Raw genomic sequence first — 57,671 nt, 5'->3', positions numbered from 1 at the left:
TAAGCGGTTAAGCATTGAGAACCATCAGCTCCGCAAGCTCATTCGTCAAGAAGAGACGGTAACAGCGGCGGAGCCGGTGAAGCATACGGTGGAGCCTGTTCCGCTTCCAGGGGCCGGGTACGATAATTTGAACCGTCTATATAATGAAGGTTTTCATATTTGCAATGTGTATTACGGCCATCTACGGACCGAGGGAGATTGTTTGTTCTGCTTATCCTTCTTAAATAAATAAGTGTGAATGCGCCGTAGGGGTTGCCCTTACGGTTTTTTTCCATAAGGAGACTTTCCGAAATGAAGTGGGCGGTAATTTCGGAAAGCTCCCTAACTAGCGCAATGTACGAAAGGACGTATTGAATTACGCATGAAGCATGTGGAGCTCCGTTCAACAGAACGAATTGATGATTTATTAACGTATGATATGAAAATTATTCAAAGCGACGAGGTGTTCAGCTTCTCGATGGATGCCGTGCTCCTTGGGCGCTTCGCTTCGGTGCCGCCGAAAGGGCGCGTGCTCGATCTATGCACGGGTAACGGCGTCGTGCCGCTGCTGCTCTCGACACGGACGCGGGCGGACATCTGGGGCGTGGAAATTCAGGAGCGGCTCGCGGATATGGCGAAGCGCAACGCGGCGCTGAACGGCCTGGAAGGCAGGCTGCACATGGTGCAGGGGGATTTGAAAACGATCCAAAGCGAGCTAGGCCATGGGCAATTCGATGCGGTTACGGTCAATCCGCCGTATCTGCCGGTGCCGAACGGCGAGCAGAACACGAATGCGCATTTCGCTGCGGCGCGGCATGAGATTCACTGCACGCTTGAGGATGTGATCGCAGCATGCGCCAAGCAAGTGAAAGCCGGCGGCAAGGTGGCGATGGTGCACCGGCCGACGCGGCTCGTCGATATTTGCACGCTCATGCGGCAGTACCGGATTGAGCCGAAGCGGATTCGCTTTGTGCACGCCCGCGCCGGCGAGGAAGCGATGATGGTGCTCATCGAGGGCATCAAGGACGGCAAGCCGGAGATTCGCACGCTGCCGCCGCTGATCGTGTATGCAACGGAGAAAGACTATTGCCAGGAGCTGCAGGAGATCTACTACGGCGGCCGAAGTGCGCTGGCGTTTGCGGAAGAAGACGCAGCTGAATTATCGGAAATGAGGGAGTAACCGTGACGGTAACGATACAAAAAAGCTACGGCGACGCGGGCGGCGTCGGCACGCTCTATCTGGTTGCGACGCCGATCGGCAACCTGGAGGACATGACCTTCCGCGCGGTGCGCACGCTGAAGGAAGTGGATTTGATTGCCGCGGAGGACACGCGGCAATCGCGCAAGCTGCTGACCCATTTTGACGTCGCCACGCGACTGGTCAGCTATCACGAACACAACAAGCAGGCAAGCGGCCCCGAACTCGTTCGCTTGCTGCTTGAAGGGCAGAGCATCGCGCTGGTGAGCGATGCGGGCCTGCCGGCCATTTCGGACCCAGGGTATGACCTGGTCCGAATGGCCGTGGAGGCCGGCGCGCCGGTCGTGCCGATCCCCGGCGCTAATGCGGCTTTGTCGGCGCTGATCGCCTCCGGCCTGCCGACCGAGCGCTTTACCTTCGTCGGATTTCTCCCGCGGGAGAAAAAGGATCAGACGAAGGTGCTGGAAGGGCTGCAGCAGGAGCAAGCGACCATGCTGTTCTATGAGTCGCCGCACCGCGTCGACAAAACCCTTGCGCGCATGGCGGAAGTGTGGGGCGCGGAGCGCAAGGTTGTCCTCGCCCGCGAGTTGACGAAGCGGTACGAGGAATTTGTGCGCGGCACGATCGCCGAGTGCCTGGCGCACTTGGAGGCGTACCCGCCGCAGGGCGAGTACTGCCTCATCGCCGAAGGCGTGTCGGCGGCCGCCGCGCAGGAAGCGGCGGACCGCTGGTGGGAAGCGAAGTCGCTCGAAGAGCACGTCGCGCATTACGAACAGCGAGGGAGCAGCCGGAAGGATGCGATGAAGCAGGTGGCGGTGGATCGCGGCTTGGCGAAGCGCGATGTGTATAATGCTTTGCTGGAGCGCTGAAGACGCCGCTTCGGGTTTAGAGGCTTGGCGGGCCTTTCTTAGAGGCCGACCGCCCTCTTTTTGCAGGGGGAGATGCTGTGAAAGAACGTAACAGTTGCCAGCGAGCCTATTTCATCGAAAAACGGACAATACATCATATAACGGTTGCCACAGCGGCTATTTACATGAAATCGACGAGATTTCGCTGGCATATCGGCCAACAAGCGTTGTGGCAACCGCTAAAGTTGGAAAAGCAGCATATTGAGTCAAATAGGCGCAGGGGCAACCGTTAGACGATTTTTCCGGACAAAAAAAGATCTCTAATTCACAGGCCCCGAAAGACCGACGAATTAGAGATTAGAGGAGATATGAAAAAGGTTAGAATTACCAATAGGATGAGTACTGCTTACTTCTATTATATACTACTTTTCTTATTTTGTCACAGGTGTTGGCATTTCTGCTAAACAAATATGGCAAACAATTTTTCCCTTGAAATAAGTAACACTTTCCGCGTTGCCGCAGAAGATACAAGCCGGCTCATATTTCTTCAACATAATGCGCTCGCCGTCCACATAAATTTCCAGAGCGTCCTTCTCGCCAATGCCCAGTGTGCGGCGCAGCTCGATCGGAATAACAACACGGCCCAGTTCATCCACTTTTCTCACGATACCTGTAGATTTCATCATCTATATGAATCTCCTTTGCGATTTTATAAAATTTTTATCAAGATCGTCACGATTCGACATATTTGATAACCTAATGATACCAACCATTCCCAAAATAGTCAACTGGTTTTTAGCCGTCTGGAAGGAGAAATTTGAAAGTGTTCATCCTTTTGTGACAGTTTCAAAAAACCGAAATCCCTCTTCATTACAGGGTTTTGTAAAGGGTATCTTACATAGGAGCCTTGAGAGGAAGCAGGGTGTCCGCACTGTTGAGAGAGAAGAAGAAAAACGTAAATTGGAAGTTTGATTTCGACACTATTCGACATAAATCTACGGGACTCTCGCAGCTTTGTCGAATTGTATAAAGATAAGCAGCTTCGCCATCCTTTCGAGGACGGCAGCGTTTACCGATAGATCATGTATACAAAGGAGGCCCCCGACATGAAAGAAGAAAAAGTGTTTAAAGACCCTGTACACAAATATATTTACGTGCAGGACGCCACGATTTGGGATTTGATCAATACCCGAGAGTTTCAGCGACTGCGCCGGATCCGCCAATTGGGGACATCCTTTCTGACGTTCCATGGCGCCGAGCACAGCCGATTCTCGCACTCCCTGGGCGTGTATGAGATTACGCGCAAAATCATTTCCCAATTCGAACGCAATCATTATGAGGATTGGCCGCAGGAAGAGCGGCTGCTCTGCCTTTGCGCGGCGCTGCTGCACGATTTGGGGCACGGCCCTTTTTCCCACTCGATTGAAAAAGCGTTCGGCACCCGACACGAGGACTGGTCCTGCCGCATTGTGCTCGGCGACACGGAGGTGAACCGGGTGCTGAGCGCGGTGTCACCGGATTTTCCGAAGAAAGTGGCCGGCGTCATCTGCAAATCGTACGACAAGGAAATTGTCGTGAGCCTCGTCTCCTCGCAGCTCGATGCCGATCGGATGGATTACTTGCTGCGCGATGCTTATTTTACCGGTGTGAATTATGGCACTTTCGATTTGGAACGCATTTTGCGGGTGATTCGGCCGTATAAAGGGCATATTGTGGTCAAGGAAAGCGGCATGCATGCCGTGGAAGACTACTTGATGTCCCGGTATCAGATGTATTGGCAGGTGTACTTCCATCCGGTGACGCGGAGTGCGGAGATCGGGCTGCACAAAGTGTTCGCCCGGGCGAAGCATCTGTACGAGGAAGGGTACACGTTCGGGTTCATGGTCGAGCCGATTCTGCACCTCATCCAGCAAAATATTTCGCTGAGCGACTACCTGCTGCTCGATGAATCCGTCATGCAGACGATGCTGATCTTCTGGAGTCAGGAAAAGGACGGGATTCTGCGCGATCTTTGCCGCCGGTTCCTGGACCGCAAGCTGTATAAATACAGCACGTTTGAACCGGGCGATCAAGCGCTGATCCAGCGGATGGAGCAGGTCATGGCGGAGGCGGGTTTTGACCCGATGTACTATATGGAAATCGATTTCCCTTCCAAGCAGTCTTACGACGTGTACAGGCCTGGAGAGCCTGACGAGAACTTCCCGATTCTGCTGCTGGATCATAAGGAGAGGCTAACGGAAATTTCCCAGCTATCGGAGATTGTGCAGTCGATCAGCGGCATTCAGATGGGCAAGCATCGCGTCTACTACCCGGAGGAGCTGTTAGAGCGCCTTAGCGTCGAGAAGTATCCGGAGCTGTGGGCACTGCTGGGAGAGCGGGATTAAATTATACATACAAGGAGCGTTATCATGCTGACAGATTCACATACACACTTAAATGCCGAACAATTTAACGAAGATCAAGCGGAGGTGATTCAGCGCGCGCTGGAGGCAGGTGTTACCCGAATGGTAAACGTAGGGTTCAACCGGGAGACGATTCCGAGCTCGATTGAGCTGGCGGAGAAGTACGATTTCATCTATACCACAGTCGGCTGGCATCCTGTCGATGCGATAGATATGATGCCCGGGGATCTCGATTGGATCGAGGAACTGTGCAAGCACGAGAAGGTCGTCGCCATCGGGGAAATCGGTCTGGACTACTACTGGGACAAGTCGCCGAAGGACGTGCAGCAGCGGGTGTTCCGCGAGCAGATCCGGCTGGCGCGCAAGCTGGGCATGCCGATTGTGATTCATAACCGGGATGCGCATCAGGACATTTTGCAGATTTTAAAAGAAGAAAAAGCCGCCGAAGTCGGCGGCATCATGCACTGCTTCTCCGGGAGCTGGGAGACGGCCAAGCAGTGTCTGGATATGAATTTTCACATCTCCTTCGGCGGGCCGGTCACCTTTAAGAATGCGAAGCAGCCGAAGGAAGTGCTGGCGCAGGTGCCGCTCGACCGCCTGCTGATCGAGACGGATGCGCCATACCTCACGCCGCATCCGTTTCGGGGCAAGCGCAACGAATCGGCGTACGTGCGCTTGGTCGCGGAGACGGCCGCGGAGATTCGCGGCCTGACGCTCGAAGAGATTGCGACGATTACGACCCGCAATGCGATGGCGCTGCTAGGCCTCAAGTAGCGCGTTCTTTTTGAACTTGCGGCGGAGGAAAACGCCGCACGCCAGCGAGATGAACGCGAGCGCGGCCAGCGGAACGAGCAGCGCTTTTAGCGGCGCGTGCACGAGCAGCGGGATCGCGAGCAGGCACAGCTGGGCGAGCTGCACCAGCCAGATGAGGAAGGCGAGCGAGCCGGGCTTATGCGCCGGATCGAGCGGGTACATCTCGAGCCAGAACGTGTAGCGGTGCGCACGCTCAAGCGTGGACAGCTGCATGAGGGAGACGGCGAGTGTGATGAAGAAAATGACGCCGCCGGTCGTCAGGCTGTCGGAGACGGCAACCGCCAGCACGCCGATGGCGGTGATGCGCAGGAGGATGCTGAACATCTCGGTGCGCAGCAGCGTTTTCATATATAAATAGAAGAAAGACGACTGTTGTCGAAACGGAATCCATGTTGTCAGCCCGGCCAGCCATGCGCGCCGGGTTATTCGCGTTGGCAGCTGCGGCACGTCGACGAACCAGTTGAAGAAAGCGTACAGCCTCGCTTGCTGCTGTTTTTCACGGGCGATCAGGTAATCCCAGCCGATCCAGTATTTATGGACGGGGCGTGTCAACCCCAGCCACAGCACGACTAGCGCGAGTGCACTAAGTCCGGCCCAGACCGGACCGTACGCGAACTGGATCGCAACGAGCCCCAGCGTGGCCGCCCAGCGGAGACCCGCGGAGAGGCGCCGCGCCTGCTCGCGGACCCAGCGGCTCTCCTGCCAGGAGGCGAGGCCGTTCGCGAGCTTGAACAGGAGCAGCAGCGCCAGCATCAGCAGGAAGTCGCCGCTGCCGGCGCCCGTGCAGTGATGGTAGAGCGGCCACACGGCGACCAGCGCGATCGTCTGCCACGCGGCTTGCAGCGACAAGCTGTAGCGCATGGCGCTGCGAAAGTACGCGCCCATCTCGTGCTCGACGCGGAGCAGGAACATGCGATCGGCGCTGCGCGTCAGGGTGCGGATCGGGCTGGATGCGGTGAACGGCACGAGCAGCAGAAGGACGACCCACAGATAGGGATAATCTGTCGGAAGACGCTGTAATATTTTTGCATAATAGTAGGAAGAAACGATGACAAGAAACAACAGGAAGCCGAGAAAATTGCTGCGCGCCGCGTACTGCCAATAGCCGATCGCTTCTTTCATATAATAGTGAAAGCGCCGCTGCCATAAGGCTTGGGCTCGGAAGGACGGTAGGCTCATGGCGCATCTCCTTGCACAAGTTGATAGAAGATGTCGTCCAGCGACGCACCCGGCATCCTGGTCTGCTCGCGCAATTCGACCAAATCTCCCTGCGCGACCATATGGCCGCGATGGAGGACGACGTAGTTGTCGCAATATTTTTCAATTGTAGACAAAATGTGTGAGGAGATGAGGAATGAGGCGCCTTTGTTTTTCATTCGCACCATCAGTTCCAGCAAGGAACGAATTGCGAGCGGGTCCAGGCCGAGGAACGGTTCATCAATGATATAGAGTGACGGCTCGATCAAAAAAGCGTTCATGATCATCACCTTCTGACGCATGCCCTTGGATAGATGACTGGCGAAGCTTCGCAGCTTGTCTTTCATCTGGAACTGCTCCAGCAGGACCGCGGAACGGGTTTCATATTCCTGCTGCGTTAAGCCATAAGCCATGGCGGTCAGCTCTAAATGCTCCTGAATGGTGAGTTCTTCATACAGCTCCGGACTCTCCGGCACATAAGCGAAAGTTGAACGATACGGAATCGGCGCTTCAGAAAGCGTGATGCCGTTTATGCGGATCGTCCCACGGCTGGGCTGCAGGAGTCCGAGAATATGTTTGATCGTGGTGCTTTTCCCCGCACCGTTGAGTCCGATCAGGCCCATCATCTCTCCCCGGCGAACGGAAAACGTGAGGTCATGAAGGACGGGTTTGTTCGGTAAGTAGCCCCCAAATAAAGCGTTTACTTGCAACATCGGGCCCATCTCAATTGCCTCCCTAATCAGCAAAATATTGGTATTTTATACGGTTTTCATGCCAAATTTATTATAAACAAAATTCGTTTTTTCGCCTAGTTTTGATGGCGGAAGTGTAAAAAAGTTAGTATGGGTACGTTATAATGAGTTTCGAGCAGAAATAGTCGTGTTATATTTAAAAAATCATCGAAATCCGGGCCATTTAGACCTTTTTAACGGGTATTAATCCCTTTACAGCTTGAGATTTACAGCGTAATATACTTTTCATAATAACTTAATATCCAATTTGCCATTTTTCCATTCGCTGAGTTCCAGTACTGGGAACGGGGGAACCACTGCGGGCATCGGGAGCGGGTAGACGCTTCTGGGCAGCAGAGTGTGTAACAGGGGTGAATCGCGGATACCGACCGTCAAGGCGGGATCTGCGTAGGGCGACTCTCACGTCCGAATCCGTCAGCTAACCTCGTAAGCGTAAGAGAGGTAACGATTGTCGTGTGTGCTTTTTGTATCTTTACAACAAGGCCGGCGAGAAGAGTCCTCTTCTTGCTGGCCTTTTATTTATCAGCAGACGCAGTCCGTGTCGCACAAGAGGAAGCACCCGACCAGCTAGACATAAATACCTCTGGAACAGTGGAGCTTTCCCGAATTACCGCCCCTTCTTCAGACAAAGCGATTTGTCTGAAATTTAGCGGTACTTTATTTCGGAAAGTCTCAGTAGGATGTGGAATAGGCAAAAGGGGGACGACCGATCGTTCGCAGTCTAGCAGCGGCTGCAGGAACATCGACATTAAGTTAAACTTAAAAACCTAGTCGCGTCAAAATTCTCTCATGCTTTAACCTGGCGGCGAGGCTTTGAAGGAGGACCGAAGAAGTGGGCAGTATCTCTATTAGCGAGACCCATGTAAAACGATCATCCAGCATGTCCTTCGCATTGCGATGGAAGCGTGAAAACTTGCGTTTGATTTTAAGTTTGGCCCTAATTTCAATCGCAATGACTTTCATGTTTTTAGTGTTGTTGTACGGAACGGCTACCAAGAGCGTATCCGTGGTTGTGAACGGACAAGAGACTGTTGTGCATACGAAGCAATGGGTCCTGCAACGCCTACTGGATGAACAAGCCATAACGGTTGGTGAACACGACGAAGTTTCAGTTGCGCTGACTTCGCGGATCAATGCCGGCGACCGAATCGTCATCGAGCAAGCTTCACCGATCCAATTGACTGCTGATGGAAAGACCACCACTGTTTACACAACTGCAAGAACGGTAGAAAGTGCATTGCAGCGTTTCAATCTTGCACTGGGAGATAACGACCGTGTGACTCCCGAGCTTACAGCCCCTCTAGCTTCCGGCGATTCGATCAAAATCGTTCGCGTGAAGAAAGAGACGGAAGAAGTTACCGAACCGATCGCGTTCCAAACTGAAAAGAAGAATGATGCATCTTTACTGAAAGGCAAGGAGCAGGTTGTTCAGGAAGGTAAGGAAGGCGTACTAATAAAGAAAAAAGAAAAAACGTATGAAGACGGCGTTTTGGTTGCAGAAGCAGTTGTGGGTGAAGAAGTACAAGCGCAAAGTGTAAGCAAGGTGATCTCGGTCGGAACGAAGAATCCGGTCGTGGTGCTCTCTTCCTCCTCTCCGAATGTGGATGAGGTAGCCAAGAATGGCGTAACCTTCGGTTACAAGCAAATTTTGAAAAATGTGAAGCTGACCGCTTACTCGTCGGATGTTGCGTCCACGGGCAAGTCGGAAGGTTCGGCCGGTTACGGCAAGACGTACACGGGCACAACGGTAACGGAAGGCCGGACGATTGCTGTAGATCCGAAAGTGATCCCACTCGGCTGGTGGGTCTATATTGAGGGCCTTGGCTTCCGCCGTGCGGAAGACATCGGCAGCGCTGTGAAGGGCCAAATGATCGATGTATATTTTGACGATCACAATTATGCGAACCGTTTCGGCACAAAACAGGGCTACACGGTCTACGTGGTCGGACCGACGAAGCCATCCCAGAACTAAGGAACTGCTGCGAGGAAATGAGCGGTACTTTATTTCGCCGCAGTCTCCAAACGTGTAAACGCTGGGTGGAACGGGAACAATAGCGACATGTGCAGCTTGGCATTAGCCTGATTGCGAAAGAAGAGGAGACCCCTCTTCTTTTTCTGCGTTACTTGGAACTCGTTGAGTGGGGCTCGACCTCGGGTCAGCCTTGTTAAGGGAAAGAGGACTTATTGATGATAAAAGAAGTGATCGTCGTGGAAGGCAAGGACGATACGGCGGCAATCCGCCGAGCGGTGGAGGCGGATACGATCGAGACCGGCGGCTCGGCCATCGGCCAAGCTGTGCTGAAACGCATCGCGCTCGCCCAGCAGCGGCGGGGCGTTATTATTTTCACGGATCCCGACCACGCCGGGGAGCGGATCCGAAAAATCGTCGCCGCCAAGGTGCCTGGCTGCAAGCATGCGTTCATTACGCAGGAGCAGGCTGCGTACAAGGGCGACATCGGCGTGGAGAACGCCGCGCCGGAAGTGATCCGGCAGGCGCTCCAGAGCCTGCGCACGGAATATGAGGGCGCTGTGTCGCAGCTGACCATGGCGGATTTGATGGCGGCCGGGCTCCTCGTGCACGAGGACGCGGCGGCCCGCAGGCTGGCGGTGGGCAACGCGCTCGGCATCGGGTATTGCAACGGCAAGCAATTTTATAAGCGCTGCGCGATGTTTCAAATTTCCCGCGAGGAATTTGAAGCGGCGCTTGAGCATTTGGATACGTAAAACTTACAGATAATGAGGTCTATGCTATGTCTATACCCCGTAACGAAGTGATCGTAACAGCAGAGGATGTCGCAACGCCGAGCAAGACGAAGCAAATTTTGAAGCAGCATGATCTTGTGCTGAAGAAGAGCCTCGGTCAGAACTTCCTGATCGACCAAAATATTTTGAGCAAAATCGTCAGCGCCGCCGAGCTGGATAAGAGCAGAGGGGCCCTTGAGATCGGCCCTGGCATCGGCGCGCTCACGCAGCAGCTTGCCAAGCTGGCCGGCCGCGTCGTGGCCGTCGAGATCGACCAGCGCCTGCTGCCCATTCTGGGCGAGACGCTGTCGCCGTACCCCCATGCCTCCGTTGTGCACGGAGACATCTTGAAGACCGACCTGCCGGCGTTGTTCCGGCAGCACTTCGAGGGCGTGGACGGCGTCTCCGTCGTCGCCAACCTGCCCTACTACATCACGACGCCGATCATTATGAAGCTTCTCGAGGAGAAGCTGCCGCTGGAGAATATCGTCGTGATGATTCAAAAAGAAGTGGCCGACCGCATGGCCGCTCGTCCTGGCACCAAAGACTACGGCAGCTTGAGCATCGCCGTGCAATTCTACTGCGAGGCGGAACTCGTTACCATCGTGCCCCGCACCGTGTTTGTGCCGCAGCCGAACGTCGATTCCGCCGTCATCCGGCTGCGCGTGCGCAAGACGCCGCCCGTTGACGTGGAGGACGCCGACTTCTTTTTCGCTGTCGTCCAATCGGCCTTCGTCCAGCGGCGCAAAACGCTCTATAACAACCTCGCGGCGCGGTTCTTCTCCAAAGAGAATAAAGCCGAGCTGGAGGCGCTGCTGCACGGGATTGACATCGACCCTTCCCGCCGCGGCGAAACGCTCAGCATGGGCGAATTTGCGCGTCTTTCGACAGCGCTGCGCGCGCACGGCTGCAAATAACCCGCACCAAATGCCCAGTCTCGCCATAGGATACCCCTAGGAGGGGATTTGAGCGATGAGGCAAGGCGATTATGTAACTCGGAAGTCCTATGGCGGCGACATCGTATTCAGAATCGAGCGGATCGAGCATTTGAGCGCGATTCTGCGCGGCGTCGACTATCGGCTGCTTGCGGACGCGCCGCTATCGGATCTGACGAAGACGGCGCCGCCGGCGGAAACGATCGACCATCCGCGTTCAGGCACACCGGAATTTCGTGAGGCGTTCCGGCGGCTCGCGCTGGCGCAAGTTCAATTGCAAGAGAAGAACCAGCAGACGGTTCAACATAAACAAAAGGTGCAGGTGCTGCACAACAGCTATTTTGAAGTGCCGGGCAAAGTGCTGCATCTGGACGGCGATCCGGCCTATTTGCGCAAATGCATGCAGCTCTACGGCGAGCTGCGAGTCCCGGCGGAAGGCTTCTTCATCCCGGAGTCGCAGATGGCGGAGGCGCTGCACCGACTGCTTCCGCAGATCAAGCCGGACATCGTGGTCATCACGGGGCACGACGGTATTTTGAAGCATCGGCTGAGCGGCGGGCTCACGAACCTGTCGAGCTATAAAAACTCGCAGAACTTCGTCAACGCCGTCCACGTGGCGAGGCAATACGAGCGCAATCGCGATGCCCTGATTGTCGTGGCTGGGGCGTGCCAGTCGCACTTCGAGGCGCTGCTGCGCGCCGGGGCGAATTTCGCCAGCTCGCCGGGCCGCATTCTCATTCATGCGCTGGACCCGCTGAGCATCGCGGCGAAGCTCTCCTACACGTCCGTGAAGGAAACGATTTCGATGCTCGACATCGTAGAATTGACCGTAACCGGTTTAGACGGCTTAGGCGGCGTGGAGACGCGTGGAAGCTACCGTATGGGGGTGCCAGGCATCCAACACGCCGAAGAGTCTGTATAACGGTTCTGCGCGCCTCTCGCGCCGTGGCATGCATAAGAACACAGCAAGTCTCCCGCGGGAAGCGGGTAGGGCGTGGCTGTGTTCTTTTTTTGTGGGGATAGATCCCGATAACTTCAACTGGAAATGTGTGAATATTTTGCGAACGATGGAGAGAATCTATTGAGGTGAGAATTTCGGGGATACATAAAAATGCCGTTGACAATAGGATTAGGGTACTGATATAATATTTGCCCTCATTTGACATGATTGTCTCCATCGGTTATAATTAACAGGGAAAGAGGTGGTAGTTGACAATGGCTAAAAATGCGCTGTTGGAGATCAAACGCAGTTTGGAGCCCCATGTCGGGCAGAAGATCATGTTAAGAGCGAACGGTGGTCGTCGAAAGACTGTCGAGCGTTCCGGAGTTTTAGAAGAAACCTACCCTTCTGTGTTCATTGTTAAGCTGGACCAAGAATCACATGCTTTTAAGCGAGTTTCCTATAGCTACGCCGATATTCTGACGGAGTCCGTTGAAGTTACGGTCTGTAACGACGACGGCCAGGTACGCATCACATATATTCAACATTAGTTCCATATGGTACGGATCGGACAGGCCTGCGGGTCTGTTTTTGCTTTTTAGTGGCGGGAATAGAAGGACAAACGGCCGGGGCATACTATCTTCATCTACGACAGCTAGTATATGCCCAGTCTACTTTGCTTCAGAGGAGGTCTATGTATGAGTCGAAGAAGAGGCGTTATGTCCGAAAGTTTAAAATATGAGCTGGCCAAAGATCTAGGCTTCTATGATGTGGTGCAGCGCGAAGGTTGGTCGGGCATCCGTACGAAGGATGCGGGCAATATGGTCAAGCGCGCGATTCAAATTGCGCAAGAGCATCTGGCGCAGCAGCATGCGGCGTCGGCGCCGCCCGCGCATGGGTCCGCTGCCGGCGCCGGATATCGCAGCCAGCAAGGGATGAGCGGCCAGGCGCAGGTACCTTATGCGGCAGCCGGGCAGCCGCGCGGGTATGCGCAGACGAGTTCGTATGTGCAGCAGCAAGCGGGGCCGACGGCCTATTATGCGGCGGGTGCGCGTCCATCTCATGGGCAGCAGCCGACACAGCATTCCACCTACAGCTAAAGCGATCAGCTTTAGCTTTTTTAATGCGCATTTGTTATAATATTGCAATGGCAAATGAGCAAAAGAAGGTGAACGGATTGAAGATTTACGAGAAGGCACCGGCGAAAATCAATTTATCGCTCGATGTTTTACATAAACGTGCGGATGGCTATCACGAGGTCGAGATGGTCATGACCATGGTCGACCTGGCGGATCGGATTGAGATGCAAGAGTTGGAGCGGGACACGATCATCATTTCCAGTCAGGCGGGCTATATTCCGCTGGATGAGAAGAACTTGGCTTTTCAGGCGGCGCGGCTGATTAAGGATCGGTATGACGTGAAGAACGGCGTCTATATTCACCTGGATAAACGCATTCCGGTTGCGGCTGGGCTTGCGGGTGGCAGTTCGGATGCGGCGGCGACGCTGCGAGGGCTCAATCGGCTCTGGAACCTCGGCATCTCCATGGAGGAGTTGCAGGTACTGGGCGCAGAGCTCGGGTCGGACGTGCCTTTCTGCGTAACGGGCGGCACCGCCTTGGCGACGGGGCGCGGCGAGAAGCTGCAGCCTATTGTGTCTCCGCCGCAATGCTGGGTCGTGCTCGCCAAGCCGCCGATCAACGTATCGACATCGGAAATCTACGGCAAGCTGAATGCGAACGGCATCAAGCAGCATCCGTCTACGGCGGACGTGCTTGCGGCGATTCGGGACAAGCAGTTTGATCGGCTGTGCGGCAGCCTCGGCAACGTGCTGGAGGAAGTGACGCTGGACCTGTATCCGGAGGTGCGGCATTTGAAGGAATGCATGCAGAGGCTGGGCGCAGACGGCGTGCTGATGTCGGGCAGCGGGCCGACGGTGTTCGGGCTGGTTTCGAAGGAAGCGAAGGTGGCACGGATCTACAACGGCTTGCGAGGGTTTTGCAAGGATGTCTATGCCGTGCGCATGCTGACCTAAGCAATAGGATGAGTGAGAAGAGCCCCACCGGGGCTCTTTTTTTCCGAGAAGGTTGGGGACTGTGGGAATCGATGCGTCCGTGTTTCGTTGTGTCACTTTTGTGTCAGGTCTATGTTAATATAATTTTCATGCTTAGCTTGAATAAATACGTATAAAAGTGGTATATTTTCATTATAATATTCGGATTTTTGGGGGTAGTGCGATGAAAAAGTTGAAAAGGAGCGCCAGGCTGGTGGAAATGACACAGTACTTGTTGTTTCGCCCCCATTCGTTAATTCCTTTAACGACTTTTGCCGAGCGTTACAACTCTGCCAAATCTTCTATTAGTGAAGATCTTGCAATTATCAAAGAAGTTTTTGAAGAAGAGGGCTTGGGGGAACTCAATACCCTGGCCGGAGCAGCCGGCGGCGTGAAGTTCTCGCCGAAAGTGCCGAAGGAAATTTCTCTGAAGTTCATCCAGAGTCTTTGTTTGCAATTACAGCAGCCGGAGCGCATTTTGCCGGGCGGATATTTGTATATGTCGGATATTATGGGGCAACCTCAATATTTGAATGAGATTGGCAAGACGTTTGCTTCGGCGTTCGCCGGGCGCGAGGTCGATGTGATTATGACGGTGGAGACGAAAGGCATTCCGCTGGCGTACGCGACAGCAACGTACATGAACCTGCCGGTCGTGATCGTTCGCCGGGATAGTCGTGTGACAGAGGGTTCGGCGGTGAGCATCAACTACGTGTCGGGCTCCAACAAGCGGATCCAGACGATGTCGCTCGCCAGACGCGCGCTCAAGGAAGAGTCGAAGGTTCTCATTATCGACGACTTTATGCATGTGGGCGGGACGATTCACGGCATGATGGACCTGTTGGCGGAGTTCAAAGCGACGGTGCAGGGCGTCGGCGTCTTTATGGAATCGTGCGAGGCGGAAGAGCAACTCGTGGATGACTATGTGTCCTTGGCGCGTCTGTACGGCGTCGATTCCAAGACGAAGCAGATTACGGTAGAGCCGGGCAACTATTTTGACTAAAATGATATGAAAAGGAGATTTCCCTGATATGGAATTCATTTCAACTTCCGCAGCTCCGGCTGCGATCGGTCCCTATTCGCAAGCGGTTAAACTGGGCAACTTGCTGTTCACATCCGGTCAAATCCCGCTCGGACTTGACGGTCAAATCGTGCAAGGCGGTATTAAAGAGCAAACGCATCAAGTTTTTGCGAATTTGAAAGGGGTTCTGGAAGCCGCAGGCTCTTCGCTGCAGCAAGTGGTGAAGGCGACGGTGTTCCTGAAGGACATGGGGCAGTTCGCCGAGCTGAATGAGATCTATGCTTCCTATTTTGGCGACCACAAGCCGGCTAGATCGACCGTGGAAGTGGCGAGATTGCCGAGAGATGTGTTTGTCGAAATCGAGCTAATTGCTGAAATTTCTGTCGAAAATTAACAGAAACATAAAGAATACATTAAATTATCGAATATTTCAAAAAACGAGAAGGAATTTGCACTGAAATGTGGAATATATCACCCAAGTCTCAGAGATGGAAAAAGGTGGTGAACATAAGTGCAAATTACAGACGTAAGACTCCGCCGGGTTAACTCCGAGGGGAGGATGAAGGCGATCGCTTCCATTACGATCGATAACGAATTTGTGGTCCATGACATTCGTGTGATTGACGGCAACAACGGAATGTTCGTAGCGATGCCGAGCAAGCGTACACCGGATGGTGAGTTCCGCGATATTGCGCATCCGATCTCGTCGACAACTCGTGAGAAAATTCAAGCAGCTGTCCTCGCTGAATACGACCGCGCAGCTGTTGAAGAAGAGGTAATCGAAGAAGGCGCATAATTCTGACAATTGAGAGGGCCCTAAGAGTCAGTCCGATGAACGTTTCGTCGTACTGACTCCTACGGGCTCTCTTTTCATTTATATAGGAATGATGCTATATTGAAATGAAGCACTTATCGAGGAAGAGAACATATTTTATATTTTATTTTATAACGTATATCGTAAAGGGGTTGGATCACCGTTGAAGCTGATGGCGATAGTACTGGCCGCAGGCCAAGGGAAACGAATGAAATCGAAGCTGTACAAGGTGCTGCATCCGGTTGCAGGCAAGCCGATGGTAGGGCACGTTGTGGACACGCTCCAACATATAGAAGTGGCAAAAACAGTCGTGGTTGTCGGCTACGGTGCGGAGGCCGTGCAAGCCTATCTGGGCGAGCAGGTGGACTACGCACTGCAGGAGCAGCAGCTCGGCACCGGACATGCGGCACTGCAGGCGAGAGAAGCGTTGGGCGCGGAAGACGGCTTGACCGTCGTCATTTGCGGGGATACGCCGCTGATCTCGGCCGAGACGCTGCAGCATACGATCGCACTGCACCGGAATACGGGCGCGGCGGCGACGATTCTGACCGCGAAGCTGGATGAGCCGACCGGGTACGGCCGCATTATTCGCGGAGCAGACGGGCGCGTAGCGCGCATCGTCGAACAGAAAGATTGCACGCCGGTGGAAGCGGCGACGCAAGAGATCAATACGGGCACGTACATTTTCGATAACCGGAAGCTGTTCCAGGCGCTTGGTTCGGTGACGAACAACAACGCGCAAAATGAATACTATCTGACGGATGTTATCGGCATTTTGACTGAGAGCGGCGACATCGTGCAGGGTTACTGCATGGCGAACCCGGCGGAATCCATCGGCGTCAACGACCGCGTGGCGCTGTCCGAAGCCGAGCAGCTTATGAAAGCACGCATTAACCGCGAGCATATGCTGAATGGCGTGACGATCATCGATCCGGTGAATACCTACATCGAGAAGGATGTGCGGATCGGCGCGGATACGGTGCTGCTGCCGGGTACGATTTTGCGGGGAAGCACGGTCATCGGCGAGCAGTGCACGATCGGGCCGAACACAGAGATCATCGACTCCGTCATCCAGGACGACGTGACGATCAAGCAATCCGTGCTGCAGAACGCGACGGTGGACAGTGAGACATCTGTCGGGCCATTCGCTTACTTGCGTCCGGGCGCGAAGCTTGGCAAGCAGGTCAAGGTCGGGGACTTCGTCGAGATCAAAAACGCTTCGCTCGGCGACGGCTCGAAGGTGTCGCACCTGAGCTACGTCGGAGACGCGGTAGTCGGCACGAACGTCAATATCGGCTGCGGCGCGATTACGGTGAACTATGACGGCTACAACAAGAACTTGACGGAAATCGGCAACGACGCGTTCGTCGGCAGCAACGTCAATCTGATCGCGCCGGTCAAAATCGGCGACGGCGCCTACGTGGTGGCCGGCTCTACGATTACGCATAATGTCGAGCCCGGCGATTTGGCGATTGCGCGCGAGCGTCAATCGAACAAAGCTGGCTACGCCGACAAGCTGAAAGCGCGGATGAAAGCCCGGAAGGCGAACAAAGAGGGATAAAGGTTGGCATAGGGGAAAGCCGTCGGGTTTTCAGCACCGAGAAGGTTGTGAGAAGCTGAAGAAGGAGGAGCGGAGTGTAGGCAAAACCTACATGAGCACCGCACTTCGAAGCTGAACGCAAGATTCGATGCCGAATCCGCTTCCTGAGCATCTTCGTGATGGAAATCCGAAACCTCTAAAATTTGGATGGAACCTCTTAAGGTTGGGCACGCTATGAACTAGCGATGACTCACCGGCCCCGCAGACGGCAGTCTGACGGGTCAAGCCGGCTAACTTTAGGAGGTTCTTTTTCATATGGCTGTATCTTTACAAGCGGAAGCCCGCAAAGAAGCGACAAAATCCGAAATCAAGCAATTGCGCGAGAAAGGGAAAATTCCCGCCGTCGTGTATGGCGCGAAAGTAGCGTCTACCGTCATCACGGTGGATTGGAAAGACGTTCAGACGGTGCTGCGCACGAACCCGCACGCGATTATCGATCTGTCGATCGCGAGCGCCGGTACGCAGCCGGTCATGATCAACGAGATTCAGCGCAATCCGATGAGCCGCGAAGTGCTGCATATTGATTTTCACCAAATCAATATGAACGAGCCGATCAAGACGATCGTGGCGCTGGAGTTCACCGGCGATTCTGTCGGCGCGCGCGAAGGCGGCATTGTGCAGGTACAAATGCATGAGGTTGAAATTCGCTGCATGCCGAACCAAATTCCGGCTTCTATCGCCGTCGACATCTCCAGTCTCGGCCTCGGCGATAACCTGCACGTTAGCCAAATCAGTGTGCCGGCTGGCGTCGAGATGAAATCCGACTCGAACGACATCGTCGTGACGATTCTTGTACCGCAGAAGGAGACGGCAACACCGGAGCCTGCGAACAACGAGGAGCGGGTGGGCGAAGCGGAGACGTCGAACGAAGCCGCGACGGCGGGCCAACCGACATAAGCGCAGTATGCCCAGTTTGCGCGTATTCCGGTACTTGGAGTTGCCCGCGTATGACGGTACTCCAACCCCGGCGCGCAGCAGCATGCGGAAGAAGCCCTCGCGGAGTGCGAAGGCTTCTTTTCTCTTTTTGCAATGAAAGCGCTTCATCAATTGGATCTAATAGCCTGGCCTGGAAAGAAAAACATGGGAGTTTCTGTTATAGTAGGTATGATTGATTTTTATAAAAAAGCGGTTGTACAATTCGATGAAACCTATATCCTTGTGCACATTTTGATAGTATACTTGGACGGGAATATCGGAGTCGGCATGATCTTGGAAATGATCGTCGCTGGTGAGCTGTTCGCCATTCAGATACATGAATTGGATCACTCTCGGCTTTCCATAGGGTTTGTACCACTATATTTGGGAGATGAACGGAGTATGAAATGTTTTATCGGTCTGGGCAATCCGGGCAAACAATATGAACAGAATCGTCATAATGTGGGGTTTATGGCGCTGGATCGTTTTGCGGAGAAGTGGGGTATCACGACGTTTCAGAACAAAAATAAAGCGCTGCAGGCCGAAGGCGTCGTAAACGGCACGAAGGTGTACCTGCTCAAGCCGATGACGTATATGAACTTGTCGGGTGAGTCGATGCGGGCGTTTCTTGATTTCTATAAAGCGAAGCTGGAGGATGTGGTCATCGTGTATGACGACATGGATACGGCGTTCGGGCAAATTCGGCTGCGCTATCAGGGAAGTCCCGGCGGCCACAACGGCATCAAGTCCATCATTCAGCACGGCGGGACGCAGACGTTCGACCGCATTCGGATCGGCATCAACCGACCTGCACCGGGTTTTAATATTGCAGACTACGTGCTGTCGAACTTCACGAAAGAAGAGATGAAATCGATCGGCGAGGTGCTGGATTTGACGTGCGAGGCCATGGAGTTCTCGCTCACGAACTCGTTCGAGAAGACGATGGCCAAATTCAATAAATAGGCGGGCGAACGCTTTTTAAAACAGAAAGCCTCTGGCAGATTCGGCTAATTCCCCTGAAGAATGGGCATACTGGGATGTAATCGAATTGTCACAGGAGGCATACATATGATCAAGTACATTTGCAGGCATTGCCATACGTTCGTTGGGGAAATCAACCAGTCCGCGATTACGGAGCAGCAGTTGGGCTTCCATTCCTTGACCCCCGAAGAGCGGAGAGATATAATATCGTATAATACGAATGGAGATGTAACGGTCAGAGTGGTTTGCGACTACTGCCGCGAGGCGCTGGAAGCGAATCCGGAGCTGTCCCTGCTCGCCAGTCCGTTACAATGATGAAGATGAAGAGTTCATAGCCTAGGCACGTTGCCGAGGCTTCTTTTTGTGAGGGGAGTGTACTTGTTTGCAAGCTTTAATTCAGGCTTTTTCTGCGGATAACGACTTTCAAACGATTGTGACAGGCCTTAAGTCCGAGATGAAAGAGCAGCTCATCGCCGGTTTAACCGGCTCCTCCCGTCAGGTGATGATTGCCTCTCTCGTCCGCGAGCTTAACCGTCCGTTATTCGTTGTTACCCATAATATGTTTGCGGCGCAAAAAATTGCGGAAGACATGCTCGAGTGTCTGTCTCCAGAGGAAGTGCTTCTCTATCCGGCTCAGGAACTGCTGACGACGGAAGAAGCCGCATCCTCGCCGGAAATGCTCGCGCAGCGCATCGATGTGCTGACGAAGCTCGCAGGCGGTTATCGCGGCGTGGTGATCGCACCGTTCGCAGGCGTCCGCAGACTGCTGCCGGTCAAGCAAGTGTTTGAAGAATCGCGCGTGACCATTAACGTTGGCGATACGGTTGGGCTGGACGACTTGCTGTCTACGCTGTCGGGTCTCGGGTACGAGCGGGTCGAGCGCGTAGAAACGAAAGGTGAAATGAGCGTACGCGGCGGGATTTTGGATCTATATCCGCTAACGTCGGAGAATGCGATACGGATTGAGCTATTCGACGTCGATGTCGACTCTATTCGGACATTCGATGTGAGTGACCAACGGTCAATAGATAAATTATCGTCTATAACCATTCCTCCGTGCCGTGAAATTCAAGCGGATAGGAAGCGCTTACACTCAGCGGCACAGCATGCCTATGAGCTGCTGCAGGCGCAGCTGGCCAAAATGACCGATCGCACAGCCAAAGACAAGCTGCTCGAAGGCATCGGCCATGACATCGAGCTGCTGCGTGAAGGACAGACGTTCCCTGGCATTTATAAATATATTTCTCTCCTCTATACGGAAAGACAGACCCTGATGGATTACATGCCCAAGGACACGGTGCTTGTCATCGACGAACCGGCCCGCTTGCTGGAAACAGCCAAGCAGCTGGAGCGCGACGAAGCCGAGTGGATGATGCATGCGCTCACCGAAGGGAAGAGCTTGCCGGCTTTTGTGCTGTCCAAAAGTTATGAAACACTGCTGCACCGCAGGCCATTCCCGACGCTGTACGTGTCCTTGTTCCTGCGCCAGGTGGCGGGCATTCAGCCGCAAAATATCGTGAATTTCGTCTGCCGCGTCATGCAAAATTTCCACGGGCAGATGAACCTGCTCAAGGCGGAGATGGAGCGCTGGAAGAAAAACGGCACCAACGTCGTCGTGCTGGCGAACGGGGAAGAGCGGGCGGAACGCGTCCGGCGCGTGCTGCAGGACTACCAGATCGAAGTGCCGGAGATTGTGGAAGGCAACTTGCAGACCGGCTTTGAAATGCCGTCGATTCACCTGGTCGTCATCACCGAGGGCGAGATTTTTACCCAGAAGCAGCGGAAGGCGCGCAAGGTCGAGAAGAAGATGGAGAACGCCGAGCGCATCAAGAGCTATCAGGAGCTGAAAGTCGGCGACTATGTCGTTCACGTGAATCACGGGATCGGGAAGTACGTCGGCATCGGCACGCTGGAAGTCGGCGGCATCCACAAGGACTACATCCATCTTATGTATGCGGGCGGCGACAAGCTCTCCGTACCCATCGACCAGATTGACCTGATTCAGAAATATGTCGGCTCCGAGGAAAAGGAACCGAAGATCTATAAGCTTGGCGGGGCAGACTGGGCGCGTGTCAAGAACAAGGCGCGTTCTGCAGTCAAAGATATCGCCGACGATCTGATCAAGTTGTATGCGGAGCGCCAGGCGGCGACGGGCTACGGCTTCGGCAAGGACAGTTCCTACCAGAATGAGTTCGAGGCGATGTTCCCTTACGATGAGACGCGGGATCAGCTGCGCGCCATCGAGGAAATCAAGAAAGACATGGAAAAAGCCCGGCCAATGGATCGGCTCCTGTGCGGCGACGTCGGCTACGGCAAAACCGAAGTGGCCGTGCGCGCAGCCTTCAAAGCCGCGATCGACGGCAAACAGGTCGCGGTGCTCGTGCCGACGACAATTTTGGCGCAGCAGCATTACGAGACATTCCGTGAGCGGTTTTCGGGGTATCCTTTTAATGTGAGTGTGTTAAGCCGCTTTCGCTCCAAGAAAGAGCAGACGGAGGTCATGAAGGGCATCAAGAAAGGCACGGTCGACGTCGTCATCGGGACGCATCGCCTGCTTTCGCAAGACGTGCAGTTCAAAGATCTCGGTCTGCTGATCGTGGACGAGGAGCAGCGGTTTGGCGTGTCGCATAAGGAGAAGCTCAAGCGGCTCAAAACGAACGTCGACGTGCTGACGCTGACGGCGACACCAATTCCGCGGACGCTGCACATGTCGATGCTCGGCGTGCGCGATTTGTCCGTCATCGAGACGCCGCCGGAGAACCGGTTCCCGGTGCAGACGTACGTGGTCGAGTACGGTCCGTCGCTTGTGCGTGAAGCGATTGAACGGGAGTTGGCGCGCGAAGGTCAGGTCTACTATCTCTACAACCGCGTGCAGGGCATCACGCAAATGGCCGACCAAATCTCGATGATGATTCCGGACGCCCGGGTGACGGTGGCCCACGGCCAGATGGGCGAGCAGGAGCTGGAGAAAACGATCCTCGACTTCTTGGACGGAGAGTACGATGTTCTTGTCTCTACGAGTATTATCGAGACGGGCGTCGACATCCCGAACGTTAATACGCTGATCGTCCATGATGCCGATAAAATGGGGCTTTCCCAGCTGTATCAGCTGCGCGGCCGCGTCGGGCGATCGAACCGGATTGCGTATGCGTACTTCACGTACCAACGGGATAAGGTGCTGACGGAAGTCGCCGAGAAACGGCTGCAGGCGATTAAAGAGTTTACAGAACTAGGCTCAGGCTTTAAAATTGCCATGAGGGACTTGTCCATTCGCGGTGCGGGCAATTTGCTCGGTGCCGAACAGCATGGCTTTATCGCTTCCGTCGGCTTCGATTTGTATTCCCAAATGCTCGCGGAGGAAATTGCAAAGCTGAAACTGGAAATCGACGGGGAAGCCGTCACGCCGGAACCGGAGTGGAACACGTCGATCGATATTCAATTGGATGCGTACTTGCCTTCTGATTACATCTACGACAGCATGCAAAAAATTGAGATTTATAAAAAAGTGGCCGCCATTCGCACATTGGAAGAAGCCGCGGATCTGCATGATGAGCTTATCGATCGCTTTGGTGATCTGCCGCAATCCGTATTCAACCTACTGACAGTGGCTCGTTTGAAAGCGTACGGTTCGGAATACCGGATTGAAACGATCAGCCAAAAAGGAGAGGATTACCTGATCAAGATGCACAACGATCAAAACAGCCGGCTGGACGGCCAGAAGCTGTTAGCCCTGTCCAAAGGGTTCGATGGACGCATCAAGCTGAATGCAGATCCACAGCTCCATATCGTGATTCGCATCAAAGGTTTAACCGCAGAGGCTGCGGCGGAATTGCTCGAGAAGTTCTTGATCCAATACAAAGATGTGCTCAAAACGAAAGGGGAACTACAAGATGTTGCCAAATAAGACACGCAGACAACGCTCTTCTTCAAAAAAATGGATGGTAGGCCTGGCGACAGTCGTACTTGCCTTTTCTGTACTTACGGCTTGCGGTAAAAAAGATGGCGAAGCTACGTCTTCGCCTGCTGCTTCTGCAGCAGCGACAGGAAACCCGACGGACGTCATCGCGACGTACAAAGACGGCGGCAAAATCACGCGCGCGGAATTCGACTCTTTTATCAATGTGAATAAAATGTTCTCTCCGCAGCTGGCGCAGTACTTGGCCGACCCTGCCTTCCAGCAGGACATGCTGAAGCAAATGGTGACGTTCCGCGTGCTGTCTTCCAAAGTGGACGACAAAGTGAAAACTGATTCGGACAAGCAAGTGACAGAGCAAATGAAAGCCATCACCGACTACTTCGGCAGTCAAGAAGGCGGTATGGACAAGCAATTAAAAGACAACGGCATTCAACTGAAAGACATCGAAGACCTCATGCGCATGAGCTTCTACACGATGGGCAGCATGGAGGCTAAAATAACGGATCAAGCGGTTCAGGATTCGTATAAAGAGCAAGCGGCTGCGCACGCGTATGACATCGCGACAGTTAGCCACATCTTGATTTCGCTCAAAGATGCCGCGACGCAAGCGGATCTTCGCACGAAGGATGAGGCGCTGGCCAGAGCCAAAGAAGTGAAAGCGAAGCTGGACGCAGGCGGCGACTTCGCAGAGCTGGCGAAACAATACTCCGACGATCCGGGCTCCAAGGATGCCGGCGGTACGTACAAAGATGCGGAAATCAGCCAATGGGTGCCGGAGTTTGGACAAGCGGCAAGCACACTGCCACTCAACAAAATCAGCGATCCGGTTGAATCGACATTCGGCTACCACATCATGAAAGTGGAATCCAGAAGCACGAAGCAGCTGGATGACGCGCTTAAAACGGAAATCAAGTCTCAACTGGCAGAGAAATCCCTGTCCGAGTGGGCAGAAACTGAATTCCCGAAAGTGATTGAAACGAACAACCTGCCGAAACCGGAAGCGGCGACACCAGCTCCGTCTGCGAGCCCTGCTGCAAGCGCGGCGGCTAGTCCGTCCGCAAGCCCAGCGGCGAAATAACAGTGAAAAGGATGCCTGATTGCAGGCATCCTTTTCTTTTGCCTAAGACCTTTTGTCCCCGGGAAGAGTAATTCGGTTATATTTGGACAACCTAAGCGCAGCAGGATGCAGAGCTAAATTAAGTCAAATCGTCAGTAGCGGCTGCTGCATAGAAGCGTGGGAAGTGAAGAATACTATGGTTAGATTTCAAGTTCCCACCAAATCCCGATTAAGCATACAACGTTTCATGCTCGTGTCGTATCTAATTCGAAAGCGGAAAGTGAGGCATCTAGAGGTATGAAAGCAACTGGAATTGTCCGTCGGATAGATGATTTAGGGAGAGTTGTAATCCCCAAGGAAATACGACGCACCCTGCGCATTCGCGAAGGTGACCCTTTGGAAATTTTCGTGGATCGCGATGGCGAAGTGATTCTGAAAAAGTATTCCCCGATTGGTGAGCTCGGTGATTTTGCGAAGGAATATGCCGAATCGTTGTTTGAAAGCACGAATCATGTTGCGCTGATTTCAGATCGTGACAACATCATTGCGATGGCTGGCGGCTCGAAGAAAGATTATTTGGAGAAATCCGTAGGTGCCCTCATTGAGACCTGCATGGAGAACCGCAAGCCGATGCTGGAGAGCAACAGCGGTCAATTTGAAATTATTAAAGATGCCAATGAAACCTTCACCTCCTTTGTGGCGGCGCCGATTGTCGCAGGCGGGGACCCGATTGGTGCAGTCATCCTGATCTCCAAGGATGAGAATGTGAAGATGGGCAACCTTGAGGTCAAGATGGTAGAGACAGCCGCCGGATTCCTGGCGAAGCAAATGGAACAATGACACCATAAATACATGCGAAGGCTTCCTTACAGAGGTGATGGACTGTAGGTGAAGCTTTTTTTGTTGTTTCGCCAGCCTTGGTGTTCTTAGGGGAATTTCGCTATAATACGGATAGATTGATTCGTTGGCAGAGGAGCGCATTATGGGGGGAACAACCGAGCGGCAATCGCATAAAGAAACAGAGGGCCGAGCTAACCCACGGAGCAAGCTGGTGCAGGGGGCGATGCTGCTGGGCCTTGCGGCTGTCATCTCGAAGTTACTCGGCACCCTGCAAAAGATTCCGCTCCAGAATGTCGCCGGGGATGCGGTGTTTGGTATTTACAACGCGGTGTATCCGCTGTATATTTTAATTCTTTTTGCGGCGACGGCGGGCTTTCCGGTGGCCGTATCCAAGTTCGTCGCGGAGCAGGTCCGCCTCGGCGCGCACCGGGAGGCCCGGCGCATCGTCTATGTGTCGGGGGCTGTCTTAATGTGCGCAGGCGTCCTGCTTTTTCTGGCGCTGTACTTCGGCGCCGAGCAGATTGCGGTGTGGATCGGCATAGGGCAGACGGCATCCGCGATCCGAAGCGTATCGTTCGCCTTGCTCGTATCGCCTGTTCTAGCCGTCTTGCGCGGCTATTTTCAAGGCTATCAGAACATGCTGCCCACCGCGGTGTCGCAGGTGGCGGAGCAGTCCATTCGTGTCATCACGATGGTGGCGCTGCTGCTGTACATGACGGCGCTCGCTTATGATGATGCGCGGATTGCCGCCGGTGCGACGTTCGGCTCCGTCATGGGGGCGGTCGCCGGGCTAATTGTGATGGCGGTGTTTTGGCGGCGGGCGATGCGTGAGGGACAAGAGCCAGGGAGCCCGGCGCAGAAAGAACAATGGCGGAAAGGACAATCGAGTCCGTCAGCTAATACGTCCGCTTGGCAATGGGCCAAGCGCATCGCGCTCTACGCGATTCCGGTGTGCCTCGGCGCGATTGTTGTGCCGCTGCTGAATCTTGTCGACACGTTCACGCTGCCGCGGCTGCTCGAAGCGTCGCTCGGCAGTGAAGGCGAAGCGATGCGGGCCTACGGGCTCTACAACCGCGGGCTGCCGCTCGTGCAGCTTGTCGTCATGGTGGCGTCCTCGATGTCCGCGGCGCTCGTGCCGGCGATTGCCGACGCCAAGGCCAGCGGGCGGGACGACCGTGTCCGCAGCCGCGCCGAAATGGCCGTGCGCGTCGCTTGGCTGGTCGGGCTGGGCGCGTCGTTCGGGCTCGCCTTCGCGGCCGTGCCGATCAACATCATGCTGTACCGCACGCAGGAAGCGAGCTGGACCATGGCCGTGCTCGCGTTCACGGCCTTGTTCTCCACGCTGAACGCCGTCTCGGCCAGCGTGCTGCAGGGCGTCGGCGCGCTTCGCACGCCGACACTGGCCCTGCTCGTTGCCATCGCGCTCAAAGCGCTCGGCAACGTCCTGCTCTTGCCCCGCTGGGGCATCGACGGCGCCGCGCTCAGCGCGGTGGTCGCCTACGCCGCTGCGGCGGGGCTGAATCTGGTGCAGCTGCGCCGCTGCACCGGGGTGCGCTTCGCGCTGCGGCCGTACGCCGTCAGTCCCGCGCTGGGCGTGGGACTGATGGGCGGCTGCCTCGCAGCGCTGCAGCTATTGGCCATGCCCGCGGCTGCGGCATGGCACGTGCCGTTGCGATGGAGCGCGAGCGCCATCGCACTGATAAGCGTAGCCGGCGGCGCGGCCGTCTACGGGCTGGCGCTGCTGCGCAGCGGGAGCGTCTCCCGCGCGGAGCTGCAGGAGACGCCGGAGCTGGCGCGGAAGCTCGCGCCGTTATTGAACAAGTTGAAGCGGTAGGGGACTACCGCGCCTCACAAGCTTCAAATCAAAGGAGGTGCTGCGCAGATGGCAGCAACGAATGCACGGATCACCGTCCTGGGACTCGGGACGGGGGATGAAGACCAGCTGACGCTCGGCGTCTGGAAAAAGCTGCAGGCGGCGGGCGGAACAGGAGCCAAGCTCTTTTTACGCACGAAGGATCATCCGATGGTGGGGATGCTGGACGCGAACAACATCAAGTATGACACCTTTGACAATACGTATGTTCAGCATGCGACATTCGAAGAAGTCTATGAATCTATCGCACTCGAACTGATACGGCTGGCGGTAAGCGAATCCGCGGAAATCCTCTATGCCGTACCGGGACATCCGATGGTCGCCGAGTACACCGTGCAGCTGCTCAAGGAACGCTGCCCGGCACAGGACATCTCGCTCCAAATCATGGGCGGCGAGAGTTTCCTTGATCAAGCGTTTCTGCGCTTCGGCTTCGATCCGATCGAAGGCTTTCAACTGCTTGACGCGACCAGCCTGAGCCGCTACACGCTCAATCCCAAGCTGCACACGGTGATCGGACAGGTATACGACACCTATACGGCGTCGGATCTCAAAATCTCTCTTATGGACGTATACCCCGATGAGTATCGGGTCGTAGTTGGCCATTCCCTCGGCGTTGCCGGGCAGGAGCAGATCATCGAGGTGCCGCTCTATGAACTGGATCATGTCAAAGGCTTCAGCAACCTTTCTCTGGTCTGGGTGCCGGCCAGCACACGGGATGAGGATCACTATCGCAGCTTTGGCCGCCTGCACGAGATTGTCGCCATCCTGCGCAGCCCGGAAGGCTGCCCGTGGGATCGAGAGCAGACCCATGAGAGCCTGCGCAAAAACCTCATCGAGGAAGCCTACGAAGTGCTGGAGACCATCGACGAGGATGATCCGGAGCACATGTGCGAGGAGCTTGGCGATTTGCTGCTGCAAGTGATGCTGCACGCGCAGATGGAAGAGGAGGTCGGCACATTCACGGCCTATGATGTCATTGCGACGCTGAACGAGAAGCTGATTCGCCGTCATCCGCATGTGTTTGGCGAGAACAAAGCGGAGGACGCGGACGAGGCGTTGGTGAACTGGAACGCGATGAAAGCGGAGGAGAAGCGCAAAAAAGGCATCGACGTGACGCAGCAGTCCGTGCTGGACGGCGTGCCGCGTGAGCTGCCGGGGCTGATGAAGGCGCTCAAGCTGCAAAAGAAAGCCGCAGCCGTCGGTTTCGACTGGTCTGCACTGGAAGACGTGCTGGCGAAGCTGGACGAAGAAATTGGCGAACTGCGCCAGGCGATCGCGGCGGAAGGTGAAGGCGCTGCACAGGAGCGGGTGAGCGAGCTGGGCGATGTACTATTTTCGCTAGTGAATGTCGCTAGATTCCTGAAAATCGACCCGGAAGAGGCCATTGCCAAGACGAATCTTAAATTTGTGCGAAGATTTTCATATATTGAAGAGCAGCTACGTTTAAGAGGGCAATCTTTTGAGCAGACTGATTTACTAGAGATGGAAACGTACTGGCAGGCTGCAAAAAAAGTTGCGGAATAAGCCGCACCTTAGCAGGATTTTGACGAAAAAAGCAGAATACTAGACTTGGTGCAAGGTAAAATTATGAAAATGTGCAGCCATGTTAGTACATAGAAGAGATGATCTTCGAACATTTTGGGAGGTAAAGAAATCACATGAACAAAACAGACCTGATCAACAACATTGCAGACAAAAGCGGACTTACAAAAAAAGACGTTGAAGTAGTTCTTAACGGTTTCCTTGGCGAAGTAACAGATGCGCTTTCCGCCGGCGATAAAGTACAATTGATCGGTTTCGGTACATTCGAAACGCGCAAACGTTCCGGCCGCACAGGCCGCAACCCGCAAACAGGCAACCCAATCGAAATCGCAGAATCCAACGTTCCTGCTTTCAAAGCGGGCAACAAGCTTAAAGAAGCTGTAAAATAATGCGGATCGATAAGTTTCTCAAAGTATCACGCTTGATTAAGCGCCGCACCGTGGCGAAGGATGTGTCCGATCAAGGACGCGTTTGGATCAACGGCCGCGATGCGAAGGCGAGCACGCAAGTCAAAGTCGGCGATGAGTTGTCGATCCAGTTCGGCCAGAAGAAGGTGACAGTCCGCGTCGAGCTCTTGTCGGAATCAACCCGCAAGGAAGATGCGGCGAAGATGTACACCTTGCTGAAGGAAGAACCGTTTCAAGCAGAGTCGTTGTAACTGTAGAATAGCCCAGGAACCTGAACAGGTTTTTGGGCTTTTTTGTTCTATACTAGGACATCCCCTCATATCGTAGAGATAGATGAAGGAGGGGTACAGGCCATGATCGAACCCGTGAAAAACAACAATAAAAGACAGGAAATCAAGATGCTCAACCGCAGGCTTTTGGAGATCTCCGGCGTTTTGAACGTCGAGAGCTTTGACAGCGAAGAGTTCCTCCTTGCAACGGAAATGGGCCACTTGATGATACGTGGGCAGAATTTGCATATCAAAAACTTGAATCTCGAGCAAGGACTCGTCGCCATTGAAGGAATCGTTCATGAGTTGTCGTATGTGGACGGCAATACCCAGGAGAAATCCAAGGGCTTCCTTGGTAAGTTGTTCAAGTGACGCTGCACACGCAATTCTATACGATTTACATGATGGTCCTGAGCGGCATCTACATCGGAGCCATTTTTGATGTGTTCCGGGTGCTTGCGGGCAAGCTCAGATTGCCGCGCTGGACGATTCCCCTCATTGACGGTTTGTACTGGATTGTGGCGACAATCCTCGTTTTTCGGAATCTGATCGCGAGTAATGACGGACAAGTCCGGATGTTTATTTTTCTCGGCCTCGGCATCGGAATCTGCTTCTACTTTGGGCTGCTGAGCCCTTGGGTCATCCGGCTGACCTTGCTGCTGATCCGGATTGTGATTGCGATTTACCGTTTTCTCAAGAAAACCGTCGAAATCGTCCTCATTAAACCGATTATTGGCTTATATCGTCTAACCGTGATAATTTTAGGCTTTTTGCTCACTGTAGCTATATTCCTGTATAAAATTGTGCTACAATTGCTCTATCCTGTGTGGAGATTATTCTTTTGGATTACGAAGCCTATGCATAAGTATTTGGTGATCCCCGGCTGGTGCACGCGCCTATGGGGCCGAATTGTCTCCCTCTACCGCAGGTTATTCTCGAAATAGGAGGAAGACCTATTCATGCCAGCTCAAGCAACCGTTACGGCCAATCGCGCCCAACGTACAGGTTCAAAGCGAAGACTACGTATTCTCATGATCTTTGTTTTATGCTTTTTATGCTGGGGCATCAACAACATTTGGGGACAGTTTGCCAAGCTGCACGAAAGGAAAGCCGTCGTGGCGGATATGCAGCGCCAGTTAGCCGAAGCGAAGAGAGTCAATGAGACGACGACCAAAGAAATTGCACGTTTGCATAATGACGAGTATCTGGATCAGATCATTCGGCGAGATTTTCACTATAGCAAGTCGGGAGAAACGCCGCTGAGCGCCTCCAAGTCGCAATAAACATGCTTCTTGCAAAACGGGCGAATGCCGTGTTGACCGTGGTTTCTGCATCGGTTATAATCGGCGTAGCCAGTGTTTTCAACATTTTAAGGGAGGAACAGTTTACTTTATGGCAATTGAAGTCGGCACCAAGTTAGAGGGAAGAGTGACGGGGATTACTCACTTTGGAGCATTCGTCGAGCTTGCTGAAGGAGTTACCGGTCTTGTTCACATTTCGGAGATCGCAGACAATTATGTGAAAGACGTTAATGACCATTTAAAGCTGGAAGACAAAGTAACGGTCAAAGTGATTAACGTGGACAAGGATGGCAAGATCGGACTGTCAATCAAGCAAACGATTGATAAGCCAGTTGAGGAAAGACCTGCTCGCCCTGAACGTACAGGTGGCAGCGGCTATCAAGGGCGCCCAAGCGGAGACCGTCCAGGCGGTTACCAAGGCGGCGGACGTCCTATGGGCGGCGGTGGCGGTGGTCGGCCAATGGGTGGCGGCGGTGGTCGCGGCGGCTTTAACAAGCAGCAAAGCGGGCCGAAATCATTTACGTTTGAAGATAAAGTATCTCGTTTCCTCAAAGATAGTGAAGAACGGATTTCGTCCCTGAAGAAGAACACCGAGTCCAAACGCGGTGGTCGTGGCGGAAGACGCGACTAATAGATGCAAGTTAGACCCACATTTGCCTATGGCGGATGTGGGTTTTTATTTGTCCATTAACGGAAAGCTGGCAAGATACTATAACGGTTACCACAGCGCCTACTTGGCTCAAATTGCCTCATTTCAAACTTTAGCGGTTGCGACAGCGCTTATTTGCCTAAATGGCAGCGGAATCCGGCCGATTTCGTCTAAATAGCCGCTGACATAACCGTTAGCCTCAGAATAGTGGCGTTTGGCATCAAATAGGGGCCAGGACAACCGTTAGCGACGACCTGCCTGCACTTGTCCGGGGAGCATGGCCGAGGGGGCTCGGCTGGGGAGGCCGAACGGTTAAGCCGCGCCAAGCGGCTTTTTGTCTATAGGGAATGGGGCTTTCTCGGTCTACCTGACATTTGTGTCGGACGAGCCCCCGCCCCAATCGACACCGTCTTACGGGTATCTCCCGCATGCGCGTGGCGAAAGTTCGAGCGTTTCAGACTTCTGGAAACGTTTTCAATATAAACAACCCAGTCAGGGCGGGGGCTCAGCCCCGTTGACACGACCATCGCGTCTTGTCGGAAAGTTTTTTGAATCTAGCAACTGATTCTGACAAACTTTCTGCTAGATTGTCCCTATACTAGAGAAACAAATCACGGGAGAAATGGAAGGTGTTCGAGAATATGCAAAGACGAAGCATTGGCGTAGTGTTGAGTGACGGTTGGGCAGGCGTGTGGCACAAAGCAAAGGTTGGGGCCGGCAGATCAGCTGTGGAGAATCGCTGGGTACAAGCGTTTGTTGCGAAGAAGTGGACATTCTTACTCATCGTTATGGGCTTTTTGCTGGGTCGGGCTATGATTCTGGAACAACTGTCTCCGTTCGCGCTGGCCTTTATGGCGGTTATCTATTTTACGCGGAAAGATATTCTGCACTGGGTCGGCATCGCCGCTTTCGCCGGTAGCCTGTTGGCGGTGAACGCCCATACCGGCTACTTAGTGACGGAAATGCTCGTCTTCCTCCTCCTCCAAAAGGCGATCGAAAAATTCGAACGATCCGATATCTCGCTCGCACCGCTGCTTGTGTTTGCCTCGACCTTTCTCGTTCAGCTTTTTGCTCAATTGGTCGGGATCAACTTCACGTGGTACTCGCTGATGATGATCACGGTGGAGGCGCTGCTGAGCCTGGTGCTCACGATGATTTTCGTACAGGCGATCCCGGTTTTTACTCTTACCCGCAAAAACTATCATTTGAAACACGAAGAAATTATTTGTCTAATTATCCTCTTAGCCTCCGTGATGACAGGGACCGTAGGCTGGATAGCTGGCCCTGTCACGGTGGAGCATGTACTTTCCCGCTATCTGATCCTCCTATTCGCGCTGGTCGGCGGAGCGCCGTTCGGTGCGTCGGTGGGGGTGATCACGGGTTTGATTCTCAGCCTCGCAAACAGCAATGCTGTCTATCAAATGAGTTTACTGGCTTTTTCCGGGATGCTCGCGGGTCTCCTCAAGGAAGGGAACCGCCTGCTGGTGGCGTTCGGGATGCTGCTGGGGTCGTCGATTCTCTCGTTTTACCTCGGCTCGAGCGCCGACGTCATTCATTCGACTTGGGAGTCGCTCGCCGCCGTCGTACTGTTTCTACTGACCCCGCGCAGTCTCATCGGCATGCTGGCCAAATACGTGCCGGGCACGCAGGAAAATTTGAAATCACAGCAGGACTACGCCAAGCGGGTGCGGGATGTGACCGCAGGCCGCGTGGAACAATTCTCGGAGGTGTTTCGCCAACTGTCCCGCAGTTTCAAGCAATTGACGACGGATGATTCCGTCACGCGAAGAGAGGAGGATGTCGGGCATTTCATGGATGCAGTCGCGAGCAAAGCTTGCGAATCGTGCTGGAAGAAGAGTCAATGCTGGGATCAGCGGTTCTATCAAACCTATACCTACATGACCGACATGATGACCCAAATTGAAGAGAAGGAGACGATGACGAAGAAACAAATCCCTTCGGAGTGGAAGAAGGTGTGTATCCGCACGGAACAGGTGCTCGATGTGATGAAGCAGCAGTACGGCCTTTATAAGAATGATCTTCATTGGAAAAAACAAATCATGGACAGCCGGCACCTCGTCGCCGATCAGCTGTCCGGCGTTTCCCAGGTGATGGAGGACCTGGCGAAAGAAATCAAACGCGAAGGCCAGGAACTGTTCCTTCAAGAAGAGCAAATCCGCAATGCCCTTGAAGAGCTGGGCCTTTCCATTCACAGCATTGATGTCATTTCCTTGGATGAAGGAAATGTGGAAATAGAGATTATTCATCAGTATACGAAAGGATTTGATGAATGCCGCAAAATCATTGCGCCGATGCTGAGCGAAATCATCGGCGAGAACGTCGCCGTCATGCGGGAGGAGATGCACCCGCGCGGCGAAGGCTACAGCACCGTCGTCTTCGGCTCCGCCAAAGAATACGAGGTGGCGACGGGTGTCGCCGGCGCGGCCAAGGGCGGCGACCTTTTCTCGGGCGACAGCTTCTCCACGGTCGAGCTGGGCAATGGCAAGTATGCCGTTGCGCTGAGCGACGGCATGGGCAACGGCGAGCGGGCGAACGCCGAGAGCCAGACCGCCCTGAACATCCTGCAGCAGCTGCTGCAGTCGGGCATGGACGAGAAGCTGGCGATCAAGTCGCTGAACTCGGTCTTGATGCTGCGCTCCTCGGATGAGATGTACGCCACCGTGGACATGGCGCTCATTGATATGTACAACGCCAATACAACATTCATGAAGATTGGCTCGATGCCAAGCTTTATTAAGCGGGGTTCGGAGGTGATCCCGATTACGGCGAACAATTTGCCTGTGGGCATTTTAAATGAAATCGAGGTGGATTTGGTATCGATTCCGCTCCAGCACGGCGATATTCTCGTCATGATGACCGACGGCATCTACGATGCGCCGGGCCATGCCGTGAACAAAGAGCTGTGGATGAAGCGCATGATCCAGGAGATTGACACGACGGCGCCGCAGGATTTTGCGGATTGCTTGCTCGAGCGTATTTTCCGCCATCATCATGGCGAGATTCAGGACGATATGACGGTGGTCGTAGCCCGTGTCGAAAAGCGGCAGCCCGAATGGGCGACCTTCCGTTGGCCGGGGATTACCCGTATGGAGCGTCCGAAGACGGTCAGTTGACGCGTATAGCCGCATCTGCTCATTCGCAGATGCGGCTTTTTCCGTCTTTTGGAAAGTTGCCCGCAGACAAAACGATTTGTCCCACTCAACTTCGTTGCGGGGGGCGAACAGCGGTTACTCCGCGCAAATCTGTTTCTCTAGACCCACTCGAAGTTTGCCTAGTATAATGACACAGAACTTATACTAAAGGTGGGACGGCCCGAATGGAAGCCTTGGAGAAAGGGAAACAGGCGGAATATGGCGCGTGGCTGAGCATTGGTGTGTACATCGGCCTATCGCTGCTGAAGCTGGGGATCGGCTTCTGGGGCAATTCCAAAGCGCTAATGGCGGACGGCCTCAATAATACAACGGATATTATCGCCTCATTGGCTGTCTTGATCGGCCTGAAAATATCGAAGAAACCGGCGGACACGGATCATCGTTACGGGCATTCTCGGGCGGAGACGGTGGCTTCGATGGTTGCGTCTTTTATCATGGTGGCGGTAGGACTGGAAGTGCTGACGAATTCCGTGTTGAAACTGATTCGAGGCGACGTGCAGTCACCGAGCCTGCTCGCAGCGGCTGCCGCTGCCATTGCGGCTTTTATCATGTACGCCGTCTATCGCTACAACCTGCGGCTTGCAGAGAAAACGAACAGCCATGCTCTTAAAGCGGTGGCGGCTGACAATAAATCAGACGCTTGGGTGAGCCTCGGCACAGTGGTCGGCATCGTGATGAGTGTGCTCGGCCTGGCTTGGCTGGACAATGTGACGGCGATTATCGTAGGCGGGATGATTGGCAAGACCGGTTGGGAGATTTTCCGGGAAGCGACGCACATGTTGACCGACGGCTTCGACGAGGAGGAGCTGCGTAAGTACAAGGTGACCATTGCGGCGGTTGACGGCGTGGAAAAGGTGCTCGATATTAAGGGGAGAAGCCATGGTAATCAGATTTTCGTCGACCTCACCATTGCCGTCAGATCAGAGCTGAGCGTCTCCGACAGCCACGACATTACGGAAAACGTAGAGAACGAACTGATCGACAAACATCAGGTTCACCACGTGCATGTGCATATCGAACCGTATGCGTGATTGCCCATCTCTTTTTCGCCGGAATGATTAGACGTCTCTCAAAATGGAAAAACTAGGGGATACATTACTAGAGTGTATCTACTCGTTCGGGAGGCGTAAGGAAGATGATGAAACAAATTTTGCTCATTACGGATGGTTGCTCGAATGTCGGGGTGAGTCCCGTGATTGCTGCGGCGCAGGCGCAGGCGGAAGGCGTAGCCGTAAACGTCATTGGCGTCATCGATCAAGGAGAGCTGGGTGTGCTGGGCTCGGAGGAAATTCGCGAGATTGCGGCAGCGGGCGGCGGCATGAGCCGGATCGTCTCCTCTGATCAACTATCGCAAACCGTACAGATGATGACACGCAAAACTGTATCAACTACGATCCAACAAGCGGTGGGTAAAGAATTGCAGAGCATCCTGGGGATTAAGCAGGTCGAGGAGCTGCCGCCGGACAAGCGGGCTGAGGTCGTGCACGTCATTGACGAGATGAGTGAGACGACGTCGCTGCGCGTAGCGCTGTTAATCGATGCGAGCGCGAGCATGAAGCCGAAGCTGGCTGCGGTGCGCGAAGCGATCCACGATCTGCTGCTGAGCTTGCGGGCGCGGAGCGGGAAGAGCGAACTGGCGGTGTTTCATTTTCCGTCTACGAAACAGCGGGATCAAGAGCTCGAAATGGACCTCGATTGGACGAATCAGCTTGCAAATGTCGACAAGATGTTCTATAAAATAAACATGAAGGGTACGACGCCCACAGGTCCGGCTTTGCAGCAAACGCTGCAGTTCGTGACCGGCAAGCCTATTTCAGGGGCGACGACGGAGGATGGGATGCTGAGTGACTACGTGGTATGAGGAGGCTTTTCGTCCAGGTTCCGAGATTAAGGGAAAATGGCACGGCCACATTTATATCGTAGAGCGGATAATAGGGGCAGGCTCCAACGGCATCGTCGCACTGGTGCGGAAGGGGAGCAGCCGGTTCGCGCTGAAAGCTGGCTATGAGACGGTCGACCATCAATCGGAGATCAACTCGCTGGTGGCGATCACAAGGAAAGACAATTCGTTTCGCAACTACTTGATCGATAACGACGACATGACCGTGAAGGGTAAGGATATTTCCTTTTATGTCATGCGCTATATTGAAGGTCAGACGATCTCGGATTACTTGCAGAAGCGCGGACAGGACTGGATTTACGTCATTGGCACCAATCTGCTCCGCAAGCTGACGGAAATTCATCAGAGCGGCTTTGTTTTCGGCGATTTGAAAGCGGAGAATATGATCGTATCTGGCTATGGTGCAGTGGATTTAATCGATTTCGGCGGCGTAACGCCCAAGGGGCGGGCCATCAAGCAGCTGACGGAAGTGTACGATCGCGGATTTTGGAGCATGGGCGAGCGGGTGGCGGAGGAAAGCTACGATCTGTTTTCATTTGCCATTCTATTGTTAAAATCATTGGATCACCGCAACCGCTTCGCCGGCTTTACCAAAATGCTGCCGCAAAATCGCGAGCTGGACCAGCTCACCGCGATCATGCGGGAGAACAAGCTGGCGCAGCAGCTCTCGCCATTTCTGCTCAAAGCGCTGCGCGGCGAATTCGCCTCCTCGGCGGAGGCGCTGCGGATGTGGCAGCGCCTCGTGTCCGGCCGGAAAGCGTCCGCGCCGAAACTCAAAATGCCGTGGCTCAAAATTTGCTTTGCCGCGTCGGTATTTCTTTTTGCCTTCACGGTGTATATGATGTACGGATAGAAAGGAAGCACGCATGGACAACGATGTACTCGCCTTGGTAGAAAGGCGAATTCGCGAAGAGCATCTCGCCGGAACAGGAGATGTGGTAGTGGTGGCGGTATCAGGAGGGTCTGATTCCGTCGCGCTGCTGCATGTCCTGTTTCGTCTTGCTAGGACATTCAGTTGGCGGCTTGTCGTCGCCCACGTGAACCATCTGTTCCGCGGCGCGGAGTCCGACGCCGAGGCTGACTTTGTTGCCGGGCTGGCGGCGAGCCTCGGGCTGCCGTGCGAGATCGGCGTCATCGACGTGCCGGCCTATATAGAGGAAGCTTCGCTGAATGCCCAGGCGGCTGCGCGGGAGAAAAGATACGCGTTCCTGCACGACGTCGCTGACCGTTACGGCGCCAAGCGCATTGCGCTGGCCCATCACGCCGACGATCAGGCGGAGACCGTGCTGATGCGCGTGCTGCGGGGAACCGGACCGTCCGGGCTTGCCGGGATGCCGGAGCGCAGGCGCGAAAAAAAAGTGGAACTCATTCGTCCTTTTTTACGTATATACAAGTCAGACATCATGAACTACTGCAAAGTGCAGGCTATTTCTTATTGTGAGGACAGCTCGAATGCCTCGCTCAAATATACTCGCAATCAGGTTCGGCTTGAGCTGCTGCCGAAACTGACAGCTTATAATGAGCAGCTGCCTCAGGCCTTGAACCGATTGGCTGACATGATGCAGGCGGAGGACGATTACATGGCGTCCGAAACCGAGCGGGTGTTCAGGCAGATCGCAGCGTTCGAGGCAGGCCGCTACCGCATCGAGAGGCGTGACTTCACCCCTCTGCACGTTGCTTTACAAAGGCGTTTGATTAAATTAATATTAAACTGTCTTTGCGCGGATAGGCAGCAACTGGCATATATGCTGGTTGAGCGGGTTCGGGAGATGATCCTGAAGGACCCCGTTTCAAATCAAGTGCTTCAGGTGGATGAAGAGGTTTATATTGTGAGAGAATATGGATCGATTCACTTTCAAGCTTACGCACCTGAGCCGAGACCCTATGCGTATGCGATTCCGAGAGAGACAAGCGAGGTTAGCCTGCCGGAGCTGAATGGCAAGCTGGTACTGAGCTGGATGTCCGCGGAAGCGTACAAGATAGCGGTTCCCGAGCCGTCCGATATGGACGTGTTTCTGGATGGGGACGGGCTGATTTGGCCGCTGCAGCTGCGCAGCCGCGAGCACGGCGACCGAATGGAACCTTTTGGTTTAAACGGCTCCAAAAAGGTGAAGGATATGTTCATTGATGCCAAAATGCCGTCAACCCGAAGAGACCGAATACCGCTGCTGGTTGACGATTCCGGACATATACTCTGGATTGCCGGGTTTCGCAGATCCCGCCGCGCGCTTGTTGAGGCGCATACGGAGCGGGTGCTGCATGTGAGACTGGCGCTGCAGGAACCCTTGTAAGTTTGGCTTCGTTCGAATGTAAATTTATAAGGATTCATAATATTAACTAGGGGGTTCATCCTTGTACAACGACATTCAAGATGTTCTTTACAGCGAAGAACAAATTCAAGGCAAAATCAAAGAGCTGGGTGAGAAGCTGTCCGCCGACTATGAAGGCAAGAATCCGTTGGTTATTTGCGTGCTGAAAGGCGCCTTTATCTTCATGGCCGACCTCGTCAAGCAAATACGTGTGCCGCTGGAAATCGACTTTATGGCGGTATCGAGTTATGGACAGTCGACCAAATCGTCCGGTGTTGTGAAGATTATCAAAGATCTTGATGTGCCTGTAGAAGGACGTCATATTCTGATCGTCGAAGATATTATCGACAGCGGTCTTACGCTGAGCTATCTCATAGATGTGCTTGAACGTCGCAATGCGAAGACGATTTCTGTGGTGGCCTTGTTCAATAAACCGGCTAGAAGAACGGTCGAGCTTGAGCCGGATTACGAAGGCTATGAGCTTCCGGACGAATTTGTCGTCGGGTATGGGCTGGATTATGCAGAGAAATATCGGAACCTTCCATTTATCGGCATCTTAAAACCTGAAGTCTACAGCAGCTAACGCTATATCCCATTTGGTGCATCGCTTCTGCAAAGTTGTAGCGCTTTACCGGGATATGGTAAAATAAAAAAAGTGTGCCGTTTGAGAGGAGGCTCGTCCATGAATCGAATTATCCGGAATACCGGCTTTTATTTGCTCATATTTTTGGTTACAGTGGGGATCGTTCATTTTATCTCGACCCAGAATGAACAGAAGGAATTAATCACGTATGATAAATTCCGTCAAGCGGTCACTAGCAAGAATGTAGAGTCCGTATCCTTGAAGTTCGACGGGTATTCGTACTCCATTAAAGGGAAGTACATTACACCGCCGAATGGTGCGGACAAGAAAACGTTTGAAACCCACGCGCCTTATGAGACGATGGTCGTGCAAATGATCGAAGCGAATGGCGTGCCGACGGAAGAATACGGTCCGATGGAACGCGACAGCGTATGGATCAGCTTTCTTACGTCGATTATTCCGTTCGTCATTATCTTTATCTTGTTCTTCTTCTTGTTGAATCAAGCGCAGGGCGGCGGCGGCAAAGTGATGAACTTCGGCAAGAGCCGTGCGCGCTTATATAATGAAGAGAAGAAGCGCGTGACGTTCGAGGACGTTGCCGGCGCGGATGAAGAGAAGCAGGAACTGATTGAGGTTGTCGAATTCTTGAAAGATCCGCGCAAATTCGCGGCAGTCGGTGCGCGCATTCCGAAAGGCGTGCTGCTGAACGGTCCTCCGGGAACGGGTAAAACGCTGCTTGCCAGAGCGGTTGCAGGCGAAGCGGGCGTTCCGTTCTTCTCCATCTCCGGTTCGGATTTCGTGGAGATGTTCGTCGGTGTCGGCGCATCCCGTGTCCGTGATTTGTTCGAGAATGCGAAGAAGAATTCGCCTTGTATTATCTTTATCGATGAGATCGATGCGGTTGGCCGTCAACGTGGCGCCGGTCTAGGCGGCGGTCACGACGAACGTGAGCAAACGCTCAACCAATTGCTCGTAGAAATGGATGGCTTTGGTGCGAATGAAGGCATTATCATCGTCGCGGCAACGAACCGTCCGGACATTCTGGACCCTGCCTTGCTGCGTCCTGGTCGTTTCGACCGTCAAATTACGGTAGATCGTCCGGACATCAAAGGCCGTGAAGCGGTGCTGAAAGTGCATGCGCGCAATAAGCCGCTGGCCAAAGACGTGAAGCTGGATTCCCTGTCCCGCTATACAACAGGCTTTACAGGCGCTGATCTGGAGAACCTGCTCAATGAAGCAGCCCTGATTGCCGCACGCCGCAATCGCAAAGATATTTCGATGGCGGAAATCGAAGAAGCGTTCGACCGCGTTATCGTCGGTACGCAGAAGAAGAGCCGCATTATCTCCGAGACGGAGAAACGGATCGTGGCTTACCACGAAGCCGGCCACGCGATTATCGGCTATCATGCCGAGAATGCGGATATGGTGCATAAAGTAACGATCGTTCCTCGCGGACGCGCAGGCGGTTATGTCATGATGCTCCCCAAAGAGGGCGAAGACCGCATGATGCAGACGAAGAACGAATTGCTGGATAAAGTAACAGGCCTCTTGGGCGGCCGTGTTTCCGAAGAGCTGTATATCGGCGAAATCGGTACTGGCGCATACAGTGACTTCCAGAAAGCAACCGGCATCGTACGCCGGATGATTATGGAGTACGGGATGAGCGATAAGCTCGGTCCAATGCAATTCGGCAGCTCGCAAGGTCAAGTGTTCCTGGGCCGCGACATCGGTCACGAACAGAACTACAGTGACGCGATTGCGTACGAGATCGATCAGGAGATGCAAAGCTTCATCCGCACCTGCTACGAACGTGCCCGTCAGATCCTGACAGAGCATGGGGATCAAGTTCACCTCATTGCGCAAACGCTGCTTGAGAAAGAAACACTCGATAAAGACGAGATTATCTCGCTTTTGGAGAATGGCAAGTTGAATAGCTTTGACGAAGACTTCAAAGTGAATATTCAAGGCCAAAACCAAGCCAACGAAAGCAATAAATTGGAGTTCGACAAGGAGAAGGAAGCGAAAGACTCCAAATCCGATACTACCGAAGAGTAACATGCACCGCCAACTCGTAAATCCGGCGTACACGTCCTGTGTGCCCGGATTTATTTGTTTTTTCGCTGGATTTGCGCATTGACAGGGGATGTGAGAATGTGTAAATTAGTTGTAAATCTTTAAAACGCCATACCATCGGCACAGCATTGTGAAAAATGTTTCAAATAGAGATCAAGCACGATCACAAGGCTCGGTGGGAAGATGTCCCTATTGAGGCAATGTCACGATTCGATTGTTAAATTGGCTCATTTGGATCATACTATTTTCAAATAAATTACGATTATATCGACGACCTGGACTAGGTGGAGGAAGCAACTATGGAGGCCTTGGCACTAGAACGTAAGGCGGAGCAGAATAGGGAACTCAAGGAGCGCCTGCTGCAGCTCAAGAAAGAACGCAACGCAATTATTTTGGCTCATTATTATCAACGTGACGAAGTTCAAGAAGTGGCCGATTTCCGCGGCGATTCCTTCTTGCTGGCGCAAAAAGCGGCGCAAACCGAAGCGGATGTTATCGTGTTCTGCGGGGTTCATTTTATGGGAGAAAGCGCGAAAATTCTGGCTCCTAATAAAACGGTGATCATTCCCGACGAGCGCGCCGGTTGCCCAATGGCTGACATGGTGAATGTGGAAGGCCTTCGTGCCCTCAAACGTCAGCACCCGAATGCCAAAGTTGTTGCGTATATCAATACTTCGGCTGATGTGAAGTCTGAAACCGATATCTGCTGTACGTCGGCCAATGCGATCAAAGTGATCAATTCCGTTGACTCGGACGAGATTATCTGGGTACCGGATAAAAATTTGGGCGACTATGTATCAAAATTCACAAGCAAAAAAGTCATCATCTGGGAAGGCTACTGCAATACGCATGATATGCTGACCGTCAAAGATGTCGAGGAAATGAAAGCTCAGTACCCGAACGCACAGTTTGTCGTGCATCCGGAATGCCGTCCTGAAGTTGTGAAGATGGGCGACTTCGTCGGCAGTACGACGGCGATTATCAAATACTGCAAAGAATCCGACTGCCAGGAGTTCATTGTCGGCACGGAAGACGGTACGGGCTATCAACTGCGCCTCGACAGTCCCGACAAGAAGTTCCACTTTGCGACCAAGTATCTGGTATGCCCGAATATGAAAGTCAACAATCTCAAGAAAATCGTGAAATGCCTCGAAACGATGCAGCCAGAGATTTACGTATCGGAAGATGTCGCCGATAAAGCACGATTGTCCTTAGAGCGCATGTTACAAGTGAAGTAGCATGCGCTACTCTCTTGTCTAGTCAAAATTTACCCGGGCAGAGCGGTAAAGCGTTGCAATTCGTCGGCGCAGCCCCTTGCTGGAATGGGACAGAACAGGTGGATGGCATGATTCCAAGATACCTCGTGGATGTAGATTTAGATGGAATTCCGCATATACATACAGATGTCATCGTGATTGGCGCCGGGATCGCGGGCCTTTTTACGGCTTTACGCGCAAGCGAGACCAAGAAGGTGCTGATGATTACGAAAAAGTCGCTGCTCGACAGCAATACCCGCTATGCCCAGGGGGGGATCGCGGCGGTCATCTCCGACGAGGATTCGCCTGAGTATCACATGCAGGACACGCTCGTCGCCGGCGCAGGGCTCTGTTCGCCGGAGGCGGTCGACGTTCTCGTACATGAAGGTCCGAACGGCGTGCAGGACCTGATTCGCATGGGCACCCAGTTCGACTTGGAAAACGGCGAGTTTGCGCTGACCAAGGAAGGGGCGCACAGCCAGCGGCGCATTCTGCATGCCCACGGCGACGCGACCGGCGCGGAGATTGTAAGGGCTCTTTCGGAGCGGACGAAGCAGGATCCGAATATCGAGATTTGGGACGATCACTTCGTCATCGACCTCATTACCCAAGACGGCGAGTGCTACGGCGCACTCGTCCAGAAACCGAGCGGCCAGCGCGTTTTTGTTCGCGGCGAAGCGACCGTGCTCTGCTCCGGCGGGGCGGGACAGCTGTTCCGCTACACGACCAACCCGGACATTGCGACAGGTGACGGCATTGCCATCGCACATCGGGCAGGTGCGCAGATTCAGGATGTGGAATTCATCCAATTCCACCCGACGGCGCTCTGCTACCCAGGCGCGCCCCGGTTCCTGATCTCCGAAGCGGTGCGCGGCGAAGGCGGCTACCTCCGTAACATCAAGGGAGAGCGCTTCATGGAGCGTTATCACCCGCAGCTCGAGCTGGCGCCGCGCGACATTGTGGCGCGCGCGATCATTGACGAGATGGAGGCATGCCGCTCAACGTTTGTCTACCTTGATATTACGCACGAGTCGGAGGAGCTGATCAAGCATCGGTTCCCGACCATTTATGAATTTTGCCTCAATTATGGCTTGGATATGAGTACGGATTGGATTCCGGTTGCACCGGCTGCGCACTACATGATGGGCGGCGTCAAAACGGATTTGCACGGGGAAACGCTTGTTCGCAGACTCTTCGCTTGCGGCGAAGTGTCGTCCACGGGCGTGCATGGGGCGAACCGGCTGGCGAGCAATTCGTTGTCGGAGGCCATTGTATTCGGCCGCAGAATCATTGAACGGATTCAAGAACTTCCGCCGCTCAAGGGCGATATTCAGATTCGTTCGCAGTCCGATGCGCCGAGAAAGGAAATTTCCAATCAAGCAGTCGTGGAGAAGCGGCTCAAGCTGCAGAAGGTGATGCTGCGTTGTGCAGGTCTCAAGCGTACGGCGAAAGGGTTGCAAAAGGGATATGAGGAATTGGCGCGTCAGTTGTCGATTTTTGATTCTGTGATGACAAAACGCGAAGAATATGAATTTGCAAATTTGCTCAATGTCGCATTGTTGACGACGACGGCGGCGCTCACGCGGGAAGAGAGCCGCGGCGGTCACTACCGGGAGGATTTCCCGGAGCGCGACGATGCCCAGTGGAAGAAGCATATCGTTTTCAAGCGTGGGGAAGCTAGGATTGAGGAGTGGATCTAGGATGCAGGACATCAATATCAATATGGAACTCGTACGGGAACAAATTCGACTCTGGCTGAAAGAAGATATCGGCACAGGCGACGTGACGACGCTCACAACAATCCCTTTGGATCAAGTATCCAAAGGGATTATCCACGTCAAAGAGGACGGTATCGTCTGCGGGCTGCCGATTGCGCGGGAAGTGTTCGGTGTCGTCGACGCTTCGCTTCATTTTGAAACAAAAGTGGCTGAAGGATCGTCTGTATCTAGAGGGACGGTTTTGGCCGTTGTGGAGGGGAACACGCGCAGCATTTTGCTTGGCGAGAGACTAAGCTTGAATTTGATGCAGCGTATGTCTGGCATCGCAACCAGAACGCGTCAATACGTGGAAGCTTTGGAAGGCTTGCCGACCAGGCTTGTCGACACGCGGAAAACGACGCCGGGCCATCGGCTTTTAGAAAAATACGCAGTACGCGTCGGCGGTGGTCATAATCACCGTTTCGGTCTGTACGATGCGGTGATGATCAAGGATAACCACATTAAAGGCGCAGGCGGCATTACGCAAGCGGTAAGCGCAGCGCGCGTGCAGATCCCCCACACGATGAAGATCGAAGTGGAAGTGGAGAATTTTGAGCAGCTGCAGGAGGCACTGACCGCAGGCGCGGACATCATTATGCTCGACAACATGGCGCCGGATCGGATGAAAGAGGCGGTTTCCATAATTAAAAGCAAAGCGCCGCATATTGTAGTAGAGGGCTCGGGTTCCGTGAACCTGCACACAATTCGCGGGATGGCGGAGAGCGGTGTGGATGTCATTTCAGTGGGACGCCTGACTTACTCGGTCGAGGCTTTGGACATTTCGCTGGATCTGAACGAGCAAAAGGAGACGGCTCTATGATCCTGGTGATTGACGTTGGCAACACGAACATTGTGCTGGGCCTCTACAATAAGCGTACGCTTTTGCACCACTGGCGCATTAGCACGAATCGCTCGGCTACCGTGGATGAATACGGCATGCTGCTGCACAGTCTGTTCCAGCATTCCGGCATCACGTTCGATCAAGTGGAGGGCGTTATTATTTCCTCTGTTGTGCCGCCGCTGATGCATGCAATGGAGAACCTCTGTCTACACTATCTGAAAAGATCGCCATTCATCGTCGGGCCCGGGATCAAAACGGGGCTCAACGTGCGGGTGGACAATCCGAAGGAAGTTGGTGCGGATCGGATCGTGAATGCGGTCGCTGCACTGGAACTGTACGGAGCGCCATGCCTGATCGTCGATTTCGGCACCGCCACCACGTACGACTACATCGATCCGTCACAGCAACTGGTGGGCTGTGCGATTGCCCCAGGCATCGGGATTTCAACCGAGGCGCTGTATCAGAAGGCGGCGAAGCTGCCGCGCATTGAATTGGTGAAGCCTAAGAGCGTCGTAGGCCGCAATACGGTTGCCGCGATGCAGGCGGGCATTATTTACGGCTATGTCGGCCAAGTGGACGGTATCGTCGAGCGGGTGAAGAAGGAATTTAACGTGAATCCGACGGTCATTGCGACCGGCGGGCTGGCGGAGCTCATCTCCAGCGAGTCGCGGACGATTCAGATTGTGAATCCGCTTCTTACGCTGCAAGGCCTGCAAATGATTTACGAGAAGAATGCCTAGGTTGGGTAAAGGAAGAAGGACAAAGCAATGAGCGATTACTTGATTCGAGGGACTGCGCTTGATGGGCGCATACGCGCGTTTGCCGTGCAGTCGACGGAGCTCACCGATGAGCTGAGCCGCCGTCATCAAACAACGCCGACGGCAACGGCGGCGCTTGGGCGCACAGCCGCTGCGGGGCTGCTGATGGGCGCAATGCTCAAAGGTGATGAGCATTTGATCATTCAAGTCAAAGGCGGCGGGCCGATCGGCCAGATCGTCGTCGATGCGAACGCCAAAGGTGATGTGCGCGGCTACGTCGACAATCCGGAGGTCGACCCGCCGCTCAAAGCGAACGGCAAGCTGGATGTGTCGGCGGCTGTGGGCACGGATGGCTTTTTATACATAACGAAAGACTTGGGGCTCAGAGAGCCGTATAAAGGCAGCGTGCCGATTCTATCCGGAGAGTTGGCGGAAGACTTTACGTACTACTTCGCCATGTCGGAGCAGACGCCTTCCGCGGTCTCGCTCGGCGTATTGGTGAATGTGGATCATTCGATCCTGGCCGCAGGAGGTTTCGTCATCCAGCTGCTGCCGGGGCTTACGGACAGCGAAATTAGCGAGATTGAAGGGGAACTCGCCCAAATCCCATCTTTTACCAATATGCTGGGTCAAGGGTTATCGCTGGAGCAAATTTTGCAAACAGTGCTGCCTTCCTTCCGCAAGTTGGATGAGATGAGCGTCCGGTTTCAGTGCAAATGCAGCCGGGAACGGGTGGAGACGACGCTGATCTCGCTCGGCAAGCAGGAACTGCAAGAAATGTTGGACGAAGAGGGTTCGGCGGAAGTGGTATGCCATTTTTGCAACGAGGCGTATCAATTTGATGAGAAGAACTTGCAGCGCATGATCGAGCAGTAACCATGGGCATCGCACGGCTTCGGAGGCGCATGATGTGCCTTGCATAGCGGCACTGCTAGCGAGAGCAGCAATATGGAAATAGAAGAGGGAAACAGGATGCAGAACGTAAAGCGGTTGTGGGGCGTCATTATCGCGTTGGCGGTAGTTATTCTCGTGCTTGCATCCTTGCTGGTCAGCCGTGGCGGGAGCCCAGCCCTAACGAGTCCGACACCGACGCCTGATCAGCACCAGGCCGAGGACAAGGGAGCTCAGATCGTCGCCAAAATCGGAGACCGCGAGATCACGATGGACGATTTGGAAGCGGCGCTGAAGCGCCACTATGGTGCCGAGCAGCTGGGGCAAATGCTGGATCGCGGAGTCGTTCAGCTGGAGGCGAAGGAGAAAGGTGTTTCTGTGGATGCTGCGGAACTGGCGCGTGAGCTGAAACGGATGCAGCAGGGCTACGAGAGCGAACAGCAGTATTATGAGGCTATGCTGACGCAGCTGGGGATGTCCAAAGAGGAGATTCAAGAGGACGCCTCAAACAAGCTTTTATTGGAAAAACTGGCGACGCTGCCGATTCAAATTACGAACGCCGAGATCGATGATTACATCAAGACGCATGCCGATGAATTTCAGCAGAAGACGGAGTATCACATCCTGCAGATTATTGTGTCGACCAAGGATCAGGCGAATAAAGTGCTCGCCGAGCTGGCGAAGGGCGAAAGCTTTGCCATTCTGGCCCGCGATCGCTCGCTGGATGATGCGACGAACAATAACGGCGGGGATTTAGGTTGGGTGGTCGGCGATGACCCCTTCGTGGATGCAGCCGTGCTGGAAACCGCAAAGACGCTGAAAGTCGGCCAAGTGAGCAAGCCGGTGCCGCTTGCCGAAGGGTTTGCTGTGGTGAGCCTCAAGGAGAAGCGGGATCAGCCGAATCCTGATATGGCTTTTATCAAGGAAAATGTCCGGCGGGAGTTGGCTTTGCAGCAGGCGCCTCCACTCAAGGATTACGTAAACCAATTGCGTGCAAAATGGAAGGTCAGCATTCTGGATGCGCAGCTGCGCTAGTACGGTAACAAAAATAATTTGACAACCTGTAAGCGCATTGATAATATTAAAAGTATTAAAGCCGACCTGTTAACTCGGAAATCATCACTATTTCATCTGGAGGGGAATTTAATTATGGCAAGATTAGTTCAGAACATTACGGATTTGATTGGCGATACGCCGCTTGTGCGTTTAAACCGCGTTGTGCCGGAAGGAAGCGCAGAAGTTTATGTGAAGCTTGAATATCAGAATCCAGGGTCTAGCGTCAAAGACCGTATTGCGATCTCCATGATTGAAGTTGCTGAGCAAGAAGGCAGATTGAAACCGGGCGACACAATCGTCGAGCCAACGAGCGGTAACACGGGCATCGGTATTGCGATGGTAGCAGCAGCAAAAGGCTATAAAGCAATCCTTATTATGCCTGAAACGATGTCTCTGGAACGCCGCAACCTGCTTCGCGCTTATGGCGCGCAATTGGTGCTGACACCAGGGGCAGAAGGGATGAAAGGCGCGATCAAACGTGCGGAAGAGCTTCAAGCAGAGAACCCATCGTACTTTATCCCGCAACAATTCAATAACCCGGCGAACGTGAAAATCCACCGTGAAACGACAGGTCCTGAAATCGTTGAAGCAATTAACAGCTATGACGGCAAACTTGATGCCTTTGTCGCAGGTATCGGTACGGGCGGTACGATCACAGGCGCCGGCGGCGTGCTGAAAGAAAACTTCCCGAATATCAAAATCTACGCGATTGAGCCAGCGGCTTCCCCGATCCTTTCCGGCGGCAAACCTGGCCCTCACAAAATTCAAGGGCTTGGCGCAGGCTTTGTACCAAGCATTCTGAATACGAATATTTATGATGAAGTGATCACCGTTGAGAACGAAGATGCGTTCGAAATGTCCCGTCGCGTAGCGAAAGAGGAAGGCATCCTTGGCGGTATTTCTTCCGGTGCAGCGATTTTCGCCGCGCTGCAAGTGGCGAAAGAGCTTGGCGCAGGCAAGCGCGTCGTCGCGGTTCTGCCAAGTAACGGTGAGCGTTACCTGTCCACGCCTTTGTACCAATTCGAAGAGCAATAAGAATTTCGATCGTGAACATGCCCCCGGCCTTGTGGCTTGGGGGCTTTTTTTCTGTCGACCGTTAGCGTATACTAATGGACAAACTGGAGTCTGTCCGACGAACCGGGTTCAATCCATCGGACAGACCTATAGGTGCGGATGGAAGGTAAGGAGTGCGTATGATTTTAACAACGATGGAACAATGGCGGATGTGGTCCGCTTCCTATTCAATGCTGCCGTATATCATCAAATTGGGTCTCGCGGATGACCGGATGAAGTCGTGGAAGGAAGCGTGGCGGAGCGCGTCGCCGACGTCGTTTATTCTCGAGAGTGGCAAGGGCGGTCGCTATACATGCTTTGGGCTGCAGCCGTCTTCGACGATTCAGGGAAAAGGGCTGGCTGGAGAAGTGCGGGAGAGAGGCCTAGGCGGACAGGAGTCGCAGGTCATCCCTGTGCACGGCAAGCCGCTCGACGTCGTCAAAGCGTGGATGGCCCCTTACCGGAGCCCGAACGTGCAGGGTGCCCCGAAATTCACGGGCGGTTGCGTCGGCTACTGGAGCTACGATGTCATCCGCACGATCGAGAAGCTGCCTGAGCAGGCGGCGGACGATCTGCCGATCCCAGACTACAGCTTCGCGCAGTACGACGAGGTGTGGGTGCTCGACCACACGGACAAAAGCCTGTACATCGCCGTCCACACGGCGATTGACGTGGACGCTGCACGCGACGAGGAAACCCTCGTGGGGCTGTACCAAGCCGCGCACGCCCGTGCCGAAGCGATGCTCGTTCGCTGGCACGCGCTGCGCGCCGCGGGCTGGTCCGGCACGCCGCTCAGCGGCGGCGGCGAAGGGCAGGCGCTGGGGCGCGAAGCGCTGCACATCGACGTCGAAACCATCGCCGGCATCGAGCCGGCGTTCGACAAAGCCGCCTACATTGCGGCGGTGCAGCGCATTCAGGCGTATATCGGACAGGGTGACGTGTTCCAGGTCAACCTGTCCGTCAGGCAGAGCCGGCGTCTCACGACGACGCCGGAGGAGATCTACGAGGCGCTGCGCCTCGTCAACCCGTCGCCCTATATGGGGCTCCTGCGCTTCGCGGACTTTGCCCTCGTCTCGGGCTCGCCGGAGCTGCTCGTGCAGCTCGAGGACGGGATCCTGCGGACCCGCCCCATCGCCGGCACGCGCCCGCGCGGCAAGGACGAGCAGGATGACCTGCGCCTGGCCGACGAGCTCATCGACAACGAAAAAGAGCGCGCCGAGCACGTCATGCTCGTCGACCTTGAGCGCAACGACCTTGGTCGTATTTCCAAATACGGGTCGGTGCGTGTGAAAGATTTTATGGTCATCGAGTACTATTCCCATGTCATGCACATCGTCTCCGAAGTCGTCGGAGAACTTGCAGAGGGCAAGGACGCGTACGATGTCATCGCCGCGACCTTCCCGGGAGGCACCATCACGGGTGCGCCGAAGATTCGCACCATGGAAATTATCGAGGAACTCGAGCCGGTGCGCCGCGGTCCGTACACGGGATCGATGGGATGGATTGACTATAACGGCAATATGGAATTTAATATTATTATACGAACGCTGGTCGCGGCGCAGGGCATGGGGCATATTCAGGCGGGAGCGGGGATCGTTATCGATTCCGTGCCGGAGCGGGAATACACCGAATCCCTCAACAAAGCGAAAGCGATGTGGAAAGCAATCGAATACAGCGAGCGGAGCATGAGCCGAGCTTAGGCCCTGTGGGGCAGACGAAAGGGGAGCTTAGAATGATTTTAGTGATTGATAATTACGATTCGTTTACGTACAACCTCGTGCAGTATTTGGGGGAGATCGGGGAAGACGTCGTCGTACGCCGCAATGACGAGATCGATTTGGATGGCGTCGCGGCGCTGGCACCGGATCATATCTTGATTTCGCCGGGACCGTGCACACCGAATGAAGCGGGTATTTCCCTTGCGCTGATCGAGCGCTTCAAAGGTGTCATTCCGATTTTCGGCGTGTGCCTTGGCCACCAGTCCATCGGACAGGCATTCGGCGGGGACGTCATTCGCGCAGAGCGTCTGATGCACGGCAAAACGTCCGAAATGTTCCACGACGGCAAAACGTTATTCGAAGGGCTGCCGAATCCATTCATCGCAACCCGTTATCACTCTTTGATCGTCAAGCGCGAAACCTTGCCGGACTGCCTGGAAATCAGCGCGGAGACCGCGGAAGGCGAGATTATGGCCCTGCGCCATAAAGAGTACCCGATCGAAGGCGTGCAATTCCACCCGGAATCGATCATTACGGAGCACGGGCACCAGATCCTTCGCAACTTCTTGCGCCGCACAGCCAAAACAGGAGCGTAACGCTGTTATGATCATTAGCATAAATGGCGCTTTACAAGATGAGCAGCAAGCCGTGGTCTCGGTTTACGATCACGGTTTTCTTTACGGTATCGGGTTGTTCGAGACGTTCCGGACGTATCAAGGCGAGCCGTTCCTTCTGCCGGAGCATCTGCAACGATTGACGGACGGCTGCCGGGAGCTGGGCATCGCCTATGAGCCAAGTGAATCGGCAGTTCGCGCATCGATTGCGCAGCTGCTGCAGGCGAATGGCCTCACAGATGCGTACATCCGCTTCTCTGTGTCCGCTGGCGTCGAGGCGTTGGGATTGCCAGCTCGCGATTATACGAAGCCGACGGAAATCATCTACATCAAGCCGCTGCCTCCACGAGACGAGCAGGTATATACGGCCGGCAAGGCACTGCAACTGCTAAAGCTGCCCCGCAACACGCCGGAGGGCTTGTACCGGTTCAAGTCCTTTCACTATATGAACAACATTTTGGCGAAAAGAGAGCTTAGCCTCTACCCCTGGGCCGTCGGGGCCGAGGGATTGATGCTGAGCGAAGACGGTTACGTGGCGGAAGGCATCGTTAGCAACCTCTTTTTTGTCAAAGACGGCATGCTGCACACGCCTTCGCTAGAGACCGGCATTCTGCCGGGCATTACGCGAGGGCATGTCCTGCGGCTGGCATCGTCGCTGGGCATCCCCATCCAGGACGGGCTGTACCGCTGGGAGGACCTGGTGGAGGCCGAAGAGGTGTTCCTCGTAAACTCCGTCCAGGAAATCGTGCCCGTTAGCACGATGTACACACCGAGTGGACAGGCCATCACTGTCGAAGGAGGGCCTGGGCCGATAACGCGCCAGTTGACGGCGCAGTATAAGTAATATTTCTACCCATACAGGAAGTGAAACGCATATGCAACATAAGCTCATCTGCAAAGAACACGAACTGCCCATCGGTGATCGGACGATCGTCATGGGCATCTTGAACATTACGCCGGATTCCTTCTCGGACGGCGGCAGCTACATAGATCTCGACAAAGCCGTGCAGCGCGCGAGGCAAATGGTGGTCGAAGGCGCCGACATCCTCGACATCGGCGGTGAATCCACGCGTCCCGGCGCAGCCAAAGTCACGCAGGACGAAGAGCTCGAACGCGTCATTCCCGTCATCGAAGCGATCAGACGAGAAATCCACGTGCCGATTTCCATCGACACGTATAAAGCGGGCGTCGCGGATGCGGCACTGGCGTCCGGTGCCCACATCATCAACGATGTGTGGGGCGGCCTCGCCGATCCCCGCATGGCGGCCGTCGCGCAGCGGCACGACTGCCCGTTCATTCTCACGCATAATCGGCACGATATGGCGTACACGGACTTCCTGTCCGATGTGCTGGCCGATCTCCAGCACATGATCGAGCAAGCCACCGCAGCCGGCGTGAAGCCGGAGCGCATCATTTTAGACCCGGGCATCGGGTTCGCCAAAACCTATGAGCAGAACCTCTACCTCATGAATCATCTCCGCCCTCTCGTTGATCTCGGCTATCCCGTCCTGCTGGGCACGTCCCGCAAAAGCGTCATCGGCCTCACGCTCGGCCTTCCGCCGGAGGAGCGGCTCGAGGGCACGGCGGCGACCGTCGCGCTTGGTATTGCCCAAGGCTGCGGCATCGTGCGCGTGCACGATGTGCAGGCAATGAAACGGCTCGCCGTCATGACAGACGCCATCGTCCGCAGTTCCCTTTAGTAGGCATCGTCTTTGAAAATTAGGAGGCACACCGCCAATGGATAAAATCACACTCTCCCGCATGCAGTTTTTTGGCAATCACGGGGTATTTCCCGAAGAGAATAAGCTCGGTCAACGCTTCTATGTCGACGTGGAGCTCATGCTTCCACTGGAGAAGCCGGGCCGTTCGGACGCGCTTGAAGACACCGTCAATTACGGGGAAGTCTTTTTCAGAGTCAAAGACATCGTCGAAGGCAAGACCTTCAAGCTCATCGAGGCTTTAGCGGAAAACATTGCATCCGAGCTCCTGCATCACTATACTAGTATCAACGAAGTGACGGTACGCGTCATCAAGCCGCATCCGCCCTTTGCTGTTTTATTTGACGGGGTCACCGTCGAGATTAACCGAAAGCGGGCATAAGGATGACAGATGCAGCACATGAACACGAAGAATCGATAAAAGCGTATGTAGCGCTGGGCTCTAACATGGGCGACCGCGAGCAATACTTGCGGGAGGCGATCCGCCTGTTGGATGCGGAAGCGGGCATAATCGTGACCGGGCGCTCCAGCATCTACGAGACGGAACCGGTCGGCTATGTGGATCAGGACGCTTTTTTGAACATGGTAATTCAAATTCACACGAATTTACCGCCGGAAACCTTGCTCGCGACACTGCTCGCCACCGAGAATCGGCTGGGGCGCACACGTGAACTGCGTTGGGGACCGCGTACCCTAGATTTGGATTTACTTCTCTACGGCAACCATCAGCTCTCTACCCCCGACTTGATCGTTCCGCATCCGCGGATGCAGGAGCGGGCTTTTGTTTTAGTTCCTCTCACGGAGGTTCTCTACGAGCGGCAAGATGCTGCATTTGAATCCATCTCTGCAAATCTGGAGAAACTGGAAGGAAAGGAAGGCGTCATCCTATGGAAAAAAGCTCAATAGCACAGCGCATCCGCGCTTTCCGCAAATTGAAAGGCTACACCCAAAGTGAACTTGCTGATCTGCTAGGCGTCTCGATTGCGATTCTGGGGGCAATTGAGCGCGGCACCCGCAAGCCGGATACTCACATGATCCAAAAAATTTCCCAAGTACTTAACATAGAACCCGAAGAACTGCTTGCCATCGCGGCAAGATGAAAGGAGTGGAATCTTCGATGCTCAAAATCGGCAATGTCGAAGCTCCCAATAAAGTTGTGCTCGCCCCGATGGCGGGCGTATGTAATCCGGCCTTCCGGCTTATTGCCAAAGAATTCGGCACAGGTCTGGTCTGTGCGGAGATGGTCAGCGATAAAGCGATCGTCCACGGCAATTCGCGTTCCATGGAAATGCTGTATGTCGATGAGCGGGAGAAGCCGCTTAGTCTGCAAATTTTTGGCGGCGATACGGAAACGCTGGTGCAAGCGGCTCGAATCGTCGATCAGCAAACGAACGCTGACATTATCGACATCAACATGGGCTGCCCCGTGCCCAAGATCACCAAATGCGACGCTGGCGCCAGATGGCTCCTGCAACCGGATAAAATTGAAGAGATGATCTCGACCGTTGTGAAAGCCGTCAGCAAGCCAGTGACCGTCAAGATGCGGATTGGCTGGGACGCCGAGCATATTTACGCGGTTGAAAATGCAAAAGCGGTCGAGCGCGGCGGCGGCAGCGCCGTCAGTGTACACGGTCGTACGCGCGAGCAGCTCTACACGGGCAAGGCGGACTGGGACATCATCCGCGAAGTGAAACAGGCGCTCTCCATTCCGGTCATCGGCAATGGGGATGTGGTCACGCCTGAGGATGCCAAGCGCATGCTCGATATGACCGGCGTTGACGGCGTCATGATCGGACGCGGCGCGCTCGGTAATCCATGGATGCTGTACCGGACGGTGAAATACCTCGAGAACGGCGAATTGCCTGCCGAGCCGACGCCGGAGGAAAAGATCCGCATTGCCATTTTGCATATGGATCGGTTAATTGCCCTGAAGGGTGAAAATGTGGCTGTCAAAGAGATGCGCAAGCACATGGCGTGGTACCTCAAAGGTCTGACTGGCGCTGCCCGCGTCAAGGACGTTCTGATGGAGCACGTAAAGCGGGATGACATGGTGCGGACACTAAACGACTTCGTTGATCATTTGGTGACAAACGCTGCAGATGACAAGGCTGGAGCACCGGTGGAGACGGCAATCCTCCATTAAACACCATCTAATGGTTGACATTGACATTTTGAAACGGTTGCAATATAATCAGTCAATATTAATGTGTTCCTGCATATATTGAAAGACTAACGAGTAAGTAATTTTTTATATAACGTGAATTCATACTAATTGAATCAGCTCTATAAAGACCTAACTCCTCGCAGGATGCATCGATTCAACGATATGAAAATCTTTCACATGACGGGAGATCAGTTGGCATGGCTGAAAAAGAGGTCATACTTACATCAGACGGTTTGAGAAAGCTTGAAGACGAGCTTGAACATTTGAAATCGGTAAAGCGCCGCGAAGTTGCGGAAAGAATCAAAGTAGCGATCGGCTACGGCGATATCAGCGAGAACTCCGAGTACGAGGATGCTAAGAACGAACAAGCTTTTATCGAAGGCAGAATCATCACTTTAGAAAAAATGCTGCGCAATGCGCGAATTATTAATAACGAGGATGTCGATGTAAATACGGTTAGCGTAGGCGCAATTGTCTCGCTGAAGGATTTGGAATTCGGCGATCTCGTGGAATATACGATTGTAGGCTCCGCGGAATCCGATCCGCTGCAGAACAAGATTTCGAACGAAAGCCCAGTGGGCAAAGCCATTCTCGGCAAGCAAAAGGGTGCCACCGTTGACGTTAACGTTCCTGCCGGCGTCATTCAGTATCAGATTGTTGATATTAAAAAGTAACAAGCCGCCTTTTGGAAAGCTTCCCTCGAGGAAGCTTTTTTTTCCGTTACCACGACCCTATAACGATACAGGAGCTGATAATTATGACCCAGGAAGTAGAACTCAACGAACTGCTCGTCATTCGCCGTAACAAATTGGACGAGCTGCAAAATCTCGGTGTCGATCCATTCGGCAGCAAATTTGTAAGAACGCACACGGCGAAAGACATTTTGGACGCTTATCAGGATCGGACCAAAGAAGAGCTGGACGAGACGGAAGTCGAAGTCAGCCTTGCGGGGCGTATTATGCAAAAACGCAGCATGGGTAAAGCCAGCTTCGCTCATCTGCAGGACATTACAGGCAAAATCCAGATCTATGTGCGCCAAGATGCGCTGGATGCGAACAAATATCAGGCGTTTGATCTGCTTGACCTTGGGGATATTGTCGGGGTAACGGGTGTGGTCTTCAAAACGAAAACCGGCGAAACCTCCATCAAAGTGCAATCGTTGGAAGTGTTGACGAAATCCCTGCTGCCGCTGCCGGACAAGTTCCATGGCCTCAGCGACGTAGAGCTGCGCTACCGCCAACGTTATGTTGACTTAATTATGAGTCAAGACGTCAGAGAGACGTTTATTCTCCGTTCCAAAATCATTCAATCGATGCGCCGCTACCTGGATGCCCTGGGCTTCTTGGAGGTGGAGACGCCTACGCTGCACTCCGTGGCCGGCGGGGCTTCCGCACGTCCGTTCAAAACGCATCACAACGCGCTCGACATGCCGCTGCATATGCGTATTGCGATCGAACTTCACTTGAAACGCTTGATCGTCGGCGGCTTGGAAAAAGTGTATGAAATCGGCCGCGTCTACCGTAACGAGGGGATTTCTACGCGTCACAATCCGGAGTTCACGATGATCGAGCTGTACGAAGCTTACGCGGACTACAAAGACATCATGAAGCTGACGGAAGAAGTCATTGCGCATATTGCGCAAGAAGTGCTTGGCACAACGACGGTTCAGTATGGCGATCATGAAGTCAATCTGGCTGTGGGCTGGAGACGTGTGTCCATGGTCGATGCCATTAAAGAGGTAAAAGGTGTAGACTTCAGCGTGCACATGTCGAACGAAGAGGCTCACCGTCTGGCGAAGGAGCATAACGTTCCTGTAGAACCGCATATGACATTTGGTCACATCGTGAACCAATTCTTTGAGACCTTCGTAGAAGAAACGTTGATTCAGCCTACGTTTATTTATGGACATCCTTTGGAGATTTCTCCGCTTGCCAAAAAGAACCCGGAAGATCCGCGGTTTACGGATCGTTTCGAGCTATTTATCGTGGCGCGCGAGCATGCCAATGCCTTTACCGAGCTGAACGATCCGATCGATCAGCGTGAACGGTTTGAAGCGCAGCTCCGTGAGAAGGAGCAGGGCAATGACGAAGCCCACGAAATGGACGAAGACTTCATTCGTGCGCTTGAATACGGCATGCCGCCGACAGGTGGTCTCGGCATCGGGATCGACCGTCTAGTTATGCTGCTGACTAATGCACCGTCCATCCGTGACGTGCTGTTATTCCCGCTGATGCGCGAGCGTGCAGGCGAATAAAATAGGTGAAATCGAGGCGCCGGTGGGTGCCTCGATTTTTTTTGTATTTGGCACTTGCAAAGTGTAGGGACTCTGTGGTATCTTATAAAAGTTGCTTCTGAGCAACGCGGAATTCACGAAAAACAACTTCAAATTAAAAGTTGCAAAGTGAAATTCGATGTGATATATTGGTCTTCCGGCTTTCGAGAGAAAGTTGTTAGACAAGCATTGTTCCTTGAAAACTGAACAACGAGTGAGTAAGCAAAACGGTTGAGCAATCAACCATAATGAGATTGAAAAATCTCGCTAGCAAGTCAATGAGCTATTCAGCCTTTCTTTTATGGAGAGTTTGATCCTGGCTCAGGACGAACGCTGGCGGCGTGCCTAATACATGCAAGTCGAGCGGAGCACTTCGGTGCTTAGCGGCGGACGGGTGAGTAACACGTAGGTAACCTGCCTTTGAGACCGGGATAACTATCGGAAACGATAGCTAAGACCGGATAGCTGGTTTTCTCGCATGAGAGAATCATGAA

56 protein-coding genes, 1 rRNA gene, 1 pseudogene and 1 riboswitch (1 of these 59 running past the window's edge) are annotated in these 57,671 nt (G+C 53.9%); of the genes and pseudogenes, 55 read left to right on the top strand and 3 right to left on the bottom strand.

Annotated elements, in window-relative coordinates; genetic code table 11:
* From yabA to rsmI, 3 genes are all read left to right on the top strand, one after another.
* Positions 1-232, top strand: partial view of a DNA replication initiation control protein YabA gene (gene yabA, locus ABE504_RS04545; RefSeq protein WP_430085111.1) — the 3' portion only. 113 nt of this gene lie to the left of the window's left edge; the window shows 232 of its 345 coding nt (coding positions 114-345); its start codon lies beyond the left edge, outside the window; it ends in the stop codon at positions 230-232.
* A 129-nt stretch (positions 233-361) separates the two neighbouring features.
* A complete protein-coding gene (locus tag ABE504_RS04540; RefSeq protein ID WP_430085108.1) occupies positions 362-1,159 on the top strand; it encodes a tRNA1(Val) (adenine(37)-N6)-methyltransferase in 798 nt (265 codons plus the stop codon).
* A 2-nt stretch (positions 1,160-1,161) separates the two neighbouring features.
* A complete protein-coding gene (gene rsmI, locus ABE504_RS04535) occupies positions 1,162-2,046 on the top strand; it encodes a 16S rRNA (cytidine(1402)-2'-O)-methyltransferase (protein ID WP_430085106.1) in 885 nt (294 codons plus the stop codon).
* Between the two features lie 410 nt (positions 2,047-2,456).
* Here the strand turns inward: rsmI and ABE504_RS04530 are convergent, their stop codons facing one another.
* Positions 2,457-2,711 (bottom strand): AbrB/MazE/SpoVT family DNA-binding domain-containing protein, encoded by a 255-nt coding sequence (locus ABE504_RS04530; RefSeq protein ID WP_126142869.1) that lies wholly within the window; start codon positions 2,709-2,711, stop codon positions 2,457-2,459.
* 420 nt (positions 2,712-3,131) lie between these two features.
* On the opposite strand from ABE504_RS04530, the gene ABE504_RS04525 reads away from it, so the two are divergent.
* Together ABE504_RS04525 and ABE504_RS04520 are read left to right on the top strand one after the other, a co-directional pair.
* Positions 3,132-4,409 (top strand): HD domain-containing protein, encoded by a 1,278-nt coding sequence (locus tag ABE504_RS04525; protein WP_430085103.1) that lies wholly within the window; start codon positions 3,132-3,134, stop codon positions 4,407-4,409.
* Positions 4,410-4,433: 24 nt separating this feature from the next.
* Positions 4,434-5,201 (top strand): TatD family hydrolase, encoded by a 768-nt coding sequence (locus ABE504_RS04520; RefSeq protein WP_430085100.1) that lies wholly within the window; start codon positions 4,434-4,436, stop codon positions 5,199-5,201.
* On the opposite strand, the gene ABE504_RS04515 is transcribed toward ABE504_RS04520, so the two are convergent.
* Together ABE504_RS04515 and ABE504_RS04510 are read right to left on the bottom strand one after the other, a co-directional pair.
* A complete protein-coding gene (locus ABE504_RS04515) occupies positions 5,187-6,419 on the bottom strand; it encodes an ABC transporter permease (RefSeq protein ID WP_430085097.1) in 1,233 nt (410 codons plus the stop codon). The genes ABE504_RS04520 and ABE504_RS04515 overlap by 15 nt on opposite strands.
* The gene (locus tag ABE504_RS04510; protein ID WP_430085094.1) at positions 6,416-7,159 is read right to left on the bottom strand and encodes an ABC transporter ATP-binding protein; all 744 of its coding nucleotides are present in this window, start codon (positions 7,157-7,159) and stop codon (positions 6,416-6,418) included. Before ABE504_RS04510 ends, ABE504_RS04515 begins: the two co-directional genes overlap by 4 nt.
* 283 nt (positions 7,160-7,442) lie before the next feature.
* Positions 7,443-7,637: riboswitch (cyclic di-AMP (ydaO/yuaA leader) on the top strand.
* A gap of 432 nt (positions 7,638-8,069) precedes the next feature.
* On the opposite strand from ABE504_RS04510, the gene ABE504_RS04505 reads away from it, so the two are divergent.
* The 50 genes and pseudogenes from ABE504_RS04505 to ABE504_RS04260 all read left to right on the top strand — a co-directional run.
* On the top strand, positions 8,070-9,161 hold the full coding sequence (locus ABE504_RS04505) for a ubiquitin-like domain-containing protein (protein ID WP_430085140.1): 1,092 nt from the start codon (positions 8,070-8,072) through the stop codon (positions 9,159-9,161).
* A gap of 215 nt (positions 9,162-9,376) precedes the next feature.
* A complete protein-coding gene (rnmV, locus tag ABE504_RS04500) occupies positions 9,377-9,913 on the top strand; it encodes a ribonuclease M5 (protein WP_430085091.1) in 537 nt (178 codons plus the stop codon).
* A gap of 26 nt (positions 9,914-9,939) precedes the next feature.
* The gene (rsmA, locus tag ABE504_RS04495) at positions 9,940-10,848 is read left to right on the top strand and encodes a 16S rRNA (adenine(1518)-N(6)/adenine(1519)-N(6))-dimethyltransferase RsmA (RefSeq protein WP_430085089.1); all 909 of its coding nucleotides are present in this window, start codon (positions 9,940-9,942) and stop codon (positions 10,846-10,848) included.
* Positions 10,849-10,903: 55 nt separating this feature from the next.
* Positions 10,904-11,788, top strand: coding sequence for a sporulation peptidase YabG (yabG, locus tag ABE504_RS04490; RefSeq protein ID WP_430085086.1), 885 nt, complete (start codon positions 10,904-10,906; stop codon positions 11,786-11,788).
* Positions 11,789-12,081: 293 nt separating this feature from the next.
* Positions 12,082-12,357 (top strand): biofilm formation stimulator Veg, encoded by a 276-nt coding sequence (gene veg, locus ABE504_RS04485; RefSeq protein WP_028557365.1) that lies wholly within the window; start codon positions 12,082-12,084, stop codon positions 12,355-12,357.
* Between the two features lie 147 nt (positions 12,358-12,504).
* A pseudogene (locus ABE504_RS04480) lies at positions 12,505-12,678 on the top strand (small, acid-soluble spore protein, alpha/beta type); the annotation flags it as partial.
* A gap of 305 nt (positions 12,679-12,983) precedes the next feature.
* Positions 12,984-13,838 carry a 4-(cytidine 5'-diphospho)-2-C-methyl-D-erythritol kinase gene (ispE, locus tag ABE504_RS04475; protein ID WP_430085137.1) on the top strand — a complete coding sequence of 285 codons (855 nt, stop codon included), beginning with the start codon at positions 12,984-12,986 and terminating at the stop codon, positions 13,836-13,838.
* Positions 13,839-14,040: 202 nt separating this feature from the next.
* On the top strand, positions 14,041-14,859 hold the full coding sequence (gene purR, locus ABE504_RS04470; RefSeq protein WP_430075032.1) for a pur operon repressor: 819 nt from the start codon (positions 14,041-14,043) through the stop codon (positions 14,857-14,859).
* Positions 14,860-14,887: 28 nt separating this feature from the next.
* Entirely contained in the window at positions 14,888-15,271 is a 384-nt protein-coding gene (locus ABE504_RS04465) for a RidA family protein (protein WP_126142859.1), read from the top strand.
* A gap of 117 nt (positions 15,272-15,388) precedes the next feature.
* Positions 15,389-15,673, top strand: a complete 285-nt coding sequence (gene spoVG / locus ABE504_RS04460) for a septation regulator SpoVG (RefSeq protein WP_028557369.1) — start codon at positions 15,389-15,391, stop codon at positions 15,671-15,673.
* A 181-nt stretch (positions 15,674-15,854) separates the two neighbouring features.
* Positions 15,855-17,252, top strand: a complete 1,398-nt coding sequence (glmU, locus tag ABE504_RS04455) for a bifunctional UDP-N-acetylglucosamine diphosphorylase/glucosamine-1-phosphate N-acetyltransferase GlmU (RefSeq protein ID WP_430085081.1) — start codon at positions 15,855-15,857, stop codon at positions 17,250-17,252.
* 294 nt (positions 17,253-17,546) lie between these two features.
* Positions 17,547-18,188, top strand: a complete 642-nt coding sequence (locus ABE504_RS04450; protein WP_430085079.1) for a 50S ribosomal protein L25 — start codon at positions 17,547-17,549, stop codon at positions 18,186-18,188.
* Between the two features lie 420 nt (positions 18,189-18,608).
* Positions 18,609-19,169 (top strand): aminoacyl-tRNA hydrolase, encoded by a 561-nt coding sequence (pth, locus tag ABE504_RS04445; protein WP_430085076.1) that lies wholly within the window; start codon positions 18,609-18,611, stop codon positions 19,167-19,169.
* A 105-nt stretch (positions 19,170-19,274) separates the two neighbouring features.
* The gene (locus ABE504_RS04440; protein WP_126142855.1) at positions 19,275-19,502 is read left to right on the top strand and encodes an anti-sigma-F factor Fin family protein; all 228 of its coding nucleotides are present in this window, start codon (positions 19,275-19,277) and stop codon (positions 19,500-19,502) included.
* 67 nt (positions 19,503-19,569) lie between these two features.
* On the top strand, positions 19,570-23,091 hold the full coding sequence (gene mfd, locus ABE504_RS04435) for a transcription-repair coupling factor (RefSeq protein WP_430085073.1): 3,522 nt from the start codon (positions 19,570-19,572) through the stop codon (positions 23,089-23,091).
* Positions 23,078-24,181: a foldase protein PrsA gene (locus ABE504_RS04430; protein ID WP_430085071.1), complete on the top strand. Its 1,104-nt coding sequence runs from the start codon at positions 23,078-23,080 to the stop codon at positions 24,179-24,181. Before mfd ends, ABE504_RS04430 begins: the two co-directional genes overlap by 14 nt.
* Positions 24,182-24,457: 276 nt before the next feature.
* Positions 24,458-25,000, top strand: a complete 543-nt coding sequence (gene spoVT / locus ABE504_RS04425; protein WP_430085068.1) for a stage V sporulation protein T — start codon at positions 24,458-24,460, stop codon at positions 24,998-25,000.
* 142 nt (positions 25,001-25,142) lie between these two features.
* Positions 25,143-26,834 (top strand): putative polysaccharide biosynthesis protein, encoded by a 1,692-nt coding sequence (locus ABE504_RS04420; RefSeq protein ID WP_430085065.1) that lies wholly within the window; start codon positions 25,143-25,145, stop codon positions 26,832-26,834.
* 48 nt (positions 26,835-26,882) lie between these two features.
* The gene (gene mazG, locus ABE504_RS04415) at positions 26,883-28,397 is read left to right on the top strand and encodes a nucleoside triphosphate pyrophosphohydrolase (protein WP_430085062.1); all 1,515 of its coding nucleotides are present in this window, start codon (positions 26,883-26,885) and stop codon (positions 28,395-28,397) included.
* Between the two features lie 134 nt (positions 28,398-28,531).
* Entirely contained in the window at positions 28,532-28,804 is a 273-nt protein-coding gene (locus tag ABE504_RS04410) for an HU family DNA-binding protein (protein WP_430085059.1), read from the top strand.
* The gene (locus tag ABE504_RS04405; RefSeq protein WP_126142848.1) at positions 28,804-29,073 is read left to right on the top strand and encodes an RNA-binding S4 domain-containing protein; all 270 of its coding nucleotides are present in this window, start codon (positions 28,804-28,806) and stop codon (positions 29,071-29,073) included. Before ABE504_RS04410 ends, ABE504_RS04405 begins: the two co-directional genes overlap by 1 nt.
* Before the next feature lie 102 nt (positions 29,074-29,175).
* The gene (yabP, locus tag ABE504_RS04400) at positions 29,176-29,463 is read left to right on the top strand and encodes a sporulation protein YabP (RefSeq protein WP_126142847.1); all 288 of its coding nucleotides are present in this window, start codon (positions 29,176-29,178) and stop codon (positions 29,461-29,463) included.
* Positions 29,460-30,035 carry a spore cortex biosynthesis protein YabQ gene (gene yabQ / locus ABE504_RS04395; RefSeq protein ID WP_430085056.1) on the top strand — a complete coding sequence of 192 codons (576 nt, stop codon included), beginning with the start codon at positions 29,460-29,462 and terminating at the stop codon, positions 30,033-30,035. The genes yabP and yabQ overlap by 4 nt, the downstream gene beginning before the upstream one ends.
* A gap of 15 nt (positions 30,036-30,050) precedes the next feature.
* Positions 30,051-30,374 (top strand): FtsB family cell division protein, encoded by a 324-nt coding sequence (locus ABE504_RS04390; RefSeq protein WP_430085053.1) that lies wholly within the window; start codon positions 30,051-30,053, stop codon positions 30,372-30,374.
* A gap of 109 nt (positions 30,375-30,483) precedes the next feature.
* On the top strand, positions 30,484-31,023 hold the full coding sequence (locus ABE504_RS04385; protein WP_430074997.1) for a S1 domain-containing RNA-binding protein: 540 nt from the start codon (positions 30,484-30,486) through the stop codon (positions 31,021-31,023).
* Positions 31,024-31,682: 659 nt separating this feature from the next.
* Positions 31,683-34,175 (top strand): stage II sporulation protein E, encoded by a 2,493-nt coding sequence (gene spoIIE, locus ABE504_RS04380; RefSeq protein WP_430085050.1) that lies wholly within the window; start codon positions 31,683-31,685, stop codon positions 34,173-34,175.
* Positions 34,176-34,378: 203 nt separating this feature from the next.
* The gene (locus ABE504_RS04375) at positions 34,379-35,245 is read left to right on the top strand and encodes a cation diffusion facilitator family transporter (protein WP_430085047.1); all 867 of its coding nucleotides are present in this window, start codon (positions 34,379-34,381) and stop codon (positions 35,243-35,245) included.
* 107 nt (positions 35,246-35,352) lie between these two features.
* The gene (locus ABE504_RS04370) at positions 35,353-36,075 is read left to right on the top strand and encodes a hypothetical protein (protein ID WP_430085134.1); all 723 of its coding nucleotides are present in this window, start codon (positions 35,353-35,355) and stop codon (positions 36,073-36,075) included.
* Complete coding sequence (locus tag ABE504_RS04365; protein ID WP_430085045.1) at positions 36,059-36,967, top strand: protein kinase domain-containing protein; 909 nt, start codon at positions 36,059-36,061, stop codon at positions 36,965-36,967. Before ABE504_RS04370 ends, ABE504_RS04365 begins: the two co-directional genes overlap by 17 nt.
* A gap of 13 nt (positions 36,968-36,980) precedes the next feature.
* A complete protein-coding gene (gene tilS, locus ABE504_RS04360; protein ID WP_430085041.1) occupies positions 36,981-38,405 on the top strand; it encodes a tRNA lysidine(34) synthetase TilS in 1,425 nt (474 codons plus the stop codon).
* Positions 38,406-38,466: 61 nt separating this feature from the next.
* Positions 38,467-39,006 carry a hypoxanthine phosphoribosyltransferase gene (gene hpt, locus ABE504_RS04355; protein WP_430085039.1) on the top strand — a complete coding sequence of 180 codons (540 nt, stop codon included), beginning with the start codon at positions 38,467-38,469 and terminating at the stop codon, positions 39,004-39,006.
* A 99-nt stretch (positions 39,007-39,105) separates the two neighbouring features.
* The gene (gene ftsH, locus ABE504_RS04350) at positions 39,106-41,061 is read left to right on the top strand and encodes an ATP-dependent zinc metalloprotease FtsH (RefSeq protein ID WP_430085037.1); all 1,956 of its coding nucleotides are present in this window, start codon (positions 39,106-39,108) and stop codon (positions 41,059-41,061) included.
* A gap of 317 nt (positions 41,062-41,378) precedes the next feature.
* Positions 41,379-42,317, top strand: a complete 939-nt coding sequence (gene nadA / locus ABE504_RS04345; protein ID WP_430085035.1) for a quinolinate synthase NadA — start codon at positions 41,379-41,381, stop codon at positions 42,315-42,317.
* A gap of 107 nt (positions 42,318-42,424) precedes the next feature.
* Positions 42,425-44,035: an L-aspartate oxidase gene (gene nadB, locus ABE504_RS04340; RefSeq protein WP_430085032.1), complete on the top strand. Its 1,611-nt coding sequence runs from the start codon at positions 42,425-42,427 to the stop codon at positions 44,033-44,035.
* A gap of 1 nt (position 44,036) precedes the next feature.
* Positions 44,037-44,912 (top strand): carboxylating nicotinate-nucleotide diphosphorylase, encoded by an 876-nt coding sequence (gene nadC, locus ABE504_RS04335; protein ID WP_430085029.1) that lies wholly within the window; start codon positions 44,037-44,039, stop codon positions 44,910-44,912.
* On the top strand, positions 44,909-45,673 hold the full coding sequence (locus ABE504_RS04330; protein ID WP_430085027.1) for a type III pantothenate kinase: 765 nt from the start codon (positions 44,909-44,911) through the stop codon (positions 45,671-45,673). The genes nadC and ABE504_RS04330 overlap by 4 nt, the downstream gene beginning before the upstream one ends.
* 27 nt (positions 45,674-45,700) lie before the next feature.
* Positions 45,701-46,567: an Hsp33 family molecular chaperone HslO gene (gene hslO, locus ABE504_RS04325; RefSeq protein ID WP_430085024.1), complete on the top strand. Its 867-nt coding sequence runs from the start codon at positions 45,701-45,703 to the stop codon at positions 46,565-46,567.
* Between the two features lie 96 nt (positions 46,568-46,663).
* On the top strand, positions 46,664-47,617 hold the full coding sequence (locus tag ABE504_RS04320) for a peptidylprolyl isomerase (protein WP_430085022.1): 954 nt from the start codon (positions 46,664-46,666) through the stop codon (positions 47,615-47,617).
* 114 nt (positions 47,618-47,731) lie between these two features.
* The gene (cysK, locus tag ABE504_RS04315) at positions 47,732-48,673 is read left to right on the top strand and encodes a cysteine synthase A (RefSeq protein ID WP_430085019.1); all 942 of its coding nucleotides are present in this window, start codon (positions 47,732-47,734) and stop codon (positions 48,671-48,673) included.
* Positions 48,674-48,831: 158 nt separating this feature from the next.
* Positions 48,832-50,391: an anthranilate synthase component I family protein gene (locus ABE504_RS04310; protein ID WP_430085016.1), complete on the top strand. Its 1,560-nt coding sequence runs from the start codon at positions 48,832-48,834 to the stop codon at positions 50,389-50,391.
* Between the two features lie 32 nt (positions 50,392-50,423).
* Positions 50,424-51,005: an aminodeoxychorismate/anthranilate synthase component II gene (gene pabA / locus ABE504_RS04305; protein WP_430085013.1), complete on the top strand. Its 582-nt coding sequence runs from the start codon at positions 50,424-50,426 to the stop codon at positions 51,003-51,005.
* 7 nt (positions 51,006-51,012) lie between these two features.
* Positions 51,013-51,867, top strand: coding sequence for an aminodeoxychorismate lyase (pabC, locus tag ABE504_RS04300; RefSeq protein ID WP_430085010.1), 855 nt, complete (start codon positions 51,013-51,015; stop codon positions 51,865-51,867).
* A 31-nt stretch (positions 51,868-51,898) separates the two neighbouring features.
* A complete protein-coding gene (gene folP, locus ABE504_RS04295; protein ID WP_430085007.1) occupies positions 51,899-52,723 on the top strand; it encodes a dihydropteroate synthase in 825 nt (274 codons plus the stop codon).
* Positions 52,724-52,760: 37 nt separating this feature from the next.
* Complete coding sequence (gene folB, locus ABE504_RS04290; protein WP_430085004.1) at positions 52,761-53,123, top strand: dihydroneopterin aldolase; 363 nt, start codon at positions 52,761-52,763, stop codon at positions 53,121-53,123.
* A 2-nt stretch (positions 53,124-53,125) separates the two neighbouring features.
* Complete coding sequence (folK, locus tag ABE504_RS04285) at positions 53,126-53,647, top strand: 2-amino-4-hydroxy-6-hydroxymethyldihydropteridine diphosphokinase (protein ID WP_430085001.1); 522 nt, start codon at positions 53,126-53,128, stop codon at positions 53,645-53,647.
* Complete coding sequence (locus ABE504_RS04280) at positions 53,629-53,841, top strand: helix-turn-helix domain-containing protein (RefSeq protein WP_430084998.1); 213 nt, start codon at positions 53,629-53,631, stop codon at positions 53,839-53,841. Before folK ends, ABE504_RS04280 begins: the two co-directional genes overlap by 19 nt.
* Before the next feature lie 17 nt (positions 53,842-53,858).
* Positions 53,859-54,884: a tRNA dihydrouridine synthase DusB gene (gene dusB, locus ABE504_RS04275; protein WP_430084995.1), complete on the top strand. Its 1,026-nt coding sequence runs from the start codon at positions 53,859-53,861 to the stop codon at positions 54,882-54,884.
* A 218-nt stretch (positions 54,885-55,102) separates the two neighbouring features.
* Positions 55,103-55,579, top strand: a complete 477-nt coding sequence (gene greA / locus ABE504_RS04270) for a transcription elongation factor GreA (RefSeq protein ID WP_430084993.1) — start codon at positions 55,103-55,105, stop codon at positions 55,577-55,579.
* 83 nt (positions 55,580-55,662) lie between these two features.
* Complete coding sequence (gene lysS / locus ABE504_RS04265) at positions 55,663-57,159, top strand: lysine--tRNA ligase (protein ID WP_430084990.1); 1,497 nt, start codon at positions 55,663-55,665, stop codon at positions 57,157-57,159.
* Between the two features lie 316 nt (positions 57,160-57,475).
* Positions 57,476-57,671: ribosomal RNA gene (locus ABE504_RS04260) — 16S ribosomal RNA — on the top strand; the annotation flags it as partial.

The organism is Paenibacillus oryzisoli (genome assembly GCF_050467285.1).
Classification (GTDB): Bacteria; Bacillota; Bacilli; order Paenibacillales; family NBRC-103111; genus Paenibacillus_E; species Paenibacillus_E oryzisoli_A.
The sequence above is the reverse complement of the archived record's forward strand: the minus strand, read 5'-3'. Positions and strand labels throughout refer to the sequence as shown.

What these genes read in the sequence shown, in the direction of transcription:
- greA (WP_430084993.1), top strand. Translation starts at nt 55,103, where the DNA reads ATGGCTGAAAAAGAGGTCATACTTACATCAGACGGTTTGAGAAAGCTT.
- veg (WP_028557365.1), top strand. Translation starts at nt 12,082, where the DNA reads ATGGCTAAAAATGCGCTGTTGGAGATCAAACGCAGTTTGGAGCCCCAT.
- pth (WP_430085076.1), top strand. Translation starts at nt 18,609, where the DNA reads ATGAAATGTTTTATCGGTCTGGGCAATCCGGGCAAACAATATGAACAG.
- ABE504_RS04510 (WP_430085094.1), bottom strand. Translation starts at nt 7,159, where the DNA reads ATGGGCCCGATGTTGCAAGTAAACGCTTTATTTGGGGGCTACTTACCG.
- ABE504_RS04520 (WP_430085100.1), top strand. Translation starts at nt 4,434, where the DNA reads ATGCTGACAGATTCACATACACACTTAAATGCCGAACAATTTAACGAA.
- yabG (WP_430085086.1), top strand. Translation starts at nt 10,904, where the DNA reads ATGAGGCAAGGCGATTATGTAACTCGGAAGTCCTATGGCGGCGACATC.
- lysS (WP_430084990.1), top strand. Translation starts at nt 55,663, where the DNA reads ATGACCCAGGAAGTAGAACTCAACGAACTGCTCGTCATTCGCCGTAAC.
- purR (WP_430075032.1), top strand. Translation starts at nt 14,041, where the DNA reads ATGAAAAAGTTGAAAAGGAGCGCCAGGCTGGTGGAAATGACACAGTAC.
- rsmA (WP_430085089.1), top strand. Translation starts at nt 9,940, where the DNA reads ATGTCTATACCCCGTAACGAAGTGATCGTAACAGCAGAGGATGTCGCA.
- pabA (WP_430085013.1), top strand. Translation starts at nt 50,424, where the DNA reads ATGATTTTAGTGATTGATAATTACGATTCGTTTACGTACAACCTCGTG.
- ABE504_RS04515 (WP_430085097.1), bottom strand. Translation starts at nt 6,419, where the DNA reads ATGAGCCTACCGTCCTTCCGAGCCCAAGCCTTATGGCAGCGGCGCTTT.
- folP (WP_430085007.1), top strand. Translation starts at nt 51,899, where the DNA reads ATGCAACATAAGCTCATCTGCAAAGAACACGAACTGCCCATCGGTGAT.
- ABE504_RS04525 (WP_430085103.1), top strand. Translation starts at nt 3,132, where the DNA reads ATGAAAGAAGAAAAAGTGTTTAAAGACCCTGTACACAAATATATTTAC.
- nadC (WP_430085029.1), top strand. Translation starts at nt 44,037, where the DNA reads ATGCAGGACATCAATATCAATATGGAACTCGTACGGGAACAAATTCGA.
- ABE504_RS04450 (WP_430085079.1), top strand. Translation starts at nt 17,547, where the DNA reads ATGGCTGTATCTTTACAAGCGGAAGCCCGCAAAGAAGCGACAAAATCC.
- ABE504_RS04530 (WP_126142869.1), bottom strand. Translation starts at nt 2,711, where the DNA reads ATGATGAAATCTACAGGTATCGTGAGAAAAGTGGATGAACTGGGCCGT.
- nadA (WP_430085035.1), top strand. Translation starts at nt 41,379, where the DNA reads ATGGAGGCCTTGGCACTAGAACGTAAGGCGGAGCAGAATAGGGAACTC.
- mazG (WP_430085062.1), top strand. Translation starts at nt 26,883, where the DNA reads ATGGCAGCAACGAATGCACGGATCACCGTCCTGGGACTCGGGACGGGG.
- ABE504_RS04280 (WP_430084998.1), top strand. Translation starts at nt 53,629, where the DNA reads ATGGAAAAAAGCTCAATAGCACAGCGCATCCGCGCTTTCCGCAAATTG.
- ABE504_RS04320 (WP_430085022.1), top strand. Translation starts at nt 46,664, where the DNA reads ATGCAGAACGTAAAGCGGTTGTGGGGCGTCATTATCGCGTTGGCGGTA.
- folK (WP_430085001.1), top strand. Translation starts at nt 53,126, where the DNA reads ATGACAGATGCAGCACATGAACACGAAGAATCGATAAAAGCGTATGTA.
- folB (WP_430085004.1), top strand. Translation starts at nt 52,761, where the DNA reads ATGGATAAAATCACACTCTCCCGCATGCAGTTTTTTGGCAATCACGGG.
- ABE504_RS04420 (WP_430085065.1), top strand. Translation starts at nt 25,143, where the DNA reads ATGGGGGGAACAACCGAGCGGCAATCGCATAAAGAAACAGAGGGCCGA.
- ABE504_RS04375 (WP_430085047.1), top strand. Translation starts at nt 34,379, where the DNA reads ATGGAAGCCTTGGAGAAAGGGAAACAGGCGGAATATGGCGCGTGGCTG.
- ABE504_RS04385 (WP_430074997.1), top strand. Translation starts at nt 30,484, where the DNA reads ATGGCAATTGAAGTCGGCACCAAGTTAGAGGGAAGAGTGACGGGGATT.
- spoIIE (WP_430085050.1), top strand. Translation starts at nt 31,683, where the DNA reads ATGCAAAGACGAAGCATTGGCGTAGTGTTGAGTGACGGTTGGGCAGGC.
- ABE504_RS04390 (WP_430085053.1), top strand. Translation starts at nt 30,051, where the DNA reads ATGCCAGCTCAAGCAACCGTTACGGCCAATCGCGCCCAACGTACAGGT.
- ftsH (WP_430085037.1), top strand. Translation starts at nt 39,106, where the DNA reads ATGAATCGAATTATCCGGAATACCGGCTTTTATTTGCTCATATTTTTG.
- pabC (WP_430085010.1), top strand. Translation starts at nt 51,013, where the DNA reads ATGATCATTAGCATAAATGGCGCTTTACAAGATGAGCAGCAAGCCGTG.
- dusB (WP_430084995.1), top strand. Translation starts at nt 53,859, where the DNA reads ATGCTCAAAATCGGCAATGTCGAAGCTCCCAATAAAGTTGTGCTCGCC.
- yabP (WP_126142847.1), top strand. Translation starts at nt 29,176, where the DNA reads ATGATCGAACCCGTGAAAAACAACAATAAAAGACAGGAAATCAAGATG.
- rnmV (WP_430085091.1), top strand. Translation starts at nt 9,377, where the DNA reads ATGATAAAAGAAGTGATCGTCGTGGAAGGCAAGGACGATACGGCGGCA.
- ABE504_RS04405 (WP_126142848.1), top strand. Translation starts at nt 28,804, where the DNA reads ATGCGGATCGATAAGTTTCTCAAAGTATCACGCTTGATTAAGCGCCGC.
- ABE504_RS04540 (WP_430085108.1), top strand. Translation starts at nt 362, where the DNA reads ATGAAGCATGTGGAGCTCCGTTCAACAGAACGAATTGATGATTTATTA.
- spoVT (WP_430085068.1), top strand. Translation starts at nt 24,458, where the DNA reads ATGAAAGCAACTGGAATTGTCCGTCGGATAGATGATTTAGGGAGAGTT.
- ABE504_RS04410 (WP_430085059.1), top strand. Translation starts at nt 28,532, where the DNA reads ATGAACAAAACAGACCTGATCAACAACATTGCAGACAAAAGCGGACTT.
- hslO (WP_430085024.1), top strand. Translation starts at nt 45,701, where the DNA reads ATGAGCGATTACTTGATTCGAGGGACTGCGCTTGATGGGCGCATACGC.
- ABE504_RS04370 (WP_430085134.1), top strand. Translation starts at nt 35,353, where the DNA reads ATGAAACAAATTTTGCTCATTACGGATGGTTGCTCGAATGTCGGGGTG.
- nadB (WP_430085032.1), top strand. Translation starts at nt 42,425, where the DNA reads ATGATTCCAAGATACCTCGTGGATGTAGATTTAGATGGAATTCCGCAT.
- ABE504_RS04440 (WP_126142855.1), top strand. Translation starts at nt 19,275, where the DNA reads ATGATCAAGTACATTTGCAGGCATTGCCATACGTTCGTTGGGGAAATC.
- cysK (WP_430085019.1), top strand. Translation starts at nt 47,732, where the DNA reads ATGGCAAGATTAGTTCAGAACATTACGGATTTGATTGGCGATACGCCG.
- tilS (WP_430085041.1), top strand. Translation starts at nt 36,981, where the DNA reads ATGGACAACGATGTACTCGCCTTGGTAGAAAGGCGAATTCGCGAAGAG.
- ABE504_RS04505 (WP_430085140.1), top strand. Translation starts at nt 8,070, where the DNA reads ATGTCCTTCGCATTGCGATGGAAGCGTGAAAACTTGCGTTTGATTTTA.
- ABE504_RS04330 (WP_430085027.1), top strand. Translation starts at nt 44,909, where the DNA reads ATGATCCTGGTGATTGACGTTGGCAACACGAACATTGTGCTGGGCCTC.
- ABE504_RS04310 (WP_430085016.1), top strand. Translation starts at nt 48,832, where the DNA reads ATGATTTTAACAACGATGGAACAATGGCGGATGTGGTCCGCTTCCTAT.
- ABE504_RS04465 (WP_126142859.1), top strand. Translation starts at nt 14,888, where the DNA reads ATGGAATTCATTTCAACTTCCGCAGCTCCGGCTGCGATCGGTCCCTAT.
- ABE504_RS04430 (WP_430085071.1), top strand. Translation starts at nt 23,078, where the DNA reads ATGTTGCCAAATAAGACACGCAGACAACGCTCTTCTTCAAAAAAATGG.